Source organism: Roseovarius sp. YIN77 (assembly GCF_057219155.1).
In genome coordinates, this window is record NZ_JBXVVI010000019.1 from 1 (window position 1) to 57,671 (window position 57,671).

The following is a 57,671-nucleotide window of genomic DNA, read 5'->3' on the forward strand; positions in this document are numbered from 1 at the left end:
GCCCGGTTCGCACCAGCGCGACCATTTGATCCCTGAATTCCGCAGGGTACGGGTTCCTCGTTCTCGGCATGAAAAACATTCTCCTTCATCGATAAAAAGTGTCCATCAAACCGGGGGAACTCCAAACGCTTTCTCTGCGACAGTATCAGCGATTACTTCTAGTTCGCTTTCATGTGTATTCAGATATACTCCCGCAACTACTAGCGCCCGCAGCAAATGAGCTAATTGCAAGTCGATTGAACGTTTAGGAACAGAGTCGAATGCGACGAATGGTAGAACCCGCATTGCCGACCTAAACTCAATCAATGTCAGTTCATCTTCTTCGAGTCGTTCAAGCAGTCCTATTATCTTTACGTCATCCATTGTTTTTATACTTTTCATCTCCATCGCTGGATCATCAGTGAGTGACTCTTCCCACCTTGACCAAACCCCAAAACCCTTCCATATCCCGCAGTCATGACAGACCTCGCACATATCCGCAATTTCTCGATCGTGGCGCATATTGACCACGGGAAATCGACGCTCGCTGACCGGCTGATTCAGGAAACTGGAACAGTCAAGGATCGCGACATGAAGGAACAGCTCCTCGACTCCATGGATCTGGAGCGCGAACGCGGGATCACCATCAAGGCCAACACGGTGCGCATCGATTACACCGCCGATGACGGGCAGGATTATGTGCTGAACCTGATCGACACGCCGGGCCACGTCGATTTCGCCTATGAGGTCTCCCGCTCCATGCGCGCGGTTGAGGGATCGCTCTTGGTCGTCGACAGCACCCAAGGGGTGGAGGCCCAGACGCTCGCCAATGTCTATCAGGCCATCGAGGCCGATCATGAGATCGTGCCGGTTCTGAACAAGATCGACCTGCCCGCCACCGATTGCGACCGTGTCGCCGAACAGATCGAGGATGTGATTGGCATTGACGCCACCGGCGCCATCCGTGTGTCGGCCAAGACCGGTGTCGGCATCCACGAAACGCTAGAGGCGATCGTCACCCAACTCCCCGCCCCCACCGGCGACCGCACGGCCCCGCTAAAGGCGATGCTGGTCGACAGCTGGTATGACGCCTATCTGGGCGTTGTGGTACTGGTCCGGATCATGGACGGCGTGTTGAAAAAGGGCGACCGCATCAAGATGATGCAAACTAACGCGATCTACGGCGTGGACCGCATCGGTGTCTTCCGCCCGCAGATGGACGTTATCAGCGAACTGGGCCCGGGCGAGATCGGCTTTATCACCGCCTCGATCAAACAGGTGCGCGACACCAAGGTCGGCGACACGATCACGCATGAGAAAAAGGGCGCGACAGTCCCCCTGCCGGGCTTTAACCCCTCTCAACCCGTGGTCTTCTGTGGTCTCTTCCCCGTGGACAATGCCGAGTTCGAGGACCTGCGCGACGCCATCGAAAAACTGGCCCTGAATGACGCGTCGTTCAGCCATGAAATGGAAACCTCTGCCGCGTTGGGCTTTGGCTTTCGCTGCGGGTTCTTGGGTCTTCTGCACCTCGAAGTCATCCGCGACCGGATTGAGCGCGAATACGGGATCGACCTGATCACCACCGCGCCCTCGGTCATCTATCACATCCACATGCGGGATGGGTCGATGATGGAGCTTCACAACCCCGCCGACATGCCCGACCTGACCCATGTGGATCATCTGGAGGAGCCGCGCATCAAGGCCACGATCATGGTGCCCGATGAATATCTGGGCGACGTACTGAAACTGTGCCAGGATCGCCGCGGCATCCAGTTGGACCTGACCTATGCGGGCAGCCGCGCCATGGTGGTCTATGATCTGCCCCTGAACGAGGTGGTGTTTGATTTCTATGATCGCCTGAAATCAGTGACCAAGGGCTATGCCAGCTTTGACTACAACCTCGAAGGGTATCGTCAGGACAACCTGGTCAAGATGCAGGTGCTGGTGAACGAGGAACCAGTGGATGCCCTGTCAACCATGGTGCACCGCGACCGGGCTGAGATGCGCGGCCGCGCGATGGTGGAAAAGCTGAAAGAACTGATCCCCCGCCACATGTTCAAAATCCCGATTCAAGCGGCCATCGGCGGCAAGGTGATTGCCCGAGAGACGCTATCGGCCATGCGCAAAGACGTGACCGCGAAATGCTATGGCGGCGACGCCACGCGGAAACGGAAACTGCTGGACAAGCAAAAAGCTGGGAAGAAAAAGATGCGCCAGTTCGGGAAAGTCGATATCCCGCAGGAAGCGTTTATTAATGCGTTGAAGATGGAGTGAGGGGATTCGACTTCACTTTGTTCCAAAAAATTTTTGTGCTTAAGTAGTTGTTAGCCGTTGAAAAAACCATTTTGATCCCTCAAGCTGATCGAATGAATGGAGAAGCTCAGTTTTATCAATTCCTTCAGCAAAATCGTATTCGTTTGGCAGAACTGCGAGCAGATACAGACTACGCGCGAGCTGTTATATATGTGAACAGCGCGATTGAGGCCGCAGAACAATTTGAAATTCAGATCTCAGGGCTATCCAAACTCCAAGTGCGCAGCATCAGGTTAACCGAATACGATAAGGAAATGATATTCGATCATCTGTTTCGGTTGGAACAATTTGTAACCGAATTACAGTCCCGTAACATCTTCATAATCGATGGAAATCTTCGGCGTGATTTCGTGCATTTAGACGAAGATTGGCGTGCAAGGGCGACCACTTATCTTGGCCACATTAGAAAATGCGTCCAGGAAGCTGAAGTTGAAGAGTTGTTGAGAGAAAGCATATTAAGAAAACTCAACACCCTCCAATCTGAGGTAGACAGAAACCGCGCGCATATTCACACATTTTCTGAAACGTTCTTAGTGCTAACAAACGCTGTTTCGGAAGGTGCTAAAAAACTTGATCCAGCTGTGAAGTTAATTGAGAGAATTGCTGGAGCAGTGTACGGACTCCAAAAGATTGAGAACGAAGATCAAAAAAAACAGCTACCACCTCCTGAGCGGCTAGGGCTACCAGAGCCAGAAACTGATGAAGAGAGTGAGAAAAAAGATCGTTCATAGCTCTGCTTGCCCATTTCTACATCAAATGTTTGAGCCTTCTACTTAGAGATCCACCCCCGCCCGGCATCGCCGGGCCGCGCCGACCCGCCCCATGGGCGGCGCGATTGCGCCACCCCGGGTCGGTCGCGGCCCTCTGTTGCACCGTCCCAACGCCGACCGTTCGTCTGATGGAAACGGTGCCGGGCTGAAGCCCGGCCTACGCGCCCATCCGTAGAGCGGGGTTTCACCCCGCCAATTCCGGCTCCGATCCGGCTCCAACATGGTGGAGTGAAACCCCACCCTACGGCCAAATCCCCATTCGTTAACGCGCCCGGCCCCCTCGCCCCACTCACCGTCGCAATACCGATAAAATACCGACGTAATACCGACGTGCCATTTGGCGTTAACGATTGCGCCGCGGGCCCGGGCTTGACCCATGTCAAAGCCGCGTGCCCTAATAGCCCTCACACTCCCTCTGACGACCGATAAAGGAGACACGGAATGGATATCGCCAAATATGAGGCGGCGCTGAGGGCGCGGCGGGATGAACTGGCCGGGCACCTGATGAAGGTCGAACACAGCCTGGATGAAACCCCGTCCAAAGACTGGGAAGATCGGTCGTCGGAACGTCAGGGGGACGAGGTTTTAGAAAGCCTTGGCCATGTTGAACTGGCCGAATTGCGCCGGATTGATGCCGCGCTCAACCGGATTGCAGAGGGCAGCTATGGCGAATGCGCAAAATGCAGCGACGATATCTCTCAGGCGCGTCTAGACCTACTGCCCGACACACCGTTTTGCAAGAATTGTGCGGTATAACAGAGGCTTAGATCAACCCGTCATCCCCATCGCGGCGTTCCAAGACCTCGTCCGTGATCACCACGGCACCTGCCCCCACGGCCACGGCGCAGCCTGACAGCGCGGTGACAGCGATCAGGGCGGTCAGCCATCCAAATTTACGCATGCTCGTTCCTCCTCGACCCCCGTATAGCAGGGCGGAACCCGCGCGTCAGCCAGCAAGTTCGGCCGGGGGGATCAGCACAGGATTTTCTGCCGCTTCGGATCATAGGGCGTGCCCATGGTGACGCGGGCGGTGCAGGTGTCGCCAAAGCTTTGCACCGTCAATTCGACCCCGGTTTTTGCCAGCTCTGTCGGCAGATAGGCCAGCGCAATGGGCTGTCCCAGCGAATAAGCAAAGTTGCCTGACGTGGTCTGCGCCACAACGCGCCCGTCATGCATCACCGCCTCCCCTCCAAACACAGTCAGCGGTTCGTCCAGCAACAGCGCCGCCAGCTTGCGCGACGGGCCAGTTTCACGTTGTTTTTCAAGCGCTTCCCGCCCCAGAAAATCCCCCTTATCCCAATCAATCAAGAAGCCCAATCCGGCCTCGATCGGGGTATAATCGGAATTGATGTCCGACCCCCAGGCGACAAACCGTTTTTCCAACCGCAGGCTGTCGACCGCGTAGTAACCCATGTTGATCAAGCCTTGGGGCGCCCCCGCCGCCATGAGGGTTTCATAGGCGTATTCCAGATATTCGGTCGGGATATACAGCTCCCATCCCAGTTCGCCGACATAGGTCACACGGTAGGCCAGTGCCGGGGCATAGCCCACGCGGATGTCCTGCGCAGACATGAAGGGGAAGGCATCATGACCAAGATCACTATCGGTCAGGGTTTGCAGGATATCGCGCGCCTTCGGTCCCTGAATGTTCAACACACCATAGGCAGAACTGATATCGCGGATTGTTATCTGCGGATCATTCACATGTGTTGACCTTGTCCATTGTTCGCCCTGTGACTGCCAGATTGGCGCACGCTGTTGTTGAAAGTTCGCAAGATTCCGGTCGATCCAGTTGCGATCCCGAATGCCCAGGGCAGAGCCGGTGATCAGCCAAAAGCAATCCTCGGCGCATCTGATGATAGTGACATCAGCCTCTATCCCGCCACGCTCATTACACAGCTGCGTATAGACCGCACCCCCCACGGGTTTATCAATGTTAGCGACCGCCAGATATTGAAGAAAGTCACAGGATTTCGGGCCAGCGATTTCAAACTTGGTGAATGAGGTCATGTCGGTGACAACCGCAGCCTCCCGCGCTGCGCGGTGTTCGCGGCCAACCGTTTCGGCCTGCCCCGGACGGTTCCAGCCGAATTGTGGTGTGGGTGGGATATCGCCATGGGCAAACCAGTTGGCCCGTTCCCAGCCGAATTTTGATCCCATCACAGCGCCCTGGTCCTTCAGAGCCCGGTAAAGCGGCGATCGGCGTACACCCCGGGCGCTGTCCAGCTCCTCCCCCGGCCAGTGGATGTGATAGTATTTGGTGTAACTTTCCACAGCCCGGTCGTGCAGGAATTTCTGCCCCGATTGCAACGGACCGAAGCGCCGGATGTCAAACGCCCAGAGGTCGAGGCCCGGATCGCCCTCCAACAGCCAGTTGGCCGCGGCCTTGCCAACCCCACCAGAGGCCGCAATACCCGACGTAAAGGCACAGGCGGCAAAGAAATTGTCCAGCCCCGGCACTGGACCCATGACCGGCTCCCCATCCGGCGAAATCGGGATCGGGCCGTTGACGATGGTGCGTACACCCAGATCGTTGATCAGGGGCAGGCGGTGGGCGGCGGGCAAAAACACCTCTTCCAGCCGATCCATATTGGCATCAAACAGATGCCGGGCATTTTCCCATGGAAAGCCGTCGCGCGGGTTCACGGTGTCGGTCGTCAGTTCCCATCCGCCAATGGCCAAGGCACCCGGTTCTGGTTTGGCGTAATAGCGCCCGTCCGGATCGCGGAAAGCTGGCAGATTATCGGGTATCTCCGGCGTCTTTTCGGTAACAAAATATTGGTGCTGCACAACACCTGCGGGCAGGTCGACACCCGCCATCCAGCCCAGTTGCCGCGCCCAGAGGCCCGCCGCATTGACCACAATGTCGGCCTCGATCGTGCCGTTATCTGTCACCACATGGCTGATCCGGTTGCCCTGCCGGACCAGATCGGTAACCATCACCTGTTCACACACCCGGCCCCCATATTTGCGGATGCCTTTGGCATAGGCCTGGGTCAGGGAATAGGGATCGACATGGCCGTCCTCGGGGATGAACGCCGCGCCAACCAGATCATCGACCTGCATCAGCGGATAGATATCCTTTGCCTCTTTGGGGGAGAGGATATCCATGTCAAACCCGACCGCCCGGGCAGACGAATGCGATTTCAACAGCTCCAGCCAGCGATCCTGCGTGGACGCGATGCGCATGGAGCCGACCTTTTTCCAACCGATGGCCTGTCCGGTATCTGCCTCCAGCGTATCAAACAGACGCACGGAATCGTTCATCAGGCTCATCAGGTTTTGCTGCGACCTAAACTGGCCAACCAGCCCCGCCGCATGCCAGGTCGCACCCTCTGTCAGCCGGGTTTTTTCCAGAAGGACAACATCGGTTTCACCCGCTTTGGCCAGATGATAGGCGATGGAGGTGCCGATCGCACCGCCTCCAATGACGACAATGCGTGCCGCGGAAGGAAGAGTATTGGTCATTTTGATATCCTGTCAGATCAGGCGCGGACCTTACGGCGGCGGCTGGTGCGGCGTTCACGGGTTGCGGATTTGTGTCCGACATCAAGATGCTGCCAACCCTCGGGCAGAGAACTGTCGCCGGCGACAATGCCGGGGAAATAGGCCTTGATCCGGGCATCAGCCTCTGCCGTCAGGGCAGCAGGGTTGGGCTGGCGGGCAAGAATGCCCATGGATTTGTTCAAGGCGCGCTGATGGATGGTGGAGGAACCCTCCTCCTCCCATGTTTCACGCAATTGACGATCGGCGAGTTCCGGCATGAACGTGCCAGATAGCATCCGTTCCAGCGTCATGGGTGAATCTGCAAAGATACCCGCGGGACCGATACGTTTGATGTCTTCCAGACCCAGCTCTGCCTCGCTGAACTCTACCCCGCCGCGCACAACCTTGATCATCTTGGCGATCTCGTTGTCGATGGCGAGTTGGCCGAAATCAAGCGACATCAGCGCATCCAAAAGCCCCCCCATGACGACAAAATTCACGCCCGACAGCGCCCCCAGCAGGGGTGACATACCCTTTTCAAAGCCTGCCTGCGCGTCAGAGACTTTGGAATTGGTCAGGCCCAGATAACCCCCAGCCGGAGCGTTATAGCGCCGCGCCATCTGACAGACGATGGAATTCATCATGCCGACCTCAATCGCGCCGGGGGCATAGGCCCCATCCCGTAGATCAGCAAAGACCGGCAGGAAGTTATAGATCAGTTCGGTTCCCGCCCGCGACATCTGCGCCAGACACATGGTGGCCAACCATTCGGCATTGACCATGGTCATCATGCCGGGCAACGACAGCGGCGTATTGATGCCCCCCATTGGGGCCACGGTGCCATAAGCGGTGACACCGTTTTCGGCAAAGAACATCAGGTTTTCGGTACTGTCGAAATCCATGGTCAGCGGCGTCACGATGGAACAGTAGCCAAAGTTGATAAAGGGACGTTCCCAAAACGCATCCTTGTCGCCTGCAATCAGTTCACCCAGTTTCAGGATTTGCTTTGCCTCATCAACACTGACGACAGAGGTACGCACCGGTTTCAGGCAGTTTTTCAGCGCCGGATAAAAGCGTGACAGGTTGAAATGCCCCTCTGGCGCGTCATCGGCGAGGACAGAGATAGAGAAGACGTCAAAGCCATCCAGCTCATTCACGATATGCCCTAAACGGGCAATATCGGCAGAAGTTGCCCGCCGGGTGATGCCGGTCACCGGGTCGACGATATCAGGGGCCGAGCTGGCCGTTGCCACCACCGGTAATTTGCGCGGAAAGGTCACATCAAATTTCGGATCGCGCCCACGCAGGGTGATGGTTGGTGGCACCAGTTTCAGATAACGCATCACCACATCTGACGGTATCCGCACCCGTTCATTGGCCTCATCCACGATGGCCCCATGTTCGGCAAACCGGTTGCGGGCCTTTTGGTTTCGAACCAGCAGGCCGACCTCTTCTAGGATCTCCAGAGAGGCCTCGTGAATTCGATCTAGTGCGCTGTCTTCGAGGAAAGAAAAATACTGCATGCTGACGCTCCCTGTATTTCCGTTGAAAGGTGCGCGATTGCCCTCTTGCGGTCAAACGAGCTTTCATGCATGTTCGCATTAGAAAACCTTATGTGAATAACTCTTATGCCACGCCGCCCGCGCCTGAATTACCTCCGCGCCTTTGACGCGTCAGCGCGATTCCTGAGTTTTTCGCTGGCAGCACAAGAACTTAACCTAACCCAAGCAGCGATCAGTCAGCAGATCAAACATCTGGAGGACGCGCTGGGGACAACGCTGTTCGTGCGCCACAATCGATCTTTGACCCTCAGCGAATCCGGCAGGGCCTATTATCAGGTGGTCCGCGAAGTCCTGGATCGTTTGGACACTGTGACAGACCAGCTGTTTCCAGACGCACAAAAGGCCATTGTCACCGTGCATTGTACGCCATCAATTGCGACCATATGGCTTGCCCCGCGCCTGCGGGATTTTCACTGTCAGCACCCTGAGATCGAGGTGCATTTGCGAACCACAGACAGTCTGCCCCCCCAATATCGCGGTCAGGGCAATGATCTGGAAATCTTCCGGCTAGCCAATGACGCCAAGCCCGATGATACGATGGATAAATTGTGGGATGCGCAGATTATTCCTGTCTGTTCGCCGGACTTTCTGGCGCGATACGGGCCCTTTCGGTCACCCGAACATTTGTGCGAGCAGGAATTGATTCACACGCTGGGCTATGAAAACGACTGGCACCGTTGGGCACGGGTATTTGCCCGGCCGGACATAGAGCTGAGATCTGGGTTTTCGGTGGATGGCTTGTTGATCTCGATCGAGGCAGCCTGCCGGAGCGAAGGCATAATCTTGGGCCGCAGACCACTGATCGATGGATATTTGCAGGATGGGCGCCTGACCGAAGCCCTGCCCGGCAATCTGGGACTATCATCCGGGTATTTCATTCGATCTTCGGCGCCAGCGGCGGGCCGACGATCCACCAGAATTCTGGCCAACTGGATTGTAGAACAAGCCCGCACAGCCCAACGGCAAACAGTGTAAGGCAAGATTTATCGGTGTCCGTTCAGTTTGATCGGTTATGCAAAATCCGCCCGATCAGGTTCATTAACACCTGCGCGGCCAGAACCGCGGTAGATCCTGTTTGGTCATAATCCGGCGCCACCTCGACCAGATCGATGCCAACAATGTCGCCGCGCTTGGTCAAACCGTCCAGAAATTCCAACACCTCGTAATAGATAAATCCGCCATGGCTGGGCGTTCCCGTCCCCGGCGCGATGGATGGATCAAACGCATCAATGTCGATGGTCACGTAATAGCGTTTTCCTGCAGGCACTCGTTCCAACACGCCCTCGACCCCCAGCTTGCGCAGATGCCGGACCGACAAGATATCAGACCCCATCTCGCGCGCCTGTTCGTACCCCTCCTTGGCCGTTGACGACACATTGCGGATACCCAGCTGTGTCAGTCCCGTCACATAGGGCTTCTCCGCCGCGCGGCGCATCGGATTGCCATGGCCGTAACGCACGCCGTGGCGTTCATCGACAAAATCCAGATGCGCATCGATCTGGACCACATGGATCGGGTCCTGATCATCAAAGGCATTGATGCAGGGGATATTGATAGAATGGTCGCCACCGATCACCACCGGCAGGGCGCCTGACTTCAGGATCGCGCGAACGCCCACCTCGATATTGGCATGGCTTTGCATCGTGTCGGTGTGGATGATGTCTGCATCACCAATGTCGACAATTTTGGTGCTTTCGGCTGGCAAGTAGGTGACATCATCCTCAAAATCATAGGCCCCGCCATGACCGAAGGAAAAAAGCGTTGAGGCCTCCCGCACCGACCTTGGCCCAAACCGGGCACCGGACCGCCACTGACAGCCAAAATCAAACGGGGCGCCCAGAACGGCAACATCGGCATCAATGACATCCCAATCCTGAACATAGTCCCCCTTGGCAAAGGTGCAGATCCCGACAAAGGGCAAATTCAGCCGCCCACCTTCATATCCATGCGTGCCCATTGGTGCGTCTCCCCCATCTGATTGATTGTTTTGTCAACGCTACCGCAGTGCAGCAGGTTGGGAAACCATAAGATGCGGGTGCGGCCGCCTAGCGGGCACAGTCAAAAACAGGCCCCAATAGGGGCCTGTTCAGGATCATGTGAGTGGTGGTGGAAATCAGAGGGTTCGCGGCGATCTACCGTTCAAACCCGCCAACTTGGTCATAAAATGTTGCGCCAAATCCTGCGAGCCCTTCACGAACGCCGCCCTCTGCCGGGCCAAAAACAATCAGGCCGGTGGGCGTGACCGCAGTCAGGAAGCGTTCGGCAAAATTGGCGCCAAAATTGCCCAGATGGATACCGGCATCCTCGTTGGTTTCATAGCGTTCCAGAATTTGCACCGTGTCGCCATTGCGCAGCCATTCATAGGTTTTGGCTCCGGTCTCTTCGCGGGTTGCACCGACCATTTCAGCCATCAATGCGTTAAAGGCCTCATTCTGCCCTTCATTCACGGCAACGGTCAAAACCCAGGTGATATCGTCAGAGGCATCGTTGTGCCCATCGGCCAGGGCCGGCTGTGTCAGGGAACCAGCAACAATTGCCGCGGCGAAAGCGGTGGTTTTCAAAGTGTTCATCAGCATCATTTCGTTTCCTTCTTTGTCCTTCGTAATTTTGAAATCAGTGGAATTTCTGCGCCAACAGACCCAGCAGGCCCGCATATAGGGGGTCACCCGCCCCGACGATGTCGCCCTTGGAATTGGCCCAATCCGACGACCATTCCACAAAGGATTGCCCCGTCGCCGTCACCGGCGTAACCCGTGCCTGACCGATGTAGCCTTCGAGCATGTCTTTGCTGAACACATCTGGCCCATCATCGATGGAATAGCTAAAGCAGCGTGCCTCATCGTCGAAACTTTGCAGGGTTTCGCGGATAGCACCGTTGATCATGCGCACGGCGCCGACCTCTGTCCCGCTTTTGCCATTTTCGGATGTCACGCTTTCGACAATTCCTTCGGCCCAGCTCATGTCGTTGAAATTCCTCAACGTGGCCCAAACCTGATCGGCGGGGGCATCAACGATGATCGAATTGTAAAGTGGCATCATGTCTTCCTTTCACTGTCCCGAAGACGGTGGATGTCTTCGTTAGTAAAAGGTGCCAGAGCCGGACCTCCCCATGTATCGGGAGGACTCCCTATTTTTTGCGGGAAATATCCCTAATCCATGACAATGCCATGTTCCATAGCGAACAAAGCCAGGGCCGGGCGGGCGCGAATATCGGTTTTGTTATAGATATTCTGGATGTGGTGATCGGCGGTTTTGGGCGAAATTCCAAGCGCCTCGGCAAGCTCTGCCGTGGTTTCTGACTTTGCCAATCGCGCCAGAACCTGTGCCTCTCGCCGGGTCAGGCCACAGGGCAAGGCGGCCTGAGCATCCCGAACCGTATGGCCCGCTGCTTGCAGAACGGCGGTTACGGCGGACAGAACAAACCTGCGCTCTTTTGCGTCTTTTGTCAGATGCTCGGCAGCGGCCTCTGCCGTCAACGCTGCGCGCCCAGGTACCGCGTGTGTCAGTTCATCATATTCATTCGCGGCAGCAAGGATATTGCAAGCCAGATCAGACATCGGTGCGCGTCGGTGATAGCCCGATCCATCGGCGCGCTCATGTGCGCAAGAGGCAACATCGGCCCATTCCCGAAAGGGGTTGCCATGAGACAGAAAGAACAGCGTCTGAAAGGTATGACGCTCCATCTCCAACCTTTCGGACACTGACAGGGATGTCGACTTGTTCCAGATCCGGTTGGAAATCGCGCATTTCCCGATGTCATGGACAAGTGCCGCCAGCCGCAGATTGACTGCGTCTTCCTTGGGCAGTTTCGCGATCTGCGCCGCCTGTGCAGCAAGCCCGGCCACCCGGCGGGAATGGCTGCGGAATGTGGGTGCCTTTTGATCGGTCATATCTGCGGCGATCTCTGCCAGAGCTTCGCGGCATTTGGGGGTCAAGCTCACCGGGTCCCCAGGTTCTGCATTGATGAAAGCCTCAAATTCTGGTGTACGGCGGGCAGCCTTGAATACCTCGTCGGCATGTTCCAGAAACTTTGCCCCCAAATCAGGGTCCAACTCATGACCCAGCTTTGCGGCGATTACCGCTTTGGCGCGAGTCGTGTTTTCCATGCGCCGGATAAATTCCGCCAATTCGGTGATCCGCACCAACCGCGAGAGGTACGGCACATCGGCGCCGCCAAATGGCAACACCTTTTTATCCCAGCGGGCATAGTAATATGGGATACACTCCAACACAGTCTGCGACAGGGGCAACCGGCTGGCCAATAAAAACGACTGGCGGCAATGGGCAGCTGTGAAATCAGGGGCCGCTTCGGGCAGGATATCGCACACATAGTCAAAGGCCGCATTGCGGTCTTCTTCCTCTGCCTCCAGCGCCACGAATTCGTTCAGGTATTTTTTCAAGTCGTTGCGATCCGCCCAATCCCCAAACATCGTGGCCACGGCAAAACCCTGATCATCGCCCATCGACATCATACCGGTTTCGAAACTGGTGATCGTGCAGCCGATAAACCGGACAAGCGCCAGAAAATACGCATCTTTCTGTGTGCTCAAGTCATCGCCCATACGTTTGGAAAACTCTGCCGCCACAATCGCCGCGGTCAGGCCAGACCCTTTCGGCCGCCCGGTGGCGGCATCAGCCGCCATAGCCAATACGCCAAGCCCCTCGGAAATTGCTGTCATTGCCGTCCCTCAAAGTGCATGTCAGGTGACAGATGTCGGATTAAAACCGGTCACCATGACTGCACATACCCATCCTGTAGGAGAGGTTATGCCGATCCGGGTCGTAACTGCAAGATTTCTAGTGGATTTCGGGGTTTAGGACACGTGCGGTTACACGACCGGCATATCCACCCAGTCATTGATCTGGTTTGATCGCAACGCTGCAGTCACGAAACACATGCCCGACACGCCATCGCGTAGCATCGGCGGCGACATCGCATCCGCAGACCGCACAACACCGTCGCGATGTGACATGATCGCCTCTGCAAATTCCAGATACAGATTGGCCCAGGCATCACTCAGCGCCTCTGGGTGGCCGCGCGGCATGCGAACCAGACGTTCGGCCTGGGGCAACATCCCCGAACAGTGCCCGCGTGTCAAGGTTTGCGCCGGCTGACCCACTTGCAAGAACTGCAGAACCTCTGGCTCTTCGGCATTCCAATCCAACAATGCCTTGGTCCCCGCCACACGAATACGCAACCCGCACTGGGTGCCCGCCATCGCCTGACTGACCATCAGCGTGCCGGGCACTCCGCCGGTCAGGCGCAATTGGACAAAGGCTGTGTCCTCCATCGATTTGGCCGCCCCCGTGACATGCAGATCGGCGCGGACGGCCTCGACCTCCAGCCCGCTGACGAAACGCGCCATATGTTCGGCATGGGTACCAATATCGGCCAATGTCAGGCTGGGCCCGTTCATGTCCTGATTGAACCGCCACGGGGCGTCGCCCCCGGCGTCGGTCACATCGATGGCCCAGTCCTGAAAATATTCCACATGGACCTGACGAACATCCCCCAACATGCCCGCCGCCACCATCGCCCGCGCTTGCCGGACCATGGCATGCGCCGAATAGGGGTAAGTCACCCCATAGATCAGCCCGGTTTCCGACTGCATTTGGATCAGATCTTCGACCTCTTCCAGATGCGCAGTCAGGGGCTTTTCTGAAATCACGTGAATGCCTTGGGCCATGAACGCCTTTGCCACCGGCGCATGGAGCGCATTTGGCGTGACAATCGCAACAGCGTCGATACCATCGGCGCGCGCGGCTTCCGCTTGTGCCATTTGCTGATAGTCGGGATAGCTGCGCGCAGGGTCCAGAAACCATTCCGCCGCCAATTCCAACGCATAGCCCGGGTTCGACGACAACGCACCCGCCACCAGATCCCAACGATCCGACAGCCGGGCACCATTGGCGTGAACACGCCCGATCAGCCCCCGACCACCCCCAACAAGACCAAGGCGAAGGCGACGCGAGAAACCGGAATTGTCATTCACTGTCATGTCTGTTCCCTTCGGTCTGCTCTATGCGGCTTTGAATGCCCGCAAGACTTGCCGTGTGGCGGCCACCAGCGGATCATGGGTTTCCTTCAGTATCTGCACGCGGTCAAACCGGTCCGGGTCACGATTCACGGCCTCCCGCATTGCATTGCCAAAGGCCATGCGCAGCTCTGTTCCGATGTTGAACTTGCAGATATTCGATCCCCGCGCCAACGCGGTGCGCTGCGCCACCGGCACCCCCGATCCACCATGAATGACCAATGGGATATCCGTCACAGCCTCGATCGCGCGAATGCGGGGTTCGTCCAGTCCACCCTCTTTGTCCTGTTGCAAATGCACGTTGCCGACAGAAATCGCCATGGCATCCACCCCGCTTTCACGGGCAAAGGTCGCGGCCTGATCCGGGTCAGTACCGTTGGACCCTTCGCCGCCGGAATATCCGACAAACCCGATCTCCCCCTCGCAGGATATTCCGGCCGCATGGGCCATTTCTGCGATACGGGCGGTTTCATCAATGTTTTGGCTCAGGGGCTTGCGAGAGCCGTCAAACATCAACGAGGTAAAGCCACTATCCAGCGCCTCTTTGCATTCTTCAAACGTATATCCATGATCCAGATGCGCGACGACAGGGACAGAGGCGTTTTCGGCCAGATACCGGAACATCTTCCCCAGGATCGGCAGCGGCGTATGCGCCCGGCAAGACGGGCCCGCCTGCAGGATGACAGGCACATCTTCGGCCTCCGCCGCGGCCACATAGGCGCGCATGTCCTCCCACCCCAAGGTCACCAGGCCAGCCACTGCATATCCGCCGTGTAGGGCGGGTTTCACAACATCCGATAGGGTAGCCAATGTCATTTGAACTTCGCAATCATATCTTTGATCCCAGGAATGGTTTCCAATTGCGCGGCGTGGGTCGGTTGGAAATATTGGACAAGGCTGCGCTGCGTCAGACCACCCAGAATAGTAAAATAATACATCTCATACCCCGGCAGAACGCAGCAGGGGTGATAGCCTTTGTCGATCAGCACGGTGGAGCCATTGACAATGTGATAGGCGTCGCCGGGTTCATTATCGACACGCTGAAGCATTTGCAGCCCCGATCCGTAATCCGGGCGAAAGCGAAAATTGTAGCATTCATCATGGCGGGTTTCCTGCGGCAGACGTTCGGTGTCATGTTTATGACTGGGAAAACCAGACCACCCCCCCGCGCCCACGGCATAAAGCTCACTGACCAGCAAGCGGCCGACCCGGTCATGGTGTTTTTGACCCAAAATATGTTTTATTTTGCGATGGGTTTTCGTGTCGTCCGATCCGTATTGCACCAGATCATGTTCACGCACATCAAACGGATCAAGCACCTTGTCATACCGCGCCCCGGCGATGAACACCTCTGCCATTTCAGACACACACACCATCTGTGCCTTGGCCCCGCTAGGCACATATGCCCCTTCTGGATCACCATCCCAGACATCGACGCCGCGTTTGCCTAATGCAGAAAAACACACGCCTTCGATATCCACATCCACCGTGCCGGTCGCGGGGAGGATACAGGTTTCATAGCCAGGCACCTGATACTCGAACGCATCACCGCGTTTCAGCTTGACGATATTGAAATAGACCAACGGCACATGGGCATCATCGGCATCCACGATGGCCTTATTTTGATTGTCAAAAGGGGCGATATGCATGATGCGTCCTTAAACGTCAGTGGGACCAGGGTGAGAGGACAGGAATTGATCCAGTTGCGCCGTCGTGGGCATCGCAGGCGCGCATCCGGGTTTTGACACCACAATCGCCGCGCAAGCTGACCCGCGCAAAACCGCCTCTTGCATGTCGCGCCCTTCCGCCAAGCCGGCCAAAAGACCCGCCATAAAACTATCCCCGGCGCCGTTGGGTTTGACGGCTGTGACCGGATAGATGCCGGTGCGGTGTTCCTCTCCACCTGCGAGGGTGATCGCGCCCTCAGAGCCCATCTTGTAAATCACGATCCGGCCCTCATCGGCCAATGCGCGGGCCTTGTCCAAACCTTTGTCCAGACCACCGGCCATAAAACCGAATTCCTCGTCATTGCCGACGATCAGGTCGCTCTCATCGCCAGCACGCGACAGAACCTCTGCCGCGACTTCAGCTGAAGGCCAGGAATAGGGCCGGTAATCTATGTCAAAAATCACCGGCAAACCGTGAGTGCGCGCGTGTTCAAAGGCCCGAAACGTGGCGCTGCGTGACGGTTCCGCGGCAAAAACAGTGCCCGCCGTGATCAGTGCGCCATAGTCGCCATAAGACACCTGATCCATGTCGTGATCCGTGACCTGAAAATCGGCGGCCCCATTGCGATAGATGACGTTCTGGAAATCCTCAACCGTGCTTTCGTAGACGGCAAGTGATGTCCGTGCCTCCCCTCCGACGGCGCGGACATAGCGGGTGTCGACGCCATAGTGGTGGAGGCGATTGACGCAAAACCGGCCAATCGCATCATCAGAGACCGATGTCACAAGGGCCGCTTCCGCCCCGAACTTGCACAAGCCTGCACAGATATTGGCAGAGGACCCGCCAAGATCGGCATGAAAAGTGTCTGCAAGTTCGCTTTTGACGCCAACCGGGGCCGCGTACATATCCATTCCGGCCCGACCAAACACGACAAATTTGTTTTTCCGGATACCATCCAGGACTGCGTTCATGGGGTGCTCTCAGATTTATTGACATTGGCGCGCGCGATTGGGCCTTGCACGCACCCTTCCTCAAGGATACAAATTTTGCAACCGGTTGCAATTAAAAATTTGACGTGCAATCGTTTGAAAAGCTGATTCAGGTCCCAAACCAATTGTCGGCGGTTGCATTTTCAATCCAACCTTCGGCAGGAATGCGGGTGTCAATTTACCCGCGGGCGATCAGATTTGGCTTGAACACTAAACGGGCCTGTCGGGGCCGTTTGGCTTTGATCTGATCGGACGGGAGGGTTTTCATGTCCAAGCTAAAATGGGGCATGATCGGCGGCGGCGAAGGCAGCCAGATCGGACCAGCGCACCGTTTGGGAGCTGGATTGGATGACGCGTTCGAATTTGTCGCGGGCGCCCTGGACCACCGGCCAGAGGCCGGACGGGATTATGGGCAGCGTCTGGGTCTTGCTGCGGACCGGTCTTATGGTGATTGGCAGGAAATGCTGGCGGGCGAAACCGCGCGTGACGATCGGATCGACATCGTCACCGTCGCAACCCCGAATGATACCCATTTTAAAATCACCAAGGCCTTTCTTCAGTCCGGGTTTCATGTCTTTTGCGAAAAGCCGATGACGATGACGGTGGAAGAAGGCGAAGAGATTGTCAGTCTGGCAAAATCATCCGGTAAGATATGCGCCGTGAATTACGGCTATTCGGGCTATTCGCTAGTGCGGCATATGCGGGCCATGGTGGCACGGGGCGATCTGGGTCAGATCCGATTGGTCAAGGCAGAGTTTGCGCATGGCCATCACGCCGATGCTGCTGACGCCGACAATCCGCGCGTGCGCTGGCGCTATGATCCGGCACAGGCGGGCGTATCGGCCCAGTTTGCCGATTGCGGAATCCATGCGCTTCACATGGCCAGTTTTGTCATCGGGCAAGAGGTTAAAACTCTGTCGGCTGACACCGTTTCCTGCATCCCAAGCCGGGTTCTGGAAGACGACGCCATGGTCAACATGCGCTTTGATGGTGGGGCTGTGGGGCGCCTTTGGACAAGCTCTATCGCGATTGGCAGGCAACATGGCCTGACGCTACAGGTGTTTGGCGAAAAGGGCGGGTTGCGCTGGGCCCAGGAACATCCCAACCAGCTGCACTGGATGCCGTTGGGTGGGCGATTGCAAGTGATCGAACGTGGGGAGCCGAACCTGTCGCCAGAAGCCGACCGAACCAGCCGCGTCACCATCGGCCATGCCGAGGGGATGCCCCTGGCCTTTGCCAACATCTACATGGACCTGGCAGAGGCAATTCGCGCTGAAAAACAAGGGCGATCGATGAACCCAGCCGCCAATCTGTATCCCCGTGCCGAGGACGGATTAAGGTCAATGGCTGCTGTCTATGCTGTCGCCGAAAGTGGGCGCAAGAACGGGGGCTGGGTTGATGCCCGTCCACCCATGTTCCGCTAAGCGACAGACAAGGGCGGCTGCCTAAGCGCTGCGCAGCGTGCCCCGTTCGATCAACCGGGTCGAGAATGTCCGGTTTTCGGGGTAAAACTCACTCTCACTTTGCAGGATCGCAGAGATCAGATCGACCGAGGACGAGACAATCTTGTCGATCGGTTGCTGCAATGTCGTCAGATTGATACTGTCCCAGGCGGCCATTTCGATATCATCAATTCCCAGAATACCGACATCATCAGGCACACGCAGACCGTGGCTTTCCAAGGCTGACATGGCCCCAATGGCGATCATGTCTGCGGCGCAGAAATACGCTTGTGCTCGTCCAGCATCCAACATCTTCATCATGATGGCGCGACCGGCAGCATAAGAGTAGTCATCCGCAAATTCGGCATCAAATGTTAACTCGGGGTGCCGGCCCATCGCCTGCGCGAATCCGTTGTAGCGATCCAGGCTAGAGGTCGCGCGCTTTGGCCCGCCAACAAACCCTATATGGCGGTAGCCCCGGTCAATCAGGATATTGGCGGCCTTTTCTGCTGCGGCCACATCATCTACACCCACGACGTTTTCTTCCAGGTGGTCAGAAAACCGGGTGAACGAATAGACCACCGGCAGGCGCACCTTTTTGAACGACTCAATCAGTTGCGGATCCACAGTGGCAGAAGCAACAATGACACCGTCTACAGAATATTGACGCAACATCTGCGCGGCCCGGTCGGGATCATCCTGATCAGACACGTTGACCAGCAAAGGTCGCAAGCCACGTTTCTGCAGTTCGGACGTGAACCGATCAAACGCATGCAAAAAGAAGGTGTTGGTAAAGTTATCTGCCACCAGGCCAATCAGTTTCGTGCGTCGCGTTGTTAAACTACGGGCCAGAAAATTCGGCTGATATCCCAGATCGGCGGCGGCTTTTTCGACCTTGCGCCGCATCTTGGCAGAAACGGACGCCCCATCGGTAAATGTTCGCGACACAGCAGACCGGGAAACACCGGCGCGCTCTGCGACATCTTTCAGGGTTACGACCATATTCTGTCTGCTCTTGTTCTTGGGCAGCCTTCTCTTAGACGAAATTTCACTGCCTTGCAGTATTCACTTTCAAAATGATTTTTGCAACCGGTTGCAAAATGAATGGATTCGTGCTTTGTTAGCCGCGTTAGCGCCATCACAAGGCGCAGGCACAGAATTTGGGAGGATCCATGAACACTTTTCTGAAAACAACTTTGGCCGCCGCTGCAACATCTGCCGCGCTAGCCACTTCTGCGCTGGCGGCGGACATCATCGTTGTCAGCCATGGTCAGGCCTCTGACCCGTTTTGGTCGGTCGTGAAAAACGGTGTGGAACGCGCCGCGCAGGACACCGGCGCCAATGTCGAATACCGGGCACCCGAAACCTTTGACATGGTCGCGATGAGCCAGTTGATCGACGCGGCCGTCAACCAGGAACCTGACGGGCTGATCGTTTCGATTCCGGATGCAGACGCATTGGGCCCATCGATAGAGAAAGCCGTCGCCGCAGGCATTCCGGTGATCTCTATGAACTCTGGCGGAGACGCTGGTAAAGCGCTTGGCGTTCTGCTGCATGTTGGTCAGTCTGAATATGACGCTGGTAAAGCGGCTGGCGCAAAAATGGCCGATCTTGGCGGGACCAAGGCGATCTGCATCAACCACGAGGTTGGCAACGTATCGCTGGATGATCGCTGTGCAGGCTTTACTGAAGGCTTCGGTGGTGAAGTGACTGTTCTGCCAACCAACAATGACCCGTCCGAGATTGAGGCCAAAGTCAAAGCATCGCTGGATTCCGATCCTGACGTGGACACCGTGATCGCACTGGGTGCATCGCTTGCGGGTGAGCCTACGGTCGCCGCCGTTGCTGCGGTCGGCCGCTCAGGTGATGTGCGGGTTGGATCTTTCGACCTGTCAGGTGGTTTCCTGCAATCTGTTGCGGATGGCGATGCAGCATTTGCCATCGACCAGCAACAGTATCTGCAAGGCTACCTGCCGGTTGCTTTCCTGGCGCTGCATGCTGAATACGGCCTGATGCCCGGTGGCGATGTTCCGTCTGGCCCGAACCTGATCACATCAGACAAGGCTGCACAGGTGATTGATCTGTCATCCAAAGGCATCCGCTGATCTGACATAAATCGATTGCGGGGCGTGTGCGATCCGCGCACGCCCCTTTTTATAAAACTGGAGGGCACCATGGCGACCGATAATTCCGCTGCCATTGATGAACGCATAAAAGACGAATCCTTCATGACCCGCATGATGAAGCGCCCGGAACTTGGCGCGATTGCAGGGGTCATCCTGGTCACACTGTTCTTTCTGATCACCGCCGACGGGGCGATGTTCACACTGGCTGGCTTCATGAACTTCATGTCACCTGCCGCGCAGCTGGGCATTTTGGCGATTGGCGCCGCGCTGTTGATGATTGGTGGGGAATTTGACCTGTCTCTGGGCTCCATGATCGCCTTTACCGGTTTGTTCTTCGGGGCCTGTGTGGTGACTGTTGGCCTGCCGCTGATTTTTGCCATTCCTTTGACCTTGGCTTTCGCCGCATTGGTCGGGACATTTAACGGCCAGATCGTTCTGCGCACGGGGCTTCCCAGCTTCATCGTGACGCTGGCGTTCTTGTTCATCTTCCGCGGCCTGTCACTGGTTGGTCTAAAACTGGCAACAGGTGGTTCCACCCAGTTGCGCGGTGTTCGCGATGCGACGGAAAATGATTTCCTGACCCCCTTCTTTTCGGGTGAGGCCTTCCCGGGTCTGTTTCGCTGGTTGGCCGATGCCGGCATGATCGACACGTTCAAAAACGGCACCCCCAAAGTTCAGGGCATTCCCGTTGAAATTCTGTGGTTCATCGTGGTCGCACTCATCGCCACCTATGTGCTTTTGAAAACCCCGTTCGGAAACTGGATCTTTGCCTCTGGTGGGGATGCAAATGCCGCATCCAACTCTGGTGTGCCGGTGCGTCGGGTCAAAACCATCCTCTTTATCATCACCGCCTGTTGCGCCGGCCTTGTGGCCATCATCACGGTGCTGGACAGCGGATCAACCGATGCGCGTCGCGGGTTCCAGAAAGAGTTTGAGGCCATTATCGCCGCTGTCATCGGGGGCTGCCTGCTGACCGGTGGGTATGGGTCTGCGATCGGGGCGTTCTTTGGTTCTATTATCTTTGGCATGGTGCTGATCGGATTGACCTACACCAATATCGATCAGGATTGGTATCTGGTGTTCTTGGGCGGCATGCTCTTGGTGGCTGTTCTCTTCAACAACATGATCCGCAAACGTGTAACGGGGGAACGCTGATATGTCTGATCCAATCATCCATATGGAAAAAATCGAAAAGCATTTCGGCAATGTCATCGCGTTGGCCGGGGTCAGTTTCGATGTGCGCGCTGGCGAGTGTCATTGCCTGTTGGGCGACAATGGCGCGGGCAAATCCACGTTTATCAAAACTATGTCAGGCGTTCACAAACCCACGAAGGGAGAGATCTTTTTCGAAGGATCTCCACTCAGCTTTGACAGCCCCCGCGATTCGATGGAGGCAGGCATCGCCACTGTCTATCAGGACTTGGCGATGATCCCTTTGATGTCGGTAACGCGCAACTTCTTCATGGGGCGCGAACCGACCACAGGACGCGGACTGATGAAGCGTTTCGATGTGGAGGCCGCCAATAAGATCACGATCGAGGAAATGCGCAAAATGGGCATCAACCTGCGTGGGCCAGATCAGGCTGTTGGCACCTTGTCCGGCGGCGAACGGCAAACCGTGGCCATCGCACGGGCGGTCTATTTCGGGGCCAAAGTTCTGATTTTGGACGAACCGACATCCGCACTTGGTGTGCGCCAGACGTCTAACGTTTTGGCAACTATCGACCGGGTGCGCAAACAGGGCATTGGCGTGGTGTTCATCACCCACAATGTGCGTCACGCGCTGGCCGTGGGGGACCGGTTTACCGTGCTCAATCGCGGCAAGACGCTGGGCACCGCCAAACGCGGTGAAATCACGCCCGAAGAGCTGCAGGATCTGATGGCCGGTGGTCAGGAACTGGCCTCTCTGGAAGGCAGCTTGGGCGGCACCATCTAAGCCAAGATGTGGCATCCGAGAGCAAAAAAAACGGGCGCCTGAGCGCCCGTTTTTATTTGCCTGGTCAAACGACTGTGGATCAGGTCGATGAACTGCTGGACCACGTAAGCCGAACATTTCAAATCGCGAACAATTCGCGAAGAACTTTGACCAATCAGATCGCCTGATTGGTCAAAAATTTCCCGTCACCAACAGTGCCAATCCCCGAAAAGTATTCTAGGATTGTCGGAAAGGTGCGAATTGGCTTTGAGAGCTCATTTTAGAATGCAGACCACACTGCAGCGCGAAGCAATCGAGATAGTTTATTTATTATAATTAAAAAACTGATACTTACAGAATTTTTTAAACCACCTTGGTACAATTATATCTATAAATATTTCCTATGGATGTGTAAATATTATCAATTTTTCTTCGGAAAAATTTCTGTCAGTGTTCACACAGCTGTCATGTCCCAACAATAAATCATCCGCTGATGGACATGACTCGCACAGAGGAGGAATTATGAAACACATCAGCAAACTTGCAGCTTGCGCAGCGCTGTCAGCGATTGCCACAACGGCGGCTGCACAAACCGAATTGACCGTCTACACCGCGGTCGAGGCCGAAGATCTGGCGCGCTACGCAGAGGCGTTCAACGCAGAACATCCCGACATCACAATTAACTGGGTTCGCGATTCCACCGGGATCATCACGGCAAAGCTGCTGGCCGAACGTGACAACCCGCAAGCCGATGTTGTCTGGGGGCTGGCGGCGACGTCGCTATTGCTTCTGAAATCCGAAGGCATGCTAGAAGCCTACGCGCCGGAAGGTGTCGAGGCGCTTGATCCGAAATTCGTCGATGGCGGCGATGTTCCCAGCTGGGTTGGGATGGATGCCTGGGTGGCCTCTGTCTGCTACAATACAGTCGAGTCCGAAAAACTGGGCCTGACCCCCCCGACATCCTGGCAGGACCTGACCGATCCTCAGTACGAGGGCCACGTGATCATGCCGAACCCGAACTCATCTGGCACCGGCTTTCTGGATGTGTCCAGCTGGCTGCAAATGTTTGGCGAGGACGGCGGCTGGGCCTATATGGACGCGCTGCACAGCAATATCGCTCGTTACACCCATTCCGGCTCCAAACCCTGCAAACTTGCTGCCGCTGGTGAGATTCCGATCGGTATTTCCTTTGCCTTCCGCGGCGCGAAATCCAAGGCCGCTGGCGCGCCGCTGGACATCATTGTTCCAAGCGAGGGCGTAGGTTGGGATATGGAAGCAACCGCAATTGTGGCTGGCACCGATGATCTTGATGCAGCTCAGGCACTGGTTGATTTCTCGATCACCCGCGGTGCCATGGAGATGTACAATGTCGGTTACGCCGTTGTCGCCATGCCCGGTGTTGCCAAGCCGGTTGAGCATTTCCCCGAAGGTCTGCTCGATGCGATGATCGAGAACGACTTTGAGTTTGCTGCCAACAATCGCGCGGCCATTCTGAAAGAATGGGCCGATCGTTACGACGGCAAGTCTGAACCCAAGAGCTAATCTCCCGTACCTGTGGGGGGCTTTCGGGCCCCCTTCTTTTCTGGCGCCGATAGCCGCGCAGGACATGAAATGCTCCATCAACAACTGACCACAAGGACGATCCCCGTGACCGAGGCGACCGCCACCCCTGACTTGTATCTGAGCATCAACAATCTCTGGAAGGCTTTCGGAGATTTCCTCGCGCTCAAAAACATCTCGCTCGATATCAACGAGCGTGAATTCATCTGCTTTCTCGGCCCATCAGGTTGTGGGAAAACCACGCTTCTGCGGGCCATCGCAGGGCTTGATCTGCCCACCAAGGGCTCTGTCATGCAAGCTGGTAAAGATGTCACCAACCTGCCGCCATCCGAGCGGGACTTTGGCATTGTGTTTCAGTCTTACGCCCTGTTTCCAAACCTGACGATTGAAAAAAACATTGCATTCGGTCTGGAAAATACCGGCCGCAGCAAGTCAGAAATTGCCGTGCGCGTGGCCGAGTTGCTGGCCCTTGTCGGCCTGCCCGAGCAGGGCAAGAAATACCCGGCACAACTGTCTGGCGGGCAACAACAGCGGATCGCACTGGCCCGCGCGATTGCCACCAATCCCGGGCTGTTGCTGCTCGATGAACCGCTATCCGCGCTTGACGCCAAGGTCCGCGTCCATCTGCGCCACGAGATCAAAGAACTGCAACGCAAACTGGGTGTGACCACCGTCATGGTGACCCACGATCAAGAAGAGGCGCTGGCCATGGCCGACCGCATTGTGGTGATGAACCACGGCGTGATCGAACAGGTTGGCTCCCCGACTGAGGTCTACCGCAATCCGGCCTCTTTGTTCGTGGCTGATTTTATCGGCGAGATGAACCAAATCCCAGCCCTTGCCGGGGCTTCTGACAAGGTTCAGATCGGTGGATCTACCTTGAAAAGCAAGCACCATGAATTCAAACCCGGTGACCGGGTGATTGCGGCCATCCGACCCGAAGATGTGATCCCCCATGGTGAGGGCGCCCGCTCCCCCGGTGCCCCCGACGAAGTCACAACGCCTGAAAATGCTTTTGAGGTTACGGTTGCCGAAATGGAATTTTTGGGGTCCTTCTGGCGCTGCCGCCTGACACATCAGATTTTCGGTGACGCGGCATTGATCGCCGATTTCTCGATCAACGCCGTGCGTCGTCTGGAACTGGCCAACGGCAAGTCCATGACCATTGAACTGCCGCAAAACCGGCTGATGGCCTTTGCGCAGGCAGAGGGGTAAGGGCAATGGCCGACATATCCACAAACACGCTTCCTGACGGACCGATCATCAGGGGCAAACTCAGCCGAGATGACATTATCATGCGCTTAGGCATGCTGGTGATCGCGCTCTACTTGGTCGTCACCATGGTATTTCCGCTCTACGCCATGCTGTCCAAAAGCTTCTCGACCTACCAGTTTGATCTGTCTGCTTATGAGCTGCAGGTCAGTGATGAGGATGGCCGTTACAGTGGCGAAATTCTGACACCCGCCCAATTGAACACCGAACTTCAAATTCTGGCGGATCGTGACCTGACCGCGGGATCGGACAGCCGCATGGGCCTGACCCAGCTCTTCCCCGATTTCAGCTTCCGTAGTCCGGTCATGTACCAAATCAGAAACACCACGGAAACCGGGCGGTTTCTGGTCGGGTCTGAGCTTAAGACCGGAACCGGCTGGCTGGAACTGGACAGCAACACTTTTCGACGCGTGCAGATGCGCCCGGTCAAGGAACGTGGGCTGGGCAACTTCGTGAGTTATTTCTCCACGCCGGCGCTGTTTAACTCGATCAAGAATTCATTGTGGATCTCAGTCATCAGCACGGTGATCACAGTTTCCCTCGCCTTTTGGTTTGCCTATGCGCTGAACCGCAGCTGTATGCGCTTCAAGGGGTTCTTCCGTCTGGTCGCCATGGCCCCAATTCTGGTGCCATCGCTATTACCGGGGATCGCACTGGTGTACCTTTTCGGCAATCAAGGCATGATCAAGGAGCTTCTGTTCGGCGCCAGTATTTATGGCCCGATCGGGATCGTGATCGGATCGGTCTTTTTCACTTTCCCGCATGCCTTCATCATCATCTCCACAGCGCTGGCAATCTCTGATGCGCGGCTCTACGAGGCGGCGGTCAGCCTGCGATCAACCCCATGGCGAACCTTCTGGACCGTAACGATCCCCGGCGCTCGCTATGGCCTGATCTCTGCCGCCTTTGTGGTGTTCAACCTGGTGATCACCGATTTTGGTTTGCCCAAAGTGATTGGCGGGCAGTTCAACGTGCTGGCGGTGGATATCTACAAACAGGTGATCGGCCAGCAAAACTTCGAAATGGGTGCTGTGGTGTCTGTTGTTCTGGTCATCCCGGCGATCCTGGCCTTTGGCATTGACCGGCTGGTGCAATCCAAACAGGTGGCGTTGTTGTCAGCGCGTTCTGTGCCCTATCAACCCAATCCAAACGCCAAAACCGACCGCATATTCCTGATTTACTGTACGGCTGTTGCCCTGTTCATTGTCGGCATTCTGGCGGTCTGCCAATTCGCCGCCCTGATCAAGTTCTGGCCCTATGACCTAAGTCTGAGCCTGAACAACTATGACTTCAACCGCATGGATGGCGGCGGTTGGGGATCTTACGCCAACTCGATCAAACTGGCACTTCTGACCGCCGTGATCGGCACATGTGTGGTATTCTTTGGTGCCTATCTGGTCGAAAAAACCAACGGGTTCCGAACCGGCCGCGCGGCGTTTCAGATGGTGGCGATGCTGCCCATGGCGATCCCGGGAATGGTATTGGGGCTGGCCTATATCTTCTTCTTCAACAACCCTTCCAACCCGCTGAACGCGATATACGGCACCATGGCCATCTTGGTGATCTGTACGGTGACGCACTTCTATACGGTATCTCACCTGACAGCGGTGACCGCGCTGAAACAAATGGACAGGGAATTTGAATCCGTCTCCGCCTCGCTGAAACAGCCGACACTGAAACTCTTCAGCCGCGTGACCGTGCCGGTCTGTCTGCCGGCGGTTCTGGATATCTCCATCTATCTCTTCGTCAACGCGATGACGACGGTATCAGCCGTGGTATTCCTTTATTCGCCCAAGACAACGCTGGCCTCGATTGCAGTCCTGAACATGGATGACGCTGGGGACATCGCGCCGGCAGCCGCGATGGGCATGATGATCTTCTACACTAACGCTGCGGCCCGGATCATTCACCTGCTGGTGACAAAAGGCGTCCTGAAACGCACCCAGGCTTGGCGGCTTCGCTAAGCCCAATCCCTCCCGCATTCCGTCAATTTTGGCCGGGATGTGGGACGTTTTGCTCCTGCCCTCGCACGATCCAAATCAGACACAAAACCACGTTTTATTCACGAATATCTTTGGTTATCTTGGTTCTGAGGGTCCTAAGCACAAAATTCGCGCCTCAGCCTCCAAAAGACGTCACATACAAACCAATAGCCATTGGATAACTACCGTTGATTGACAATGTTCTTTTCATCTCTATCGAGGATTTAAACGATTGGATTGAACCTCTTAACGGGCATCCTGATACACGCACACCCAATCTAACACGGCTGGCCAACAAATCGGTCGTATTCCAAAACGCCTACTCCCCTGCCCCGGCATGTTCACCTGCTCGGACCGCTGCACTGTTTGGCAGCTACCCGTGGACAACGGGCGTCTACGCCAATGAACACAAATGGCACGATTTTTTTGGCGCAGGAAAGCGGCAATCCTTAATCGGTCGTATAAAAGATGCGGGTTGGGACACGATTGGCGCCGGCAAAGTTTTTCACAACAAACCCCAACAATTTGATCATTCCGATTGGACAAAATATCGCGACGATCGGTTGGATTCGTTTCCACCTCAGTCCCAGTCGCAACGGAATTGGGCAATCGGATCAAATACAGATTGGGGGCCGGTGCCGGATGATGCGTTTCTATATGACGAACGCAACGCAAACTGGATGCTGAATCAGATTACACCAGGCGCGAAAGGCAAGTTTTGGGCGCTCGGCCTTTATCGACCGCATTTGCCGTTCATCGTGCAACAGAAATATTTTGACCGCTTTCCCGCGATTGTTGCCGACCCTCCCGGATTGGGACTCAATCAGTTTTCTGCACATAACACGCTCAGACAAGCCCCTCTGGGAACAGTTGCGACCCAAATGGCGGACAAATCCCGCAGATTGCGACGCGCCTTGGAACAATCTGGAGAATATAACAGCTTTGTTCGGTCATATCTGGCCTCCGTTAACTATGCCGATGAATTGCTAGGTCGTGTCATTGATAGGCTGGAGGAATGCAAGCTCTGGGATCGTACACTCATCATACTATGGTCCGACCACGGCTGGCAGTTCGGAGAAAAGCTAGCATTCAGGAAATTTACACTGTGGGAACGTGCTCTCAGGATCCCCTTGATGATTTCCGGATCGGCTATTCAGCCCAAATCTTGTCGTGCACCGGTCAGTTTGGTTGATATCGCCCCAACTTTGTTTGCCAAACTTGATCTCGATATCCCAAGCCAGTTTGAAGGACAGGATTTGTCGCCCGTATTGGATAATATTGGGGACCTAACCAGAGCATATGCACCTTCGGTTTGGGGAATGGGGTTTCACACGGGTCTACCCGAACTATCAGCCACCATCAGATCACAAGATCACCGATATATTCTCTATCATGATGGAAGTGAGGAATTGTACGACCATCGCATAGACCCTTGGGAGCACAGCAATCTTATTACCGGCCCGGCCGGATTTTCAGACAAAGTGCTCGACGAGATCAGAGAACAGCACCTAAACATGATGCCTTCAAATTTTTGCGATCCGGTTCAACCACAGTGAACGTGTGGTCTACTCTTTAGAGCAGTTCCATATCAGCACACCAGCTTGGTGGAAGGTTCGCGCCATACTGCGCATGACAGAACGTATATTGATCAGACAGAGCTCGCACCAACCGGCGTCGTTGCTCGCGGTTTAGATGATGCTTTGGGGAATCGTTAACCCTCTTGGTTAGATCAGGGCTCATAAATGGTATCCCGACAAATGCGCAGAACTTTTTGATCCCAGGCTCGGTCAGGAAATTCTCGAAAAACTCGATATGAACATTAGCACCAAACACATTTCGCAACCTCAAAATTGACGTTCGGTAGTCTGATCTAAACTTGAAATTTCGATCTGACAACGTCTGCGAAATAACCTGATCAGGGTTTTGGTTTTCCAGTAGCCCTGTATTGAACCGGACCTGAGACCAGAACCGATCAGCCGGATTTCGGAGAAGAAAGAATGGTCGAACATTGGGAAATTGCGCTTTGATTCTGGCCAGTTCTGCTTCAGGCAGCATGCTATAGGCCGGGGTCAGATCACAAAAATGAGTTTGCTCAGCCATCCGGGATGAGAAAAATTGTACGTATTTTTCAGTATCATGGCCAAATTCCAGACGCTCCGAGATATCTCGAACCCGCGCCTCGTCTTTCTGGACTTGAACCCGGTGCAAGGCAAGCTGCCGTTCAAAAAATGCTCTCGGCCAACTGCCGTTCTCGGGATAGTACCGAAAAAAATGCATCTCTTTGATCGACGAAACAAACACCTGCGGATGGCGACGCAGGTATTGCGCAACCCACGTCGTCCCCGACTTATGGGCGCCGAAACCAATGATCAAAGTGCGCGAAGCAAGAAACTCAGTCGGCGTCAATTTGACAAACTTTCTTCAGGTATACGCATCCTAACCGCATTTTGCTCCAACGCCACAGCACATTGCCCTAAGGAACAGTCGCTCATGCAACTGTGGTCTTCCCGATTTGTGCCATCGCAACGCTAAGCTCTTGGCTAATGACATCCCACAGCCTGTTCAGCCCCTCTTCTCCTGCTGCCGCGATGGCGAATTGCAGGATGCGGCCCAAAAACACGAAATCCGCGCGGGTTGTGAGGGCTTTCAGGACATCCTCGCCGGATCGGATGCCGCTGTCGTAAAACAATGGAAACTCCTCTCCCACTGCTGCACGAATATCGCTAAGACACTCAATCGGTGCCGGGGCGCTTTGCACTTGCCGTGCACCGTGGTTGGACACCTGTACCGCGTCCACCCCGGATGCTTTCAGACGGGCCGCGTCACCTGCATCCAATACCCCTTTGACCACCAGCTTGCCCTGCCAGATGTCGCGTAGTTTCTTTAGTGTCTCCCAATCTGCGCAGGCACGGCTTTCGGTGCGATCAAACGTAAAACCAGGTTTTTGAAAGTTTGCCATCTCCGGGCGACCCATCAGGAGCGTCGCAACTGACCAGCGTGGATGCATCGCAAAATCAAAAAACTGCCGGGGACCGATACGAAACGGCATGGTGAACCCGTGGCGCAGTTCGCGTGGGCGGCGACCGATTTCCGGCACATCGACAGTCAGGACGATGGTTTCATACCCGGCAGAGGCCGCCCGTTCGACCAGTTTGAATGTCCCGGACCCATCGCCACTGAAATAAAGCTGAAACCAAGCGTGGCCCTCTGCCTCTAGGATCAGATCTTCCATCGGAGTAGAAGCCACCGTCGACACCCCCAGTGGCACAGAGTGTTTCCCCGCCAGACGGGCCAGCATCATATCCGCCCCCGGCGCTGACAGGTTGCACATTCCCATCGGTGCAATGCCAAACGGCCGTCCGGCAGTTTGACCAAACAACGTGGTTTCCAGTGATCGCTGGCTGACGTCACGCAGTACCCGAGGCTGCAGGCATACCGCATCCAAAGCGGCCCGATTTCTGGCAGCACCTGTTTCGTTGCCCGCCGCCCCATCAATATAGTCAAACACCATCCACGGCAGGCGTCGCCGGGCCAGCCGGCGCGCGTCTTCACTGGAATGGATCTGCGCCGCCCGCGACACGGATCAGGCCTGTACCGCTTTCATGAAACGATCCCTGATCACGACAGGGTCCATGGTGATGACCGGCATCTTGGCATTGCCGCTTTCGCATTTGGCCACGATGATCGTCATTTGCCGTGCATCCAGCGCCTCTTGCAGCACCCGGCCTGTGTCTTCCGCCCGACACTCGATCACCCGCTCACAGCCACAGGCCTGCGCCACTTTGGCCAAGGAGGTTTTCTGCCCCGCATAGGTCGGTTGATCCCCGGTGGAGCCATAAGACCCATTGTCAATAATCAGCAGGATATAGTTATCCGCCACGTTGTTAGCGATGGTTGGCAATGTGCCCAGATTGGTCAGGACCGATCCATCCCCATCAATGGCAATCACCGGTTTGGGCTGCGCCAGCGCCAACCCCAATCCAATGGAGGACGACAATCCCATCGTACCCAACATGTAGAAATTACTGGGCTGATCATCGATTGCGTGAAGTTCCTGGCTGGGAATACCAATATTGCAGACCACCAGCTGGTGACGCAGGATCGGGGCGATTTCTTTCAGAATTTCAGAACGGATCATTGGTCGCCATAGCCTCCCCAAAAATTGGCATCGGTCAGAATGGCGACCGGTTTGTTGCACATGAACGTGTATTTCAGGATGTTATCCAATTCCTCGACATCCTTCTGCCAATGGAAATGGAAGGTCGGGATGTTCAACTGCGCCAAAAGCGCCTTGGTATGCACGGCCATTTCCACCTGGCAGGCCACCGGTTCACGCAACTCCCCGCGATAGGAAATCAACATCGGCAGCGGCATCCGGTAATATTGTATCAGCGTTGCCAAAGTGTTGATCGTCACGCCGATCGCGGTGTTCTGCATGATGATGGCCGGACGCTTGCCCCCCATCCAGGCACCTGCACACAGCCCCATGCCCTCATCCTCTTTGTTCGACGGAATGTGAAAAACCTCATCCCGTTGATCAATCTCTTCGATAACACCGGCCAGTTGTTTGCACGGCACCGTGGTTACAAAAGAAATCTCATTTGCGACCAGATCATCCGTGATCTTCTTGTCTAAATTCATAGTATCCCGCTTTCAGCTTTGGCGACGTGACCGCCATTTCAATTTCTTGCTTATGCGCGAAGCACATGCACAGCACATCCGGCATGCCGCACAACGCGCGCTGCAGTGGATCCCAGCAGGTAATCACGCAGACCGGGCTTGTGTGATCCAACGACAATACAGTCGACATTATTATCGTCTGCATAGTCGATAATGGTACGTGCCGTGTGCCCCTTGGCCATGATAGCGGTCACGCCTTCGGCCCCCGCGATCTTATTCTGCAGCCGTTCACGTGCAGTCTCGTATCCGGCCTTCACCGCCTCCTCATCCAGATAAACACTCACCGATGCCTGCGGTGCCTCATAGACATGCAAAGCGATGATTTCACCGCCATCGCTGATCAATGCTTTCGCAACTTCCATCGTCTGCGGTGAAATTCCATGGTCCAGGGCCATCGGGACAAGTACTTTGCTATACACAAGAATTCTCCGTTCATTTTTGGGCCGATCAGGCCCAGGGTTCCAATACTATCTTAGGCGACATCACGTCCCCCTGACGCAGGGCCAAAAACGCCTCTGCACCGGCAGAAAGGGGGCGGGTTTCGACCCAGTCCAGCGCCCCCAACCGCCCATCGAAAATCGCCTGTGCCGTGTTCCTGAAATCATCAGCAGTATAGGTGTAGGTGCCGATGAAGGTGATCTCCTGCAGGGTCATCCTGCGAATATCCAGACCGCCGGTATCCTCCCCCAATCCGATATGCAGGATCACCCCGCCAGGACAGACATGGGCAGAGGCGGTTGCGCGTGTCCCCGCAAAGCCCACCGCATCAACCACCAGGTCAAACTGTCCATTGGCTGTATCAATCGTTCTCTGACCGCAACGCTCTGACAGAAATCTTCGGCGAGCTTCGTTGGGTTCGACAATAGCAACCTCCGCCACTCCCATCGCCTGCAAGGCCAAAGCAGCCCCCAATCCAATCGCACCACCACCGATCACCAAAGCACTCGGCGTGACATCCCCGGGCAAGGCTTGCAATCCCAACCGCACCGCATGCCAGCTTACCGCCAAGGGCTCCGCCAGCGCTGCACGCGTCAGCGGAATGTCATCAGGCACCGTCACCAAATTGCGTACTGGTACCGCGACATATTGGGCAAAGGCCCCCTCGCGCGGTGGCATCGAAATGATCTGCCGGGTCGCACACAGGTTTTCCCGCCCTGCCCTGCAAACCGGACATGTGCCACAAGTGACCAAAGGATTGATCGTCACGCGTTCACCTTCGCGCGCGCTCCCTACAATAACACCAGCGGCCTCGTGTCCCAGGATCAGCGGTGCGGGGCGCCGTTCGTCATGCCCCAGATAGGCATGCATATCCGATCCGCAAATCCCAACGGCCTCCACCCGGATCAACTCTTCATCCTCGGCGGGCTGTGGCACAGAGACTTCCTGCAAAGCCAACGTTTCAGGGCCATCGTAAATCAGCGCCTTCATTTCGCTGTGAACCCCCCGTCAACCATCAACACCTGACCAGTGACATAGCCCGAGGCATCCGAGCACAAAAACAGCAAAGGGCCATCCATATCAGACATCCGACCATTGCGACCCATACAGGTTTGCGCGGCGTTGCGTTCCGCACGCCTCGGGTCATCGAACACAGCTTGTGTCAGCTCTGTTGGGAAAAACCCGGGACCGATGGCGTTGGCGGTGATGCCAAACGGTGACCAGGCTTCGGCCATGGCGCGGGTCAACTGGCCAACACCTGCCTTGCTTGCCCCATAAGCGATCCCACCCGGAAAAGCCCGGGTTGTTTGCAGAGAGGCAAAATTCACGATTCTGCCCCAGCCTTTTTCCTTCATCGTTGGTACCAACGCTTGAGTCAGAAAAAACGGGGTTGTCAGGTTCAGGGCGATGGTCTGGTCCCAACCTTCGGGCGTCACCTCATCCGCGGTTTGCCGGGTGTTGATGCCAGCGGCATGAACGACGATATCCGGTGCCCCGAACGGTGCGGAAACGGCCGCGGCCAGCTCCTTGACATCATCGCGATCCGCCACATCCGCCACGACAAAGGCCGCGTTGGTCCCGACCTCTGCCTGCCAATCCATCAATGCAGTATCCCGCCGCGCAACGCCGACCACCTGCGCCCCTGCCGCAACCAGACAGGTCGCCGCATGACGCCCAAGGCCAGAGCTCGCGCCCGTGACGCAAGCAACCCGACCGGTTAGGTCAAACAGTTTACGTGGATCAGCCATCTGCAGTCAGATCAAACTCTTCATCCGGGAAGTATTTTGCCAATCGTACATCAGCGGCGCGTGCATGTCCTTCCATTCCTTCCAGACGGGCAATTCGCGCGGTCGCTTCGGCGACGGGTTTTGATCCTTCGCGGGTGGCGCGCTGCCAGGTGACGATCTTCATGTATTTGTGCACGCTGAGCCCCCCGGTGTAACCGGCAGCCCCCGATGTGGGCAGCACATGGTTGGTGCCTGCGGCCTTGTCGCCATAAGACACGGTGGTTTCCTCGCCCAAAAAGAGCGACCCATAGCAGGTCAGACGTTCCAGCCACCATTCCAGATCCACCGCCTGTACTGTCAGGTGCTCCGGCGCGTAATCATCTGATGTTGCCGCCATTTCCTCGCGATCTGCACATAAGATCACCTCGGCATAATCGCGCCACGCCGCAGCAGCATTTTCGCGGTTCACCTCTGGCAGATCGTCAATCAAAACCGGCACCAGTTCCATCACCGCTTCTGCCAGTGGTCGGTCGTCGGTGACCAGCCACACAGGCGAATTGTACCCATGTTCCGCCTGGCTGACCAAATCCGTCGCCACGATATGTGCGTCCGCCGTGTGATCGGCCAAGATCAGACTGTCTGTCGGCCCCGCGATCATATCGATCCCGACGCGACCAAACAGAATACGCTTGGCTTCGGCCACGAACTGATTGCCGGGGCCCACCAGAATGTTTGCCTTGGGCAGATCAAACAGGCCAAAAGTCATGGCCGCCACACCTTGCACGCCCCCCATCGCCATAATCTTGTCCGCCCCGCAAATATGTGCCGCATAAATGATGGCAGGGGCCACACCCACATCGGGGCGCGGCGGTGAACAGGCTGTGATATGTCGGCATCCTGCCACCTTGGCCGTGGTGACCGTCATAATCGCGCTGGCAATATGGCTATAACGCCCGCCCGGCACATAGCACCCTGCCGCATCCACCGGGATCGCCCTTTGCCCGGCGATCAGCCCGGGCACGACCTCATATTCGAAACTCGCAACCGTTGATTTCTGCTGCTGGGCAAAGCGTTTCACATTGTCATGGGCAAACTGAATGTCCTGCTTAATCTGTTCCGGGACCAAGGCACAGGCGGCCTCGATCTCTTCTGCCGATAAAATGACACTGCCGTCATATTTGTCGAACTTCGCCGCATAACCCAACGCCGCCTGATCACCGCCCGCCTCGATATCGTTCAAGATACTTGTGACGATCTCGTGCACGTCAGACGCATCGGATTTCGATGTCAGCGATGCTTTCTTCAGGTATTCTCTTGCCATTTCCAGCAGGTCCTATTTGTAAATATCAGGCAGTAAAGTGGTTGAAATTGCGGGGATATAGGCGATCAGCAAAACCACCACAAACATGCACAACACAAAGGGCACGGCCCGCGCGGCAATCTTCAATATCGATTCCCCCGTGATCCCCGACACCACGAACAGGTTCAGCCCCAGTGGCGGCGTGATAAACCCAACGCCCAGCGCGGTGATCATCATGATACAGAACTGAATTTCATTCATGCCAATGTTGTCGGCCAATGGCATCAGGATCGGGGCCAGGATCACGATATTTGGCGTGGTTTCCATCACGCAGCCCGCCGCGATCAAAATGCCGATCATCAGCAGGATCAGCAGATATGGATCATCGGTCATCGAGGTCACAGAAGTCACGAAACCTTGCGGCACACCCATAATCGCCAAGGCCTCTGCCAGGGGTGCGGAAAAGGCGATGATTGGCAGGATCACACCGTTTACCTTTGCCGAACTTAGCAGCATTGCCGGGAAATCTGACAGCTTCAGCGTCCCCAGGATAAAGCCCATGGCGATCGTCACAACCACCGCCGTGGCGCCAGCCTCTGTCGGGGTTAAACGGCCAGAGAATATCCCGTAAAAGATAATGCCGGGCACGATGAACGCATACCAACCCGATTTCAGCGAAGCGCCTAAATTGCCAAACCATTCCGACGCCGACATATTGCCGCCGCCCTCATAGGCGTAAATGCGGTTCATAATCAGGTTGGTGATCAGGATGGCCGCCAAAATGGCCAGACCCGGGATCAGGGCGGCTAAAAATAGGGTGGAAGCTGAAATTCCCAGCACTAGGCCGATAATAATATAGGCGATAGAGGGCGGGATCAGGATGCCGGTACAGGCGCCTGCCGCAACCAATGCGCAAGCATAAGGTCGCGGATAGCCGGATTCCACCAGACGGTCGATTGTCATCCGGCCCACGGCGGCAGCACCCGCAGCATCAGAACCTGATATCGCCGCAAACATCCCGCAAACCAGAACCGTGGCTGATCCAAATCCGCCTTTGGCAAAGCAGGTCAACGCCTCTGCCACATCCAGAAATTTTCGACTAAGACCGGTACGGACCAGCACGTCGCCTGTAAGGATAAAGAGCGGGACAGCGGTAAGCGCGAATGCATCAATGCCCGTAAACAGCTTTTCGCCCACAAGGCTAAGCGGCAGGGAACCATCCATCACCAGCATCAGAATGGCGGAAGATCCGATCGCCGCCCAAACCGGCACGGCCAGCGCGATCATCGCGACGAACAAAAGGACAGGCAAGTAGAAGGACCAGCCGAGCTCGACAAGTTGTGCAGCTTGTTGGAATAACATCTTGGTCGTCCCCTTTAATCGAACAGCTTGTCGCCTTCGAAAACGGGTGTCCCGTCTCGAAGCGCGCGTATGTCACGGCGGAAAGATTGCAACAGGCGCCAGACCATCAAGGCGAACCCGGCAGGCACCGCCATCAAAAACCAGACTTTGGAGACACGTAGCCCATCAGTGACCGAACCAAATTTCCAAGAAACGTGTACGGCTTCCCAGGACCAATAGAGCGCGATGATCGCCACGACGAACATGACCAGATCACCCACGATATACAGCACCGTTTTCGCGCGCGGGGGGAGATAGTGCATGATGACATCAATGCGGATATGCGCGCGCTCCTTGGCGGCAGCGGCGGCCCCGATCCATGCCAGATAGATAAATGAATACCGGACAATTTCTTCGCCCCAGATCGACGAATAGGCAAAGACTTCACGCCTCAGAACCTCGATCGCCATTGTGATGACCAACATCACGTAGAAGGTCAAAAGAAGCCAGCGTTCGGCATTCTTATCAATTTTTCTTAGCAGGTCAGGCACGGCCGCCTCCTGGTTGCAGGTGGGAACCGGGCCGGTTGCCCGGCCCCGTTAACTTTTGATGTGGAAATCGATACCGTCGGGATACCGACGCAATACCGACATATTACCGACTGCGATTTAGGCGTCGTGGACGTAGTATTTACCTTGCGTACTTGCTGCTTCTTCCAGCTTGTTGAACGCATCCATGGACCCGGCAAGCTCTACCTTGAACTCATCCCATTCGGACCGCTGATACCCGCCAGCCGCTTGCCATTCGGTCAGTTGATCATCGCTAAGGCTATGGAATTCCACGCCATTTTTGATCAGCTCGGCCATTGCATAGGCACGTGAGGTCGGCACAGTCGCAAGGTTCTGGTGGGCGGTCATTTCAGATCCCCAAACCACACCATCCTGCACACCAGCGGGCAGGCTGTTGAACCATTCCAAATTACAGGAATAAACCTGACTGTCCGGCACAGCCTGAGTGAACGTCACATGGCTGAGAATCTCGCCAAACCCAAACACATGCAAAGCGCCTACAGAAGGATCTAGTGCATCTGCCACACCCTGTTTGATAGCCGAAGGCGTTTCCCCCCAGGCAACCGGGGTCGGGTTAGCACCTACCATGCGGTAGTATTGTTGTAGCATCGCAGAACCCGGCACGCGGAACTTCACGCCCGCCAAATCACCTGGGGTAAGCACGGCACCGGCACCGCCTTTGCGCACCGCCACAACGCGCGGATCGATATTCACATAGAACAGCGCCTTGAAACCAGCGGCTTCGACTTTTGGATGCACTTCAGTTTTCCAATGATCCGAGTTCACCAAATTGGTGAAACGCTGGTTCGACCCACACAGATAAGGCATGTTGATCAAATCAACAGTGGAGGCAAACGGAGCAAAGTTTGACAGCGAATGTTGCGCTGCCTGAATAGTGCCGCCTTGTACCGCCTGAACCAACGCACCACCGGCACCCAGCTGCCCGCCAGGCGCAAGCTGCACGTAGACTTTACCATTGGTCGCGTTTTGGATGTTTTCCTTAAGGTTCAGCTGCATGATCGGATAACTACGAGAGGCTCCAATCACATAGGCTGTTGCGAGGATCAATTTATGCTCCGCAGCCTTTTCGCGCTCGCGTTCTTCATTGGCGGTTTGCGCAGCTGCCTCAGATGACCAAAGCATTCCTCCGGCACCTGCAACCATAGCTGCGGTAAAGCTCCCTCCAGCTGTCAGTTTCAGAAAACTCCGACGCTCCGCCGATTTTAATTCATTACGTTCGTTGTCCAAACCAAGTCCTCCCATTGGACTATCAGCCGCCATTTTTTTCATCACGGTCGGCTTCTTTCTTAAGAATGGCCACGACGAACACTGCCGAAGCCGCAAACAGAACCAACATTTCCCCGACATCGCCCATGAATGGCGCACCAGTCGTTGCGCCGATGAAGACGTTCACCGCAAAAATCAAAAACAGGAGTGTTGAAATAAGCAGGGCCACGGCTTGCATCCTTTTGTCGGAATCGGTCTGTAGTCACAATGTAAACGCTTACATCAGCAAAATGCAAGCGTTTACATTTGCAGTGAATGTAGAACAAAGCCATACTGGCCAACAGCACCATCCAATCGTGACGAATTGAAAGCCTCAATTGCCCGTGAACCGTCCAGCCCCAACGCTCCATGATGTCGCCAGAGAGGCAGGTGTCTCAACCGCGACAGTATCGCGATGCCTCAACATGCCGGACAGAGTGATTGACAGCACGCGCGTGAAGGTGATGACCGCGATTGAAAAGCTTGGATATTCGCCCAATTTCGGCGCCCGCGTGATGGCCGCACGCCGCACCAATACCATCGGCGCAATCATTCCAACGATGGAAAACGCGATATTCGCCCGTGGCCTTCAAGCTTTCCAGGAAGAACTCCGCAGCCACGGATATACCCTTCTGGTCGCCAGTTCGTCCTACCGGCCAGAAATCGAAGAAGAACAAGTCAGAACGCTTGTCGCCAGAGGTGCAGAGGGGCTGCTTCTTATTGGCTATGATCGTGATCCAAGAGTGTATCAATTCCTTGACGCCCAAAACATCCCGTTCTTGATCGCCTGGGCATTTGATGCCTCAACCGATGCGCCTGCGGTGGGGTTTGACAATCAAAAATCCATGCGCGCCTTGGCAACCGAAGTGATTGCAAAAGGTCACAAAAAGATAGGTATAATTTCTGCCGAAACAAAGACCAATGATCGAGCCCGCCTACGGGTCGCAGGAATTCGCCAAGCGGCCTATGCAGCTGGCCTGAATAGCGCCAGCATTCAGGTTGTAGAAACGCAATACGGGATCGAAGCAGGTGCAGCAGCATTGGAAATGCTCTTAGCGCGCGCACCGGAACTCACCGCCATCATGTGCGGCAACGACGTGCTCGCGGTGGGCGCAATCAAGCAAGCTCGGGTAATGGGCCTAGATGTTCCCCGCGACCTTTCCATAACTGGTTTTGATGATATCGAACTGGCCAACGTGGTATCCCCTGCCCTGACCACAGTGCACGTGCCCCATCGTGAAATGGGACGCAAAGCGGCGACGACACTCATCAGCATGATGGACCAACCACATGAAGGTATGAAAATCGAGCTCGAAGCAAAGGTCCGCCTAAGACAATCACTCGCCAAGCCACGTAGAGCAGATCGATGAATACTTTCGGGGGTATTGTCAGTTTGATCAATCGATTCTCAACTGGCAATGGTGAGCTTGACCCTGTGCAAACTCCAAGTTTATGTGACTAAGGACGGATAGATTCTTAGCTAAAATAGGTTCCGCTTTGACTATAGGGTTGTTCAACATTGTGAAGTGACAGTGTGACCCTAACGTAAATTATGATCGCCGAGCGAATGATTTCCGGTCGTGTTCTAAAGCTGCAAAAGAGATTGGGGTTTACCTTTGTCAGACACCAGAACAGCCCTATGGCGATTCAAGATTTCACTAATCTGACAATATTGCCCCTAACACTCCTTCGCCCTATGAAGCAGCTCCCAGGCAGAACGTTTTCAGCGCCGAGGCGACGTTTGCCATATAGGCATCGTCGTACCCGGAGTCGTTTTCCAGAACACTTTGATACGCACAAGAGATGTTGTTCTTGTAATCCACCAGCAGGAACTGGCCACCATAGCCCGCGTGTCCGATAAATTGGCCATCCGTCATGATATGATTTGAATATCTCAACCAATCTTTGGGCTGGCTCATGGGCAATGCGTATCGTGTTAGCGTAGTGTCCAGAAAGTCCCGGTTTGAAAATACTGCCCCATTAACACCAACGCCGCCACGACCGAACAGCAAACCGAACCGCGCCAAATCGCGGGAGCTTAGGCATCCCCCGCCTGAAAAAGCGGGTTTTTGATCAGGTGACAAACTAATGTGAAAGGCATCCTCGTATCCCGCTGCATCAGCAATTTCTTCGATCTCTTTGATAAGAGAATGTGGCGCGACCGCGTCACAAATCAGGGTCAGAACATCTGTGTTGGCTGATTTGTAAAGGATTGCATCCAAATGGGTATCCGGTCGATAGCCTGATATGCTGGCGGTAAAGTTTGAAAGACTGATTTCTTCAACACCGTCTTCAGGCAAGCGCCACCCCAGGGCAATTTCCTCGGCGTAGCAATCCGAAAGCGGGTCATCGTAATCTTCGGAAAAATCATTATCGACCGCCATATCCAGCAGATCCTGTACTGGCGCTGATGCATAGCCCGACCCGATATTGGGCAGGTAATAGCTGACGGGTTTATTCAGGTCCAATAGCCCCTGCACAATCAATCTGCCGACAATCAGATGGATGTGCAGTTTGGTCACGGATTGGATGGAATGGGGTTGATTGACGGAAAAATCCGCGGCGCAACGTTCGTAGATTACGCGATTTCCCTGCACGCAGGTCACTGCAGAAAAGGCAGGATGTTCGACCAGTCGATTTAGTCCGTTCACGTGGTCGCCGGTTGCACATGGCTCATCAACAAGGTCCAGCACATGTCGAGCGCGCACCATATGTGTTCTACGCATCAACCGATGGGCATTGTGAAAACCATGACGTCGGTGGTTGGGTTGGTTCCAACGTTGTTTATTGTCTTCTCCGACATTTAGATCAGGATTGGGATGCGTTTGGAAAATCTCCATCAGCTTTTGACCTTGTGTAACAACGCATCAACGGCGACCACTCCGTCAGTGTAGACAAACAGTGGGTTTACCTCAATTTCCGCCACTGATGCACATTCGGCGAGAAATGCCTGACATAGGCTGTGCAGGCAGTCCGCGATCCGATCCAGATCGGCCTTGTCGCGCCCCCGAAATCCATTCAGCAATTGCCCGACCTTTAAGGCCATGATCGCCTGTTTAATCTCTTCTGGGCGGCACGGTAGCAGCAGCGTTTTTGCGTCCCCGATCAGTTCGACCAAAATGCCGCCGCTGCCCAAAGTCAGGGCGGCACCGAATTGGGCGTCGCGGCGCAATCCGACAATTAACTCAGCCAAGGGTGCTGGAGACATTTTTTCAACCAAAAATCGGTCAGTCACCGCAGCAGGAGAATGGGCGTTCACACTGGCGCGCATGGCTTCGACTGCAGACAGCAATGTGGCATCATCGTTCAATCCCAGCGCAACGGCGCCCGCCTCTGTCTTGTGGGCCAAATCCGGGCTCATCATTTTGAGGGCCACTGGATAGCCAACCTCATGGGCAACAGACAGCACCGCATCGGCCCCGACGCAACGCCCTTGCGGAACTGGTACGCCATTTTCAGCCAACCACAGTTTGCCAACGTCTTCCGTAACTATCTGGACTTCTTGCGGAGAACCGGCAACAGGCAAGGCAGAAGGAAAGGATTGCAAAATGCGCTCTCGGGCCGTGTTCCAATTGACCGCTTGGCTTATGGCATTCAGCGTTTCATGAATGCCTTGCATCGGCGCCACACCCTTGCTGATTAGAAATTGACGCGTTTCTGCATCCATGTTTTCGGGGATCGTCGCGCAAATCGCCGCGGGTAGTCCATGTTCACGTGCCGCGCGTGCGAAGGCGCCAGCATCGCTCTGGTAATACACTTTGGAATCGTCGATGCCGGGTGCAGGGTAATCCTGAACCAATACAGCGCAATCGGCGTTCACCGCCTTCATCGCTTCGGCAAACACTGGGTATGTAATCTCTGGCTGCCCCCAGATCGGTGTGGTGTAGTCCAGCGGATTTGACACGGTGGCGATGTCGGGCAGCAAATCTGATAGTGTATCAAAACTTTCCAATGCCACCTTGGGATAGCTGAGGCCGATTTTTTCACTGTGATCTGCCAGCATCGTGGCGCCGCCACCAGAACACGTAAAACCTGCAACTTTGTTGCCCTTCGGCGCGTCAACCACGCAGAGAAATTTCAACGTTTCCAGCATCTGCGAAGGGTTGGAAACACTGATGACGCCCGTGCGTTCAAACAAAGCCTCATACAGTTCATTTGACCCCGAGAGGGAGCCCGTGTGGCTGATCGTGATGGTTGACCCAATGGTCGAGGTTCCGGTTTTCAGCGCGACAACCGGCGTGTTGTTTTTTAACGCCTTCAGGGCCGCTCTTTCAAAAAGGGAAATGTCGCGCAAGCCCTCGATGTGTAGGCCGATAGCGCGCACGGCAGGATCTTCGCTCAGCACATCAAGATAATCCTCCAGCCCCATAACAGACTGATTTCCTGCGGAAATCATATAGGCCATAGGCAGCGATCGCTGACTCATAGTGATGTCAGATGAAAACATGCCAGATTGCGTGATGATCGCGACGCCATGACCTGGCGACCACCCACCATGTTCAAATGGCCAGAGCGCAGAATTTCCAATGTAATTTATGACGCCATAACAATTTGGGCCGATCAGCGCCATGTCGCCAACTGCTTTGATCAGTTCATTTTCTGCAGCGGCCCCCTCTTGGCCAGCCTCCTTAAACCCTGCGGCATAGCACACAACGCCCCCAGCCCCGATACTGTCCAGTTGCCTGACAGCATCAATCGCCGCGCGGGCCGGAATGGCAAGAAACACCGCATCCGGTACTCCTGGCAGGTCATCCAATGAGGGGTAACATGTCAGACCCGCAAGCGTTTCGCGTTTGGGATTAACGGCCCACATCTCACCTGCAAAGCCGCGACGGCGTGCTTCGTTAATCGCAGTGATTGCATCGCGACCACCGACAAAGGCAATGGAGGCAGGATACAAAAGCCGGTTAAAGTTTTTGCGCCGTTGTGGTGTCATGCACCTAATGGCCTTAGGATCGAGCGCGTGATGATGTGGCGTTGAATTTCACTGGTGCCGTCCCAGATGCGTTCAATCCGGCTGTCACGCCAAAGGCGTTGAATGGGCAGTTCTTCCATCAGGCCCATGCCGCCAAAAATCTGCACAGTATCGTCCGCCACTTTGTTCAGCATTTCAGAGCAGTAGACTTTGACCATCGCCGCATCCCGATCTTCCATGGCACCCGCGTCAGCGCGGCGCACAGCATCTGCCACCAGCAAATCTGCCGTGCGCAATCCGATCGTCATATCGGCGAGCCTAAAACCTGTTGCCTGAAAGCTGCCGATCGGTTTGCCAAATTGCTTGCGGTTCGCCGCCCAATCCGTGGCCAGTTCGATAATCCTCTCTGCTTTGCCACAGCAGGTGGCCCCAACCCAGATGCGACCCATGCCCAGCCATTGACCAGCCAGATCAAATCCCTTGCCCTCTTCACCCAGGACCTGACCGGGCCCAAGGCGCACATCGTCAAAAATCAGCTCATAGGTTTTGTAACCACGGTTCGACACACATTTGTTGCCCTCGCGGAATACTACGCCCGGAAGATCACGATCGACCAGAAAGGCTGTGATCCGTTTGCGATTGCCGCGTGGGGTTTCATCCATGCCTGTCACCGCAAATACAATGGCAAAATCCGCCATAGTCGGGGCCGAGATGAAGTGCTTGGAGCCATTCAATATCCAATCGTCCCCATCGCGCCGCGCATTGGTTTTCATCCCCATGGCATCGGACCCAGCCTCTGGTTCTGTAAGGGCAAAGAGTTCACGCTTTTCACCGGTTACACATGGGTCCCGATATGTCGCAATCTGATCGCCCTCGCAGGCCATCAACAATTCTGTCGGTCGGGCGATCCAAGAGTGCAAGGCGTGGCTGGTGCGGCCAAACTCGCGCTCAACCAATGACGACTGAGTATAGTTCAACCCGCCTCCACCAACACTTTCAGGAAGGTTGCAGGCGAAAAGGCCAAGTTCTTTTGATTTGGCTTCAATATCGCGACCAATCTCTTCGGGTACTTCACCCAGCCGATCGGTGATTTCTTCGTGTGGTATCACCTCTTCGGCGATAAAACTACGTACCGTATTTTGAAGAAGCTCATCTTCATGCGAAATGGTCATATTCATTTCGTCAGCCTCCGCTAAAGCGTTTCTATTTCAGGTGTTTCCTTGGGCTGCACTACGACGCGACAAATAGGCCGAGATCGCGAAAGCCAGAATTGTAATCATGATCAAGACCACCGCCGCGGCGGCGACAGTCGGGTCAGTGTTTTCTCTAATCCCGTTCCACATCCGACGTGGCAGAGTGTAGACGCTGAACTTGGAGATGAAGAGCGTCACGACAATCTCGTCCCAACTGAGGATGAAGGCAAACAACGCCCCGGCAAAAACGCCTGGCTTCACCGATGGCAGGATCACGCGGCGCATCGTGGTCCAGTTGGATGCACCCAAATTTTTTGAGGCCTGCTCCAGTTTGGGATCAAAATTTGCTAATGACGCACTCACTGTGATCAAGACCATTGGGGTTGCCAAAATGGTATGCGCAAGGATTAGACCTATATAGCTGTCAATGATCCCCATCGGAATCCACAGTCGGTAAAATGCCATGGCCGAAATGATCTGCGGGATGATGAGCGGCAGCAGCAGAAAGGCACGCACCACTTCGCTGTATTTTGATGACACACGCCACAGACCAATCGCGCAAAGCGTTCCCAGTGCGGTCGCCAAAAGCGAGGTCGAGATGCCAATCACAGCACTTTGGAAAAAGCTCGACATCCATTCCGGGCTGGTAAACAGTTTTTCAAAATGGCGTAAGGATAGCTCTCCCTTCGGCATTGACAGAAAACGCTTTGGCGTCAGCGACACAGGGATGGCAATCAGCGCCGGTGTCACAAGGAAAAGCAGTAACACCCATGCACCCGCGCGGTTGAACCGTGAGAAAAATCCGCCCTTCATCACGAACTCCCCCCAAACACAGTGCTGAGCTTCATAAACCGCGACATGATATAGAGCATTGCCAATACACCAAACAGCATCAGCCCCGCGAGCATCGCCGCCGTTCCCCATTTCAGGGTGACGAGCAACTGCACCGAAATGTATTCCGCAATCATCAGCACTTTACCGCCTCCCAGCACCGCCGGAGTAACGTAAAACCCAAGACTGAGGATAAAAATCAGGAGCGCAGACGCGACAACGCCAGGCATCGTAAGCGGCAGATACACGCGCCAGAAAGTTTGTGATCCAGTAGCGCCCAAATTGCGCGAGGCATCCATGACCCGCATATCGAGCGACTGCATGTTCACCAACAGCGGCAGCACAGCGTAGGGGATCATATAGTGGATCATACCGATCAACACGCCCAACTCATTGCGCATAAAGGCAATAGGCTCTGCAATCACGCCCATACCTTCCAAAGCATTGTTGACGAGGCCACGGTGCCCCAGCAGCATCAGCCACGCGAAGGTCCGCACCAGGATGGATATCCAGAAGGACACCAACAACAGTGTCAGCATGTAATTCTTTTGCTTTTGATGACAGTGCACCATCGCATAGGCAATTGAGTACCCCAAAAACACGCTCCCAACTGTGGTGATCAGGCAAATTCGAATGGTCGTCCACAAGATGCGGAACAACGAGTCGCTTTCGAAAAGCTTTTGATAGTTGCCCATGCCGGGCTCGGGATCAGTAACGCTGAGCCAGAGGATATTCAGGATCGGCCCCAGATACAGGGCCATAACCAGCAACAGGAAAGGCGCCACAAGGGCCCACCCGGGATGAATATGTCGTCTGAGCGCAAGCATGATGGCACGGATCCACGGTTGGAATATTCATGCGTCTGCCCAGCAAGATTTTACCGGGCAGACCAATAATCGATCAGCTGATCGCTTCGAGGAAGGCGTTAACAGCATCTCCGCCATTTTGACCCCACCAAGTCGGATCATTGAAGGCCACACCATCGATATTCATCGCTGACGTGATCGCATAAGGCTGCTGGCTCTCTGGAATCTGGGCAAATGCCGCAGGGTTCGAAGGCGTCATTCCCAAACAATCCAACAGTTCCAACTGCGCACCTGGATCTTGCGCCTGCGCAATGAATTTCATGATCTCTTCACGACCGGCAGGGTTTCCTTTGGGCACGATATAGGCCCCAGGCATGGCAAGTGCCTGGTTCATCACCAACTTGTAACGTCCGTCCGTGTCAAACTCGATGTTCTTGCCGCGGTTTTGCCAGACCATACCCATGCTGACCTCACCATTCACGACCATCGAATGCGCCTCGGAACCAGAGCCCCAGTAAAGGCTGTCATCCTTCATACCTTTGATTTTGTTTAGTGCGCGGTCCATATCCAGCGGATACAACTCATCCTTGGAAACGCCGTCCGCCATCAAGGCTGCTTCGAGTGAGCCGTTCGCCCATTTGTAAAGCGAACGTTTGCCGGGGAATTTCTCGGTATCAAAGAAATCTGCCCAGCTGTTTGGCGGATTGTCGCCATACGCCTCGGTGTCATAGACAAAGGCATAGCCGTACAAGATGATCGATACGCCATGCTCCAGCGCGTAGTTCGGCAATGTCTTATCTTTGCTGACGACGCTGTAATCGATGGCTTCCAAATGACCTGACGGCCCAAGCGCCACTGCATCAAACAGGTCCGCATCGCACACATCGGCGGTCACATTGCCACTGTCGACCATCTCTCGGATTTTGCCTTGCAGAGGACCGGACGTGTCAAAGCGCAAAGGCAGACCGCCTGCTTCTGCGTGTGGCTTACCGATCGCGTTGCCATGGCATTCTTCCGACTGGCCACCCCAGTTCCACATCACGATGTAATCCGCCGCTGCTTCTGCACCACCTGGAAAGCTTGCAGCCGAGGCAAAGCCCGTCATCGCACAAAGCGTCAGGAATGTCCTGCGGCCCATTTTACCGTCCTTAAAGGCCTGAGCCCCCTCGATCAGTGTTTCACGCATGAACTGCTTATCTTGCATAGTCAGTCTCCTTGTTGGTTGCCGGTTCTTCGGCTTTTAATGAGCGGCGTCATTTGTTTGACGCTCTGTTGGTCGTATTTTCTGGTCAGCTGTTGAGCTTCACAGCCGCACCTTTTTCCCAGTAGAGATCGGCCTTGTGGCCCTCTTCCAAGGGTTCCTGATTTCGCCAGGAATCAATGTCCACTTCAAGTTCTTCACCATCTGCAGACAAAAACATTATCCGCTTCATCGAGCCAAAATAGGTGACTGATTGGATTGTACCAGTCAGACGGGGTTCACCCGTACCAGTGCCCGCCGCGACAATATCAATCTTTTCGGGACGCAGCGCGTAAACACCGTCAGCCCGGCGCAGAAAATTACTTTTGCCTAGAAACCCAGCAGCAAATTCATTGGCAGGTTTTTCGTAAAGTTCGTCCGGCGTGCCAACCTGCTCAATAGCACCATCGCGCATAATGACGATGCGGTCCGACATCGACAACGCCTCTTCCTGATCGTGTGTCACGTAGATAAACGTAGTGCCAACACGCTTGTGAATGTCTTTCAACTGGTCCTGCACCTCAACCCGCAGCTTTTTATCAAGCGCACCTAAAGGTTCGTCCAAGAGCAAAACCGGGGGTTCAAAACACAGGGCGCGCGCCAAGGCGACACGCTGCTGCTGACCACCCGAGAGCTGTTTGGGTTTACGGTCAGCAAATTCGGTGAGCTGTACGAGATCAAGCATTTCATCGACTTTTGCACGGATCTCGTCGAGGGGCCGTTTGCGAACACTCAGTGCATAACCGATGTTTTCTCGCACTGTCATGTGCGGAAACAGGGCGTAGCCCTGAAACACCATGCCGAAATTGCGTTTTTCCGCTGGCACGCCTGAAATCGACGTACCATCCAGGGCGATATCACCGGATGTAATGTCCAGAAATCCTGCAATCATCATCAACAGGGTTGTCTTGCCCGATCCCGATGGTCCGAGCAGGGTCAAAAACTCCCCACGCTGAATTTCAAGGTCAATTCCGTTAACGGCACAGAACGAGCCAAAATACTTTGATACGTCCCGGACCTGCAGACTGCCTTTATCGCTGTTCGCTTCGAACATATCAGCTCTCCGCGCCTCGCAGTTTCAGCTTGTTTCGGGCCTCCTGAGGGGTGACGGCCCGCCCGCCCATACGTTCGATAATTTCAATGACCCGGGTCACCAATTGGCCGTTGGTGGCCAGAACGCCACGATCAAGAAACAGGTTATCTTCAAGACCGACACGGACATTCCCGCCCATCGCCACGGCGGCGGCGGCCATAGGCATCTGCATGCGTGAAATACCGAACCCAGCCCAGCTTGCGTCGTGCGGCAGGTGGTCTTTCATAACTTTCATCGTGTCGACGCTTTGGTCTGCCCCCCACGGGATCCCAAGACAGATTTGAAACATCGGCGGATCGGCGATCAGGCCCTCTTTGATCATCTGACGCGCAAAGCGAATATGGCCCAGCTCGAACACTTCTAGTTCCGGCTTCACGCCCCACTCGCGCACTTTTTCGGCCATGTGGCGCAATGTGGGTGGTGTTGAGATATAGATGTTATCTCCATCACCAAAGTTCAGCGTGCCGCAGTCCAACGAACAGATGTCGGGGCGGCATTCTTCGATGTGAATCAGCCGCTCTTCTGCACTGATCATATCAGTCCCCGGTCCAGGCATCGCTGGATTGTCGGCGTCCTGTATCCAATCACCACCCATGCCTGCTGTCAGGTTGATAACCACATCGGTGCCGCTGTCACGGACGCGGTCGACCACCTCTTTAAACAGTTTGGGGTCGCGGGAACCTTGCCCGGTCTCTGGGTCGCGAACATGAATATGTGCGACAGCAGCGCCTGCCTTGGCCGCCTCTATCGCGGCGTCGGCTACTTCTTTCGGGGTCACTGGTACATGTGGACTCCGCCCAGAGGTGTCCCCGGCTCCCGTGACCGCACATGTCACAACAACATCGTAATTCATGAGGCGCGTTTCCTTTTTCTTTCTTCCATTGTGATCAACGGAGGGACAAAATAATTGTCGTATATTCGCCTCATTTTTGATATTTGTGGCGAAATATTGCACCATTCGATTGGTTTTCAGGAGCTTCAAATACGTGGAATTAAATTTGGAAATCTCTGGTGCACGCGGACAGACTCACGCTGTTTTCGTAGTCGTCCCCCGATTCAATCTGGGCACTCTGGTCAACATGATTGAAACCATGCGAATTGCAAATTACCTCTCGTCGCAAAAATCGTTTTCATGGGAGGTCGTGTCGTTCGATGGGGCGTCTGTTGTGACCAGCAGCGGGATCCCCATCACCGCAGCGACCGAGATCGAAAAAATCCCGACGGCGGATTATGTCTTCGTTCTGGCCAGCTGGGGGGCTGAACACTACCAAAACAGAAACCTTATCTCATGGCTCCGCCGCCGCGCCCGACAAGGGGAAACGATCTGCTCCATTGAGCTTGGTTGCTATCCTGTTGCTCGGGCCGGTCTGCTGGAAGGAAAAGAGGCCACAACTCACTGGTCTTGGATGAACGGATTTTTGGAGACCTTTGACAGTATCGACGTCAAGGAGCAGGTCTTTACCGTAAACAACCGCGTCATGACATGCGCCGGTGGCACGGCTGTGATTGATCTGATGTTACATATCATTGAAAACCTACACGGTGTTGGATTCTCGGGCGAAATCGCTGATCAGATGATGGTGCATTCAATCCGCGAAAAAGAGACTCCGCAGCGGCGAACAATGGGTCATGGGACGGCTGCGATGCCACCCGTTATCCGCGAAGCAATTGCCCTGATCGAACGAAACATCGAAGACCCGATTAGAGTACCAGAAATTGCAGCGGCACTCGGGATCTCTCAACGCCAGCTGGAACGTACATTCAAGAAACAGATCGGCTGCACCGTGGTTCAGTTCGGCCTGTTGCTGCGTCTACAACGCGCACGACTTTTGCTGATCTCAACTGATCTAAGCGTAAGAGAAATTGCAACCGCCTCCGGGTTCAACACCCTATCGCATTTTGCCTATTCGTTTGGAAAATTCTTTGATCGGCGCCCATCTGAATACCGCGAAGCATGGCCGCAAGATGAAGCGGCCCCAAGCTGGCCTGGCACATTGTCAGAGTTTCTGGTGTCATTGCAGATGAAGCAACGAAACCGAGAACGCTCTGCCGGTTAGGTGCCGGCAGAGGTCACAGGGTCATCCCTCGCCGCGCGACGTTCTGAGCGCGTTCAGTAGCGCCACAATCTCTTTGTCGCGTTGCGCCGCCATGTCCGAGAAATGTTTTTCTCCCGCGATCTCGTTGCAGCCATCAACCATCCGGTCGCGCAACTCTTGCGTCAGTTCCGGTGCCTCCAGCCGTGTCCAGGGTAACTTTAACGCAGGGCCGAACTGATCCAGATTGGTGGCCATGCCACCTTCGCCACAGGCCACGTGAAAGGCCATACATTGCCCTTGGGCCATCATCCGCGGCGCCGGGCCGTTCATCAGGGCGATGTCAATATCGTCAGGCGTGGCCTCGCCATTGGCAACCATGTGCAGTGCTTCGCGCCATAACGCCTCTTGCAAACGTGTCGCCACGAAGCCGGGGATTTCCTTCTTCATCAATAAGGGTGCTTTGCCCGCGATCCGGTAGAATTCTCCGGCCCATTGAACGGCCTCGGGGGCGGTGTTGTCACCCCCAACAATTTCGACCAGCGGTAAAAGATAGGGGGGATTAAACGGATGACCGATCACCGTCCGTTCAGGAGTTGCGCATTTCGCCTGAATGTCACTCATCATCAGGCCAGAGGTTGACGACCCAATCACCACATCCGTTGGCACGACATCACCCAGCCTGCGATACAACTCTTGTTTCATTTCAAGATTTTCGGGTGAGCTTTCCTGAATAAAGTCGGCACCTTCCACTGCCTTTTCGATATCCGTTTCAATCGTGAGCCGGTCCAGAGAGGCGCCTTCGGCCAGGCCCAGCGCCGTCAGGCTGATCCAGGCCGTATCCAGAATGGTGCGAAAGGCAGTGATTTCGTCTTTGCTGTGCAGATAGGCGGTGACGTCGTAGCCACGCGCCAGAAAATGCGCGGTCCATCCGCCTCCGATCGGTCCGCCACCAATACTGGCAACACGGTGCACGGCTTTGGGATCTCTGAACATACTATTTGCCCTTAAACTTCGGTTCCCGCTTTTCGACAAACGCGGCGACACCCTCTGCCGCATCATCTGACTTCAGCATTTTACGGTATACGGGCATCGGATCATTTCGCATTTTGTGAAACGCATGTTCCAGGGGAACGCATTCAATGGTGCGTTGCACTTCTTTGACGCTCTGCATGGCCAACGGGGCAGACCATGCCAGCGACGCTGCCCATTCGCGTGCCGTCTCCATCAACTTGTCCTTTGGAACCACCTTGTTGACCAACCCGTAATGCGCAGCTTCTGCCGCAGGCATCCTGCGTCCCAGATAGAACATCTCCATCGCGATATTGTGCGGAATGCGACGCGGTAGACGTTGAAGTGCGCCAGCATCTGGCACGATGCCCAAGGGCATCTCTGGCAGACCAAATTCTACGTGATCTGCTGCGATCAGCAGATCACAGGCCAAAGCCATTTCAAAACCACCGCCGATGGCAAGCCCATTGATCGCCGCAATTACGGGTTTATTCAGGAACCAGTTTTCGGTCAGGCCGGTAAACCCGCCATCACCGTAGTCATCAGATTCCCACCAGTTATCAAGCTGCATTTCCCCCGCATTCAGCGCCTTGAGGTCCCAACCTGCTGAAAAGATTTTGTCCCCACCGCAGGTGAGGATGGCAACTCGAAGCTCTGGATCGTCATGCAATTCCTTGAAGGCCGCGGCGAGGGCCTGAGATGTGGCGACATCAATTGCATTGACCTTTGGACGGTCCAAAGTGATCTCTAAGACATGTCCATCGCGCCGGGTTGTGACACCTTCTGTCATGGTAATTTCCTGTTCTGCCGTTGTTACGTGCGTTTCTGATCCGACCTTAAGAAAAGGCAGGTATGACCTTGTCACAGAATAATTCGAGAGAGCGTTTCTGTTCTTTGTGACCCAATCCCAGGCTGGCGTAGTAGATGAAGCTATCAACACCGATCGCCTGATATTTTTTTAGTTTTTCGATGACCACGTCCGGGGTGCCGAACATCAGATTTTCGGTCATCATGTTGGCTTCGTATTCGGCCCGGTTTTCCAAGCTTTCCAGCGGAATTTCTTTGGCAAAGCCGTTCTCCACGTCACCCAGGTTTTTGTAGTAATTTTCGAATTGGCCAAGTTGCACACGAGCCGCTGCCAGCGGCACGGCCACGTCTTCGGGTTTGTCGTAAAGTGCGGTATGGCGCATCATCGCAATATGAGGGCGCTTACAGCCGGGATTGTTATCCACCGCCTCTTGCAGCCGTTCCATGTAAAGTTCGGCCTCGCTCATCGGGCGGGTAAAGGGCCAGGATTGGATATTGCAACCATTTTTCACCGCATAGTCAAAGGTGATCGGTGCCCGGGCTGCAACCCAGACAGGAACTTCTTTTTGCACAGGTTTGGGCACTGATGTTGACTTCGGATAGGACCAATATTCGCCGTTCAACTCGTGATCTCCAGCCCAAAGCGCGCGCACGGCTGGCAGCATTTCCTGCATGTAGCGCCATGCATCAGACTGTTTCAGGCCCGGGTGCATGCGGTCAAATTCTCGCTGATAAGCGCCCGATCCGATGCCAAATTCAAGGCGGCCATCGGTCAACAAATCGGTCATCGCCGCCTCCCCCGCCAGACGTATCGGTGACCAGTAAGGTGCCACTGCAACCGCCGTTCCCAATCGGATTTTGCTAGTATGCTCCCCCCACCAGGTCAGCAGCTGAAATGGGTTCGGGGCAATCGTCATTTCCATGGCATGGTGCTCAGCCGCCCAGACGATATCAAAACCGCCCTGCTCGGCCATCTTTACCATGTCAAGAGTGTGATCACGGACCACCTTCATATCAAGGCTTGGGTCCATACGCTCCATGTTGACTGCGAGTTGGAACTTCATTGGTGGTACTCCGTAATTTGCTGAAATCAGCGCATGACAAATGGATTGGCCATCGGTTCATCCGATGTGTTCATCCAGACCGTTTTTGGTCTGGTATAGTCGTAGATCGCTTGGAACCCGGCTTCGCGCCCATAGCCAGAGCCTTTGTTGCCACCAAACTCTGCCATAGGTGACACCATGCGGTAGGTATTGACCCACACAATGCCAGCCCGCACCGCGCTCGACATACGCAAAGACCGCGCGCTGTTTTGCGTGAATATCCCGGCAGCAAGCCCATGCTCGCTGTCATTGGCCAGCTTCAGAACCTCTTCTTCGGTTTTGAACCGCTGTGCGCTCAGCACCGGCCCAAACAGTTCCGTATCAACAATCCGCATATTCTGACGTGGGCATTCGATGATGGTGGGTTCATAGAACAATCCGCCCAGCCCGTCGGGCTGTTTGCCACCCACCAGAACTTTACCGCCTTCTTCCTGCGCAAAAGCCACTTCTTTTTTGATGTGATCCAGTTGGCCTTGCGTACACAGCGGCCCCATCTGCGTTTCTTCCGCCAAAGGATCGCCAATCACGATATTGCGTGCCAATTCTGTCATGCGTTCCAGAAACTCGTCGGCAATATCTTCGTGCAAATACAGCCGGGAACCGGCGACACAGCTTTGCCCCGTTGCCCCGAATATCCCGGCGATCGAAGCGTTGACCGCACTTTCGATGTTGGCGTCATCAAAAACGATGAATGGGGATTTTCCACCTAGCTCCAACGAGACCTCTGCAAAGTTCTGTTTGGAATTTTCAAGCACCAGTCGCGCTGCGTTGGGGCCACCGGTGAAGGAAATTCGCGCGACCAAAGGATGGCTGGTCAACACTTTGCCGCACGGATCACCATGCCCCGACACAATGTTAACCACACCTGGCGGAAACCCTGCCTCTTCAATCAACGCGCCAAACTCCAGCATCGCTGCAGAGGCATGTTCAGAGGCCTTCAAAACCACAGTGTTGCCAGCCGCCAGTGCCGGGCCGATCTTGACCGCCACCAGGAACAATTGCGAATTCCACGGCACGACTGCCGCCACCACGCCCAACGGTTCGCGTTTCGTAAACACAAACATGTCCGGTTTATCGATGGGTAGTGTTTCACCGCTGACCTTATCGGCGCAGCCTGCATAGAAATGGAAATACTCGGCGATGTATTTTGCCTGCCAACGGGTTTCCTTGAACATCTTGCCGCTGTCGATGGATTCGGTGCGCCCCAGATCCTCTGATTTTTCCGCCAGCAAATCCGCCAGCCTGCGCAGGCAGCGGCCACGTTCCGTCGGCGTCATTGACGCCCAGGGGCCATCATCAAAGGCACGATATGCGGCCCTGACAGCACGATCCACATCTTCGGCGGTCGCCTCTGGGACCCGGCTCCAAACCTGACCGGTTGCGGGATTGATGCTGTCAAACGTTGCGCCATCCGATGCGCTGACCCATTCGCCGTCGATCAGCATTTTGTAGGTTTGAATGTCGCTCATCTGGTCGCTCCTTTTCGTCCCATGATTCTCATTCTCACGGGTTCAATTTGCTTAACATGCGTAAATTCGCCGTATTGTGTCGAATTTTGGTAACGAAGCGCCCTGAAACGGCGTCTAACCTTTCCACAAGGAGGCGACGAAATGGCGAACACAAAACATATCATCAGCGTTGTGTTGGAAATCGGAGGTCAGCTTTTACCCCTGCCACCAGCATTTGAGACGGTCGATTTTGGATCAATTTTCACCCGACGCTCAGCAGAGGTAACCGGATAAGATGTCGTCGTTTGCGCCTGATGGCACCGCTTATGAGGTTTGCGGCCCGGAAGAAGCCCCCGTTGTGGTTCTGATTCACGGGCTGGGATTAAACCGTGCTTGCTGGCAGTGGACGACGCCAGCAATTCGCGACAAGTTTCGCGTCTTGAGCTATGATCTCTTTGGGCATGGCCAAAGTGCCGCGCCAACTGAACCCCCGTCCCTAAAGATGTTTGCCCGCCAGCTGTCAGAATTGCTGGATCATTTGGGATTCTCAGCTGCGTCCATTGTGGGATTTTCCCTGGGCGGCATGATTGCGCGCAGATTTGCACAAGATTGGCCTGTCAGGACAACGTCACTGGCGATCCTTCATTCACCGCATCAACGCACACCCCAAGCACAAACCGCAATATTGAAACGCGTCGAGATGTCCTGCGAACACGGGCCCGCGTCAACTGTCGAGGCCGCATTAGAGCGTTGGTTCACTGAACCTTTCCGTCTGGCCAATCCGGAAATGATGGATCTGGTGAGGGGATGGGTCATCGCAAACACGGTTGAGGTCTACCACACGATCTATCGGGTTTTGGCCGATGGGATCGATGAAATAACTGCCCCAGATCCGGCTATTTCCTGCCCTGCACTGGTCATCACCGGGGATGAAGATTTTGGCAACGGCCCAGAGATGACCCAAGCAATCGCTGCGGAAATCGACGGTGCAGAGGCGCTGATCTTACCGGGTCTTAGGCATATGGCACTGGCAGAAGACCCCGCAGCGGTGAACACACCTTTGCGCCGCTTTCTGGATACGCACACCCAAGGAAACGCGACATGAGCACCCAGATTCTAAAAGGATTGCGGGTACTGGACCTGAGCCGCATGTTGTCCGGCCCATATTGCACCATGATGCTTGCCGATCACGGCGCCGAGGTCATCAAGATCGAGGGCAAAAGTGGCGATACCAGCCGTAACAACGGCCCCTACCGGGACGACGATCCCAACCACAACTGGGCCGGTTATTTTGTGAGCCTCAATCGCAACAAGAAAAGCGTACAACTGGATCTAAAATGCGATGCCGGCAAAGACGCATTTCGCAAACTGGCCGCCACCGCGGATGTCATTGTCGAGAACTTTCGCCCCGGCGTGATGGAACGATTGGACCTGTCTTATGAATCGCTGACCGAGGCCAATCCTGCCCTTGTTTATGCGGCAATTCGTGGATTTGGCGATCCGCGAACCGGCGATAGCCCCTACGCGAAATGGCCGTCTTACGATGTGGTCGCTCAGGCCATGGGCGGATTGATGGCCGTAACTGGCCCAAACGCGGACACCCCGACCAAAGTTGGTCCCGGCATTGGGGATGTTTTTGCGGGGATGATGATGTCCTTTGGAGTGATGGCAGCTTTGCGCGAGGCTGAGGCCACAGGCAAAGGCCAGTTTCTGGACGTCGCCATGTATGACGCGATGATTTCGCTTTGCGAACGTGCCGTCTATCTGCATGACATGACCGGGGAAATTCCCAAGCCCGAGGGCAATGGCCACCCTCTGTTGGCCCCATTCGGTTTGTTTCCAACCCTCGACGGATCGGTGGCTCTGGGCATCGTAGATGATGTGTTCTGGCAGGTATTGACCGCTGCCATGGGTGCTTCGGAACTTGGCACAGACCCGCGTTACGCGACCCGTTTGGCCCGTTCCGGAAATGCAGAAGATGTGAACCGCATGGTCGGGGAATGGACAGCATCCCAGACCAAGGCACAGCTGACAGAAACCTTGGGTGGCAAAGTGCCGTTTGGCCCCTTGAACACGATTGAAGATATCTTTCACGACCCACACGTGGCCGCCCGGAATATGTTGGCAAAGGTGCCTCATCCCGATCCCACCCACGCCCCTTGGACCGTCGCCGCAAACCCGTTGAGATTTGGTGGGCACCCGGTCACGGAGTTTAACTCCCCCCCGCGCCTCGGGGAACACACGAAAACCTGTCTTGAGGACGCCACGCGGGCACCAATAAGCGACGCGGAAAAACGATCCTTGCGGGACGCCTTCGGAACATTTGCCACCGGTGTGACCGTGGTGACAACCCGACAAAAGGACGGCACGCCGCGGGGCTTCACGGCCAATTCATTTACCTCGGTATCGCTGGATCCACCGCTGTTGTTGGTATGCATCGCCAAATCGGCATATAGCTGCGATACATTTGCCCAGGCTGATCATTTCGCGGTCAATATCCTGAGCGAAGACCAAAAGGCCGTCTCTGGCCTATTTGCATCACGCGCGCCCGACAAATTTGAACAGGCGGACTGGCACCCAGCATTTGCCGACATGCCCGTACTGGACGGCTCTTTAGGCAGTTTTGTCTGTGAACGTCACAAACTTGTCGATGCTGGTGATCATCTGATCCTGATTGGAAAGGTCAGAGAACACAGCAAGAAAGACAGCCAGCCTTTGGGGTATTACCAGGGCTCATACTTCTCAATCGGTCTAGAGGAGCCTTTGGTCAA

General features: G+C 55.2%; 55 protein-coding genes (1 of these 55 running past the window's edge). 17 read left to right on the forward strand and 38 right to left on the reverse strand.

The features are described 5' to 3' along the window. Positions 1-105 precede the first annotated feature (105 nt). Positions 106-381 carry a hypothetical protein gene (locus tag AC2D8P_RS13835; RefSeq protein ID WP_484703376.1) on the reverse strand — a complete coding sequence of 92 codons (276 nt, stop codon included), beginning with the start codon at positions 379-381 and terminating at the stop codon, positions 106-108. Between the two features lie 75 nt (positions 382-456). Here AC2D8P_RS13835 and lepA point away from each other — a divergent pair, with 75 nt between their 5' ends. Beyond that, the gene (gene lepA / locus AC2D8P_RS13840) at positions 457-2,253 is read left to right on the forward strand and encodes a translation elongation factor 4 (RefSeq protein ID WP_484703377.1); all 1,797 of its coding nucleotides are present in this window, start codon (positions 457-459) and stop codon (positions 2,251-2,253) included. A 92-nt stretch (positions 2,254-2,345) separates the two neighbouring features. After that, the gene (locus AC2D8P_RS13845; RefSeq protein WP_484703378.1) at positions 2,346-3,023 is read left to right on the forward strand and encodes a hypothetical protein; all 678 of its coding nucleotides are present in this window, start codon (positions 2,346-2,348) and stop codon (positions 3,021-3,023) included. Positions 3,024-3,065: 42 nt separating this feature from the next. On the opposite strand, the gene AC2D8P_RS13850 is transcribed toward AC2D8P_RS13845, so the two are convergent. Continuing rightward, the gene (locus AC2D8P_RS13850; RefSeq protein WP_484703379.1) at positions 3,066-3,470 is read right to left on the reverse strand and encodes a hypothetical protein; all 405 of its coding nucleotides are present in this window, start codon (positions 3,468-3,470) and stop codon (positions 3,066-3,068) included. Positions 3,471-3,503: 33 nt separating this feature from the next. On the opposite strand from AC2D8P_RS13850, the gene AC2D8P_RS13855 reads away from it, so the two are divergent. Further along, positions 3,504-3,818 carry a TraR/DksA family transcriptional regulator gene (locus AC2D8P_RS13855; protein WP_484703380.1) on the forward strand — a complete coding sequence of 105 codons (315 nt, stop codon included), beginning with the start codon at positions 3,504-3,506 and terminating at the stop codon, positions 3,816-3,818. Between the two features lie 7 nt (positions 3,819-3,825). Here AC2D8P_RS13855 and AC2D8P_RS13860 read toward each other — a convergent pair whose 3' ends face one another. The 3 genes from AC2D8P_RS13860 to AC2D8P_RS13870 form a co-directional block, all read right to left on the reverse strand. After that, positions 3,826-3,963, reverse strand: a complete 138-nt coding sequence (locus AC2D8P_RS13860; RefSeq protein WP_484703381.1) for a hypothetical protein — start codon at positions 3,961-3,963, stop codon at positions 3,826-3,828. Between the two features lie 71 nt (positions 3,964-4,034). Beyond that, positions 4,035-6,530 carry a GcvT family protein gene (locus tag AC2D8P_RS13865; protein ID WP_484703382.1) on the reverse strand — a complete coding sequence of 832 codons (2,496 nt, stop codon included), beginning with the start codon at positions 6,528-6,530 and terminating at the stop codon, positions 4,035-4,037. A 17-nt stretch (positions 6,531-6,547) separates the two neighbouring features. Beyond that, on the reverse strand, positions 6,548-8,071 hold the full coding sequence (locus tag AC2D8P_RS13870; protein ID WP_484703383.1) for a trimethylamine methyltransferase family protein: 1,524 nt from the start codon (positions 8,069-8,071) through the stop codon (positions 6,548-6,550). Between the two features lie 105 nt (positions 8,072-8,176). On the opposite strand from AC2D8P_RS13870, the gene AC2D8P_RS13875 reads away from it, so the two are divergent. Beyond that, positions 8,177-9,085, forward strand: coding sequence for a LysR substrate-binding domain-containing protein (locus tag AC2D8P_RS13875; protein ID WP_484703384.1), 909 nt, complete (start codon positions 8,177-8,179; stop codon positions 9,083-9,085). 22 nt (positions 9,086-9,107) lie between these two features. Here the strand turns inward: AC2D8P_RS13875 and speB are convergent, their stop codons facing one another. From speB to iolC, 8 genes are all read right to left on the reverse strand, one after another. Further along, positions 9,108-10,067, reverse strand: a complete 960-nt coding sequence (gene speB, locus AC2D8P_RS13880) for an agmatinase (protein ID WP_484703385.1) — start codon at positions 10,065-10,067, stop codon at positions 9,108-9,110. A gap of 175 nt (positions 10,068-10,242) precedes the next feature. Next, positions 10,243-10,689: a putative quinol monooxygenase gene (locus AC2D8P_RS13885; protein WP_484703386.1), complete on the reverse strand. Its 447-nt coding sequence runs from the start codon at positions 10,687-10,689 to the stop codon at positions 10,243-10,245. Positions 10,690-10,723: 34 nt separating this feature from the next. Further along, positions 10,724-11,146: an SRPBCC family protein gene (locus AC2D8P_RS13890; protein WP_484703387.1), complete on the reverse strand. Its 423-nt coding sequence runs from the start codon at positions 11,144-11,146 to the stop codon at positions 10,724-10,726. A gap of 113 nt (positions 11,147-11,259) precedes the next feature. Further along, positions 11,260-12,789 carry an HD domain-containing phosphohydrolase gene (locus AC2D8P_RS13895; protein WP_484703388.1) on the reverse strand — a complete coding sequence of 510 codons (1,530 nt, stop codon included), beginning with the start codon at positions 12,787-12,789 and terminating at the stop codon, positions 11,260-11,262. Positions 12,790-12,939: 150 nt separating this feature from the next. Continuing rightward, positions 12,940-14,109, reverse strand: coding sequence for a Gfo/Idh/MocA family protein (locus tag AC2D8P_RS13900; protein ID WP_484703390.1), 1,170 nt, complete (start codon positions 14,107-14,109; stop codon positions 12,940-12,942). 21 nt (positions 14,110-14,130) lie between these two features. Then, a complete protein-coding gene (locus AC2D8P_RS13905) occupies positions 14,131-14,961 on the reverse strand; it encodes a class II fructose-bisphosphate aldolase (protein ID WP_484703391.1) in 831 nt (276 codons plus the stop codon). Beyond that, a complete protein-coding gene (locus AC2D8P_RS13910; protein ID WP_484703392.1) occupies positions 14,958-15,794 on the reverse strand; it encodes a 5-deoxy-glucuronate isomerase in 837 nt (278 codons plus the stop codon). The genes AC2D8P_RS13905 and AC2D8P_RS13910 overlap by 4 nt, the downstream gene beginning before the upstream one ends. Positions 15,795-15,803: 9 nt before the next feature. Next, positions 15,804-16,784 carry a 5-dehydro-2-deoxygluconokinase gene (iolC, locus tag AC2D8P_RS13915; RefSeq protein WP_484703393.1) on the reverse strand — a complete coding sequence of 327 codons (981 nt, stop codon included), beginning with the start codon at positions 16,782-16,784 and terminating at the stop codon, positions 15,804-15,806. A gap of 284 nt (positions 16,785-17,068) precedes the next feature. On the opposite strand from iolC, the gene AC2D8P_RS13920 reads away from it, so the two are divergent. Next, entirely contained in the window at positions 17,069-18,226 is a 1,158-nt protein-coding gene (locus AC2D8P_RS13920) for a Gfo/Idh/MocA family protein (RefSeq protein WP_484703394.1), read from the forward strand. Positions 18,227-18,247: 21 nt separating this feature from the next. On the opposite strand, the gene AC2D8P_RS13925 is transcribed toward AC2D8P_RS13920, so the two are convergent. Further along, the gene (locus AC2D8P_RS13925; protein ID WP_484703395.1) at positions 18,248-19,246 is read right to left on the reverse strand and encodes a LacI family DNA-binding transcriptional regulator; all 999 of its coding nucleotides are present in this window, start codon (positions 19,244-19,246) and stop codon (positions 18,248-18,250) included. Between the two features lie 170 nt (positions 19,247-19,416). Here AC2D8P_RS13925 and AC2D8P_RS13930 point away from each other — a divergent pair, with 170 nt between their 5' ends. The 7 genes from AC2D8P_RS13930 to AC2D8P_RS13960 all read left to right on the forward strand — a co-directional run bounded on the left by AC2D8P_RS13930 (position 19,417) and on the right by AC2D8P_RS13960 (position 28,655). Next, a complete protein-coding gene (locus AC2D8P_RS13930; RefSeq protein ID WP_484703396.1) occupies positions 19,417-20,349 on the forward strand; it encodes a sugar ABC transporter substrate-binding protein in 933 nt (310 codons plus the stop codon). Between the two features lie 69 nt (positions 20,350-20,418). Further along, positions 20,419-21,525 (forward strand): ABC transporter permease, encoded by a 1,107-nt coding sequence (locus AC2D8P_RS13935; protein ID WP_484703397.1) that lies wholly within the window; start codon positions 20,419-20,421, stop codon positions 21,523-21,525. Between the two features lies 1 nt (position 21,526). Beyond that, positions 21,527-22,306 carry an ATP-binding cassette domain-containing protein gene (locus tag AC2D8P_RS13940; protein ID WP_484703398.1) on the forward strand — a complete coding sequence of 260 codons (780 nt, stop codon included), beginning with the start codon at positions 21,527-21,529 and terminating at the stop codon, positions 22,304-22,306. Between the two features lie 501 nt (positions 22,307-22,807). Then, the gene (locus AC2D8P_RS13945) at positions 22,808-23,827 is read left to right on the forward strand and encodes a putative 2-aminoethylphosphonate ABC transporter substrate-binding protein (protein ID WP_484703399.1); all 1,020 of its coding nucleotides are present in this window, start codon (positions 22,808-22,810) and stop codon (positions 23,825-23,827) included. 69 nt (positions 23,828-23,896) lie between these two features. Further along, positions 23,897-25,060 carry a putative 2-aminoethylphosphonate ABC transporter ATP-binding protein gene (locus tag AC2D8P_RS13950; RefSeq protein ID WP_484703400.1) on the forward strand — a complete coding sequence of 388 codons (1,164 nt, stop codon included), beginning with the start codon at positions 23,897-23,899 and terminating at the stop codon, positions 25,058-25,060. Between the two features lie 5 nt (positions 25,061-25,065). Beyond that, the gene (locus AC2D8P_RS13955) at positions 25,066-27,081 is read left to right on the forward strand and encodes a putative 2-aminoethylphosphonate ABC transporter permease subunit (RefSeq protein ID WP_484703402.1); all 2,016 of its coding nucleotides are present in this window, start codon (positions 25,066-25,068) and stop codon (positions 27,079-27,081) included. A gap of 206 nt (positions 27,082-27,287) precedes the next feature. Then, positions 27,288-28,655, forward strand: coding sequence for a sulfatase-like hydrolase/transferase (locus tag AC2D8P_RS13960; protein ID WP_484703403.1), 1,368 nt, complete (start codon positions 27,288-27,290; stop codon positions 28,653-28,655). Positions 28,656-28,671: 16 nt separating this feature from the next. On the opposite strand, the gene AC2D8P_RS13965 is transcribed toward AC2D8P_RS13960, so the two are convergent. From AC2D8P_RS13965 to AC2D8P_RS14020, 12 genes are all read right to left on the reverse strand, one after another. Further along, a complete protein-coding gene (locus AC2D8P_RS13965) occupies positions 28,672-29,505 on the reverse strand; it encodes a sulfotransferase (protein ID WP_484703404.1) in 834 nt (277 codons plus the stop codon). Between the two features lie 82 nt (positions 29,506-29,587). Continuing rightward, positions 29,588-30,679, reverse strand: a complete 1,092-nt coding sequence (locus AC2D8P_RS13970) for an alpha-hydroxy acid oxidase (protein WP_484703405.1) — start codon at positions 30,677-30,679, stop codon at positions 29,588-29,590. A 3-nt stretch (positions 30,680-30,682) separates the two neighbouring features. Further along, positions 30,683-31,237 carry a sulfopyruvate decarboxylase subunit beta gene (comE, locus tag AC2D8P_RS13975; RefSeq protein ID WP_484703406.1) on the reverse strand — a complete coding sequence of 185 codons (555 nt, stop codon included), beginning with the start codon at positions 31,235-31,237 and terminating at the stop codon, positions 30,683-30,685. Continuing rightward, complete coding sequence (locus tag AC2D8P_RS13980) at positions 31,234-31,740, reverse strand: sulfopyruvate decarboxylase subunit alpha (RefSeq protein ID WP_484703407.1); 507 nt, start codon at positions 31,738-31,740, stop codon at positions 31,234-31,236. Before AC2D8P_RS13980 ends, comE begins: the two co-directional genes overlap by 4 nt. A gap of 50 nt (positions 31,741-31,790) precedes the next feature. Next, complete coding sequence (locus tag AC2D8P_RS13985; protein WP_484703408.1) at positions 31,791-32,198, reverse strand: universal stress protein; 408 nt, start codon at positions 32,196-32,198, stop codon at positions 31,791-31,793. A 28-nt stretch (positions 32,199-32,226) separates the two neighbouring features. Beyond that, positions 32,227-33,207 (reverse strand): zinc-dependent alcohol dehydrogenase, encoded by a 981-nt coding sequence (locus tag AC2D8P_RS13990; protein ID WP_484703409.1) that lies wholly within the window; start codon positions 33,205-33,207, stop codon positions 32,227-32,229. Continuing rightward, positions 33,204-33,965 (reverse strand): SDR family NAD(P)-dependent oxidoreductase, encoded by a 762-nt coding sequence (locus AC2D8P_RS13995; protein ID WP_484703410.1) that lies wholly within the window; start codon positions 33,963-33,965, stop codon positions 33,204-33,206. The genes AC2D8P_RS13990 and AC2D8P_RS13995 overlap by 4 nt, the downstream gene beginning before the upstream one ends. Beyond that, the gene (gene hisD / locus AC2D8P_RS14000; protein WP_484703411.1) at positions 33,958-35,265 is read right to left on the reverse strand and encodes a histidinol dehydrogenase; all 1,308 of its coding nucleotides are present in this window, start codon (positions 35,263-35,265) and stop codon (positions 33,958-33,960) included. Before hisD ends, AC2D8P_RS13995 begins: the two co-directional genes overlap by 8 nt. Before the next feature lie 12 nt (positions 35,266-35,277). Beyond that, a complete protein-coding gene (locus tag AC2D8P_RS14005; RefSeq protein ID WP_484703412.1) occupies positions 35,278-36,606 on the reverse strand; it encodes a TRAP transporter large permease in 1,329 nt (442 codons plus the stop codon). Positions 36,607-36,620: 14 nt separating this feature from the next. After that, on the reverse strand, positions 36,621-37,136 hold the full coding sequence (locus AC2D8P_RS14010) for a TRAP transporter small permease (RefSeq protein ID WP_484703413.1): 516 nt from the start codon (positions 37,134-37,136) through the stop codon (positions 36,621-36,623). Between the two features lie 117 nt (positions 37,137-37,253). Next, positions 37,254-38,402 (reverse strand): TRAP transporter substrate-binding protein, encoded by a 1,149-nt coding sequence (locus AC2D8P_RS14015; protein WP_484703414.1) that lies wholly within the window; start codon positions 38,400-38,402, stop codon positions 37,254-37,256. Between the two features lie 22 nt (positions 38,403-38,424). Further along, positions 38,425-38,610, reverse strand: a complete 186-nt coding sequence (locus tag AC2D8P_RS14020; protein WP_484703415.1) for a hypothetical protein — start codon at positions 38,608-38,610, stop codon at positions 38,425-38,427. 148 nt (positions 38,611-38,758) lie between these two features. On the opposite strand from AC2D8P_RS14020, the gene AC2D8P_RS14025 reads away from it, so the two are divergent. Continuing rightward, positions 38,759-39,790, forward strand: coding sequence for a LacI family DNA-binding transcriptional regulator (locus AC2D8P_RS14025; RefSeq protein ID WP_484703416.1), 1,032 nt, complete (start codon positions 38,759-38,761; stop codon positions 39,788-39,790). Positions 39,791-40,114: 324 nt separating this feature from the next. Here the strand turns inward: AC2D8P_RS14025 and AC2D8P_RS14030 are convergent, their stop codons facing one another. The 8 genes from AC2D8P_RS14030 to AC2D8P_RS14065 form a co-directional block, all read right to left on the reverse strand. Next, the gene (locus tag AC2D8P_RS14030; RefSeq protein WP_484703417.1) at positions 40,115-41,146 is read right to left on the reverse strand and encodes a serine hydrolase domain-containing protein; all 1,032 of its coding nucleotides are present in this window, start codon (positions 41,144-41,146) and stop codon (positions 40,115-40,117) included. Positions 41,147-41,259: 113 nt separating this feature from the next. Beyond that, complete coding sequence (locus AC2D8P_RS14035; protein WP_484703418.1) at positions 41,260-43,356, reverse strand: acetate--CoA ligase family protein; 2,097 nt, start codon at positions 43,354-43,356, stop codon at positions 41,260-41,262. Continuing rightward, positions 43,353-44,513: an acyl-CoA dehydrogenase family protein gene (locus AC2D8P_RS14040; RefSeq protein WP_484703420.1), complete on the reverse strand. Its 1,161-nt coding sequence runs from the start codon at positions 44,511-44,513 to the stop codon at positions 43,353-43,355. Before AC2D8P_RS14040 ends, AC2D8P_RS14035 begins: the two co-directional genes overlap by 4 nt. Positions 44,514-44,543: 30 nt before the next feature. Next, positions 44,544-45,341 carry an ABC transporter permease gene (locus AC2D8P_RS14045; RefSeq protein WP_484703421.1) on the reverse strand — a complete coding sequence of 266 codons (798 nt, stop codon included), beginning with the start codon at positions 45,339-45,341 and terminating at the stop codon, positions 44,544-44,546. Continuing rightward, complete coding sequence (locus tag AC2D8P_RS14050; protein ID WP_484703422.1) at positions 45,341-46,144, reverse strand: ABC transporter permease; 804 nt, start codon at positions 46,142-46,144, stop codon at positions 45,341-45,343. The genes AC2D8P_RS14045 and AC2D8P_RS14050 overlap by 1 nt, the downstream gene beginning before the upstream one ends. A 115-nt stretch (positions 46,145-46,259) precedes the next feature. Further along, the gene (locus AC2D8P_RS14055) at positions 46,260-47,369 is read right to left on the reverse strand and encodes an extracellular solute-binding protein (protein ID WP_484703423.1); all 1,110 of its coding nucleotides are present in this window, start codon (positions 47,367-47,369) and stop codon (positions 46,260-46,262) included. An 85-nt stretch (positions 47,370-47,454) separates the two neighbouring features. Continuing rightward, entirely contained in the window at positions 47,455-48,459 is a 1,005-nt protein-coding gene (locus AC2D8P_RS14060; protein ID WP_484703424.1) for an ABC transporter ATP-binding protein, read from the reverse strand. A 1-nt stretch (position 48,460) separates the two neighbouring features. After that, positions 48,461-49,351: a beta-keto acid cleavage family enzyme gene (locus tag AC2D8P_RS14065; RefSeq protein WP_484703426.1), complete on the reverse strand. Its 891-nt coding sequence runs from the start codon at positions 49,349-49,351 to the stop codon at positions 48,461-48,463. Positions 49,352-49,484: 133 nt separating this feature from the next. Between AC2D8P_RS14065 and AC2D8P_RS14070 the strand changes: the two genes are divergently transcribed. Beyond that, positions 49,485-50,555: a GlxA family transcriptional regulator gene (locus AC2D8P_RS14070; RefSeq protein WP_484703427.1), complete on the forward strand. Its 1,071-nt coding sequence runs from the start codon at positions 49,485-49,487 to the stop codon at positions 50,553-50,555. 21 nt (positions 50,556-50,576) lie between these two features. On the opposite strand, the gene AC2D8P_RS14075 is transcribed toward AC2D8P_RS14070, so the two are convergent. From AC2D8P_RS14075 to AC2D8P_RS14090, 4 genes are read right to left on the reverse strand one after another with little or no spacing between them, the layout of a single operon-like run. Beyond that, positions 50,577-51,527 carry a 3-hydroxyacyl-CoA dehydrogenase NAD-binding domain-containing protein gene (locus AC2D8P_RS14075; protein ID WP_484703428.1) on the reverse strand — a complete coding sequence of 317 codons (951 nt, stop codon included), beginning with the start codon at positions 51,525-51,527 and terminating at the stop codon, positions 50,577-50,579. Between the two features lies 1 nt (position 51,528). After that, on the reverse strand, positions 51,529-52,332 hold the full coding sequence (locus AC2D8P_RS14080; RefSeq protein ID WP_484703430.1) for a carnitinyl-CoA dehydratase: 804 nt from the start codon (positions 52,330-52,332) through the stop codon (positions 51,529-51,531). Between the two features lie 46 nt (positions 52,333-52,378). Next, positions 52,379-53,413 (reverse strand): LLM class flavin-dependent oxidoreductase, encoded by a 1,035-nt coding sequence (locus AC2D8P_RS14085; RefSeq protein ID WP_484703431.1) that lies wholly within the window; start codon positions 53,411-53,413, stop codon positions 52,379-52,381. A gap of 26 nt (positions 53,414-53,439) precedes the next feature. Next, the gene (locus tag AC2D8P_RS14090) at positions 53,440-54,921 is read right to left on the reverse strand and encodes an aldehyde dehydrogenase (protein WP_484703432.1); all 1,482 of its coding nucleotides are present in this window, start codon (positions 54,919-54,921) and stop codon (positions 53,440-53,442) included. A 141-nt stretch (positions 54,922-55,062) separates the two neighbouring features. Here AC2D8P_RS14090 and AC2D8P_RS14095 point away from each other — a divergent pair, with 141 nt between their 5' ends. The 3 genes in view from AC2D8P_RS14095 to AC2D8P_RS14105 are tightly spaced (at most 1 nt apart) and all read left to right on the forward strand, a layout consistent with a single transcriptional unit that may run on beyond the window. Beyond that, positions 55,063-55,194, forward strand: a complete 132-nt coding sequence (locus tag AC2D8P_RS14095) for a hypothetical protein (RefSeq protein WP_484703433.1) — start codon at positions 55,063-55,065, stop codon at positions 55,192-55,194. Position 55,195: 1 nt separating this feature from the next. After that, the gene (locus tag AC2D8P_RS14100) at positions 55,196-56,005 is read left to right on the forward strand and encodes an alpha/beta fold hydrolase (RefSeq protein ID WP_484703434.1); all 810 of its coding nucleotides are present in this window, start codon (positions 55,196-55,198) and stop codon (positions 56,003-56,005) included. Next, positions 56,002-57,671, forward strand: the 5' portion of a protein-coding gene (locus AC2D8P_RS14105; protein WP_484703435.1) for a CoA transferase. Its footprint extends 442 nt past the window's final position; the window shows 1,670 of its 2,112 coding nt (coding positions 1-1,670); the start codon lies at positions 56,002-56,004; its stop codon lies off the right edge, out of view. Before AC2D8P_RS14100 ends, AC2D8P_RS14105 begins: the two co-directional genes overlap by 4 nt.

Bases quoted from the DNA above. Each gene is read 5' to 3' on its own strand.
- AC2D8P_RS13835 (WP_484703376.1), bottom strand. From the start codon at position 381: ATGAAAAGTATAAAAACAATGGATGACGTAAAGATAATAGGACTGCTT.
- lepA (WP_484703377.1), top strand. From the start codon at position 457: ATGACAGACCTCGCACATATCCGCAATTTCTCGATCGTGGCGCATATT.
- AC2D8P_RS13845 (WP_484703378.1), top strand. From the start codon at position 2,346: ATGAATGGAGAAGCTCAGTTTTATCAATTCCTTCAGCAAAATCGTATT.
- AC2D8P_RS13855 (WP_484703380.1), top strand. From the start codon at position 3,504: ATGGATATCGCCAAATATGAGGCGGCGCTGAGGGCGCGGCGGGATGAA.
- AC2D8P_RS13860 (WP_484703381.1), bottom strand. From the start codon at position 3,963: ATGCGTAAATTTGGATGGCTGACCGCCCTGATCGCTGTCACCGCGCTG.
- AC2D8P_RS13865 (WP_484703382.1), bottom strand. From the start codon at position 6,530: ATGACCAATACTCTTCCTTCCGCGGCACGCATTGTCGTCATTGGAGGC.
- AC2D8P_RS13870 (WP_484703383.1), bottom strand. From the start codon at position 8,071: ATGCAGTATTTTTCTTTCCTCGAAGACAGCGCACTAGATCGAATTCAC.
- AC2D8P_RS13875 (WP_484703384.1), top strand. From the start codon at position 8,177: ATGCCACGCCGCCCGCGCCTGAATTACCTCCGCGCCTTTGACGCGTCA.
- speB (WP_484703385.1), bottom strand. From the start codon at position 10,067: ATGGGCACGCATGGATATGAAGGTGGGCGGCTGAATTTGCCCTTTGTC.
- AC2D8P_RS13885 (WP_484703386.1), bottom strand. From the start codon at position 10,689: ATGATGCTGATGAACACTTTGAAAACCACCGCTTTCGCCGCGGCAATT.
- AC2D8P_RS13890 (WP_484703387.1), bottom strand. From the start codon at position 11,146: ATGCCACTTTACAATTCGATCATCGTTGATGCCCCCGCCGATCAGGTT.
- AC2D8P_RS13895 (WP_484703388.1), bottom strand. From the start codon at position 12,789: ATGACAGCAATTTCCGAGGGGCTTGGCGTATTGGCTATGGCGGCTGAT.
- AC2D8P_RS13900 (WP_484703390.1), bottom strand. From the start codon at position 14,109: ATGACAGTGAATGACAATTCCGGTTTCTCGCGTCGCCTTCGCCTTGGT.
- AC2D8P_RS13905 (WP_484703391.1), bottom strand. From the start codon at position 14,961: ATGACATTGGCTACCCTATCGGATGTTGTGAAACCCGCCCTACACGGC.
- AC2D8P_RS13910 (WP_484703392.1), bottom strand. From the start codon at position 15,794: ATGCATATCGCCCCTTTTGACAATCAAAATAAGGCCATCGTGGATGCC.
- iolC (WP_484703393.1), bottom strand. From the start codon at position 16,784: ATGAACGCAGTCCTGGATGGTATCCGGAAAAACAAATTTGTCGTGTTT.
- AC2D8P_RS13920 (WP_484703394.1), top strand. From the start codon at position 17,069: ATGTCCAAGCTAAAATGGGGCATGATCGGCGGCGGCGAAGGCAGCCAG.
- AC2D8P_RS13925 (WP_484703395.1), bottom strand. From the start codon at position 19,246: ATGGTCGTAACCCTGAAAGATGTCGCAGAGCGCGCCGGTGTTTCCCGG.
- AC2D8P_RS13930 (WP_484703396.1), top strand. From the start codon at position 19,417: ATGAACACTTTTCTGAAAACAACTTTGGCCGCCGCTGCAACATCTGCC.
- AC2D8P_RS13935 (WP_484703397.1), top strand. From the start codon at position 20,419: ATGGCGACCGATAATTCCGCTGCCATTGATGAACGCATAAAAGACGAA.
- AC2D8P_RS13940 (WP_484703398.1), top strand. From the start codon at position 21,527: ATGTCTGATCCAATCATCCATATGGAAAAAATCGAAAAGCATTTCGGC.
- AC2D8P_RS13945 (WP_484703399.1), top strand. From the start codon at position 22,808: ATGAAACACATCAGCAAACTTGCAGCTTGCGCAGCGCTGTCAGCGATT.
- AC2D8P_RS13950 (WP_484703400.1), top strand. From the start codon at position 23,897: ATGCTCCATCAACAACTGACCACAAGGACGATCCCCGTGACCGAGGCG.
- AC2D8P_RS13955 (WP_484703402.1), top strand. From the start codon at position 25,066: ATGGCCGACATATCCACAAACACGCTTCCTGACGGACCGATCATCAGG.
- comE (WP_484703406.1), bottom strand. From the start codon at position 31,237: ATGATCCGTTCTGAAATTCTGAAAGAAATCGCCCCGATCCTGCGTCAC.
- AC2D8P_RS13980 (WP_484703407.1), bottom strand. From the start codon at position 31,740: ATGAATTTAGACAAGAAGATCACGGATGATCTGGTCGCAAATGAGATT.
- AC2D8P_RS13990 (WP_484703409.1), bottom strand. From the start codon at position 33,207: ATGAAGGCGCTGATTTACGATGGCCCTGAAACGTTGGCTTTGCAGGAA.
- AC2D8P_RS13995 (WP_484703410.1), bottom strand. From the start codon at position 33,965: ATGGCTGATCCACGTAAACTGTTTGACCTAACCGGTCGGGTTGCTTGC.
- hisD (WP_484703411.1), bottom strand. From the start codon at position 35,265: ATGGCAAGAGAATACCTGAAGAAAGCATCGCTGACATCGAAATCCGAT.
- AC2D8P_RS14005 (WP_484703412.1), bottom strand. From the start codon at position 36,606: ATGTTATTCCAACAAGCTGCACAACTTGTCGAGCTCGGCTGGTCCTTC.
- AC2D8P_RS14030 (WP_484703417.1), bottom strand. From the start codon at position 41,146: ATGCGTAGAACACATATGGTGCGCGCTCGACATGTGCTGGACCTTGTT.
- AC2D8P_RS14035 (WP_484703418.1), bottom strand. From the start codon at position 43,356: ATGACACCACAACGGCGCAAAAACTTTAACCGGCTTTTGTATCCTGCC.
- AC2D8P_RS14040 (WP_484703420.1), bottom strand. From the start codon at position 44,513: ATGAATATGACCATTTCGCATGAAGATGAGCTTCTTCAAAATACGGTA.
- AC2D8P_RS14045 (WP_484703421.1), bottom strand. From the start codon at position 45,341: ATGAAGGGCGGATTTTTCTCACGGTTCAACCGCGCGGGTGCATGGGTG.
- AC2D8P_RS14055 (WP_484703423.1), bottom strand. From the start codon at position 47,369: ATGCAAGATAAGCAGTTCATGCGTGAAACACTGATCGAGGGGGCTCAG.
- AC2D8P_RS14060 (WP_484703424.1), bottom strand. From the start codon at position 48,459: ATGTTCGAAGCGAACAGCGATAAAGGCAGTCTGCAGGTCCGGGACGTA.
- AC2D8P_RS14065 (WP_484703426.1), bottom strand. From the start codon at position 49,351: ATGAATTACGATGTTGTTGTGACATGTGCGGTCACGGGAGCCGGGGAC.
- AC2D8P_RS14075 (WP_484703428.1), bottom strand. From the start codon at position 51,527: ATGTTCAGAGATCCCAAAGCCGTGCACCGTGTTGCCAGTATTGGTGGC.
- AC2D8P_RS14080 (WP_484703430.1), bottom strand. From the start codon at position 52,332: ATGACAGAAGGTGTCACAACCCGGCGCGATGGACATGTCTTAGAGATC.
- AC2D8P_RS14085 (WP_484703431.1), bottom strand. From the start codon at position 53,413: ATGAAGTTCCAACTCGCAGTCAACATGGAGCGTATGGACCCAAGCCTT.
- AC2D8P_RS14090 (WP_484703432.1), bottom strand. From the start codon at position 54,921: ATGAGCGACATTCAAACCTACAAAATGCTGATCGACGGCGAATGGGTC.
- AC2D8P_RS14095 (WP_484703433.1), top strand. From the start codon at position 55,063: ATGGCGAACACAAAACATATCATCAGCGTTGTGTTGGAAATCGGAGGT.
- AC2D8P_RS14100 (WP_484703434.1), top strand. From the start codon at position 55,196: ATGTCGTCGTTTGCGCCTGATGGCACCGCTTATGAGGTTTGCGGCCCG.